This is a genomic window from Aeromonas sp. Y311-2 (assembly GCF_027706025.1).
GTDB lineage: Bacteria > Pseudomonadota > Gammaproteobacteria > Enterobacterales > Aeromonadaceae > Aeromonas > Aeromonas veronii.
Window position 1 is genome coordinate 56,959 of the sequence record NZ_JAPDCL010000008.1, and the last position, 57,000, is coordinate 113,958.

Annotated in this window: 53 protein-coding genes and 1 tRNA gene (1 of these 54 only partly in view); 32 read left to right on the forward strand and 22 right to left on the reverse strand. The window is 58.6% G+C overall.

The features are described 5' to 3' along the window. Positions 1 to 539, forward strand: partial view of a DNA recombination protein RmuC gene (rmuC, locus tag OKC42_RS09665; protein ID WP_236353801.1) — the 3' portion only. Its footprint begins 802 nt before the window's first position; only the last 539 of its 1,341 coding nucleotides appear in the window; its start codon lies off the left edge, out of view; its stop codon occupies positions 537 to 539. Positions 540 to 690: 151 nt separating this feature from the next. Here the strand turns inward: rmuC and add are convergent, their stop codons facing one another. The 5 genes from add to glnA all read right to left on the reverse strand — a co-directional run bounded on the left by add (position 691) and on the right by glnA (position 6,507). Beyond that, positions 691 to 1,692, reverse strand: coding sequence for an adenosine deaminase (gene add, locus OKC42_RS09670; protein ID WP_270819573.1), 1,002 nt, complete (start codon positions 1,690 to 1,692; stop codon positions 691 to 693). Positions 1,693 to 1,833: 141 nt separating this feature from the next. Then, the gene (gene glnG, locus OKC42_RS09675; RefSeq protein WP_005339666.1) at positions 1,834 to 3,252 is read right to left on the reverse strand and encodes a nitrogen regulation protein NR(I); all 1,419 of its coding nucleotides are present in this window, start codon (positions 3,250 to 3,252) and stop codon (positions 1,834 to 1,836) included. Positions 3,253 to 3,261: 9 nt separating this feature from the next. Beyond that, complete coding sequence (gene glnL, locus OKC42_RS09680) at positions 3,262 to 4,317, reverse strand: nitrogen regulation protein NR(II) (RefSeq protein ID WP_005356202.1); 1,056 nt, start codon at positions 4,315 to 4,317, stop codon at positions 3,262 to 3,264. An 86-nt stretch (positions 4,318 to 4,403) separates the two neighbouring features. Continuing rightward, positions 4,404 to 4,982 carry a DUF4124 domain-containing protein gene (locus tag OKC42_RS09685; RefSeq protein WP_005339670.1) on the reverse strand — a complete coding sequence of 193 codons (579 nt, stop codon included), beginning with the start codon at positions 4,980 to 4,982 and terminating at the stop codon, positions 4,404 to 4,406. Positions 4,983 to 5,097: 115 nt separating this feature from the next. After that, positions 5,098 to 6,507 (reverse strand): glutamate--ammonia ligase, encoded by a 1,410-nt coding sequence (gene glnA / locus OKC42_RS09690; protein ID WP_005339672.1) that lies wholly within the window; start codon positions 6,505 to 6,507, stop codon positions 5,098 to 5,100. 351 nt (positions 6,508 to 6,858) lie between these two features. On the opposite strand from glnA, the gene typA reads away from it, so the two are divergent. Further along, positions 6,859 to 8,670 carry a translational GTPase TypA gene (gene typA, locus OKC42_RS09695; protein WP_005339679.1) on the forward strand — a complete coding sequence of 604 codons (1,812 nt, stop codon included), beginning with the start codon at positions 6,859 to 6,861 and terminating at the stop codon, positions 8,668 to 8,670. Positions 8,671 to 8,911: 241 nt separating this feature from the next. On the opposite strand, the gene OKC42_RS09700 is transcribed toward typA, so the two are convergent. The 5 genes from OKC42_RS09700 to def all read right to left on the reverse strand — a co-directional run bounded on the left by OKC42_RS09700 (position 8,912) and on the right by def (position 14,729). Beyond that, positions 8,912 to 10,354: a TrkH family potassium uptake protein gene (locus OKC42_RS09700; RefSeq protein ID WP_069527008.1), complete on the reverse strand. Its 1,443-nt coding sequence runs from the start codon at positions 10,352 to 10,354 to the stop codon at positions 8,912 to 8,914. A gap of 96 nt (positions 10,355 to 10,450) precedes the next feature. After that, positions 10,451 to 11,827, reverse strand: a complete 1,377-nt coding sequence (gene trkA, locus OKC42_RS09705; protein ID WP_005339689.1) for a Trk system potassium transporter TrkA — start codon at positions 11,825 to 11,827, stop codon at positions 10,451 to 10,453. A gap of 79 nt (positions 11,828 to 11,906) precedes the next feature. Then, complete coding sequence (gene rsmB / locus OKC42_RS09710; RefSeq protein ID WP_005356215.1) at positions 11,907 to 13,199, reverse strand: 16S rRNA (cytosine(967)-C(5))-methyltransferase RsmB; 1,293 nt, start codon at positions 13,197 to 13,199, stop codon at positions 11,907 to 11,909. 60 nt (positions 13,200 to 13,259) lie between these two features. Beyond that, entirely contained in the window at positions 13,260 to 14,204 is a 945-nt protein-coding gene (fmt, locus tag OKC42_RS09715; RefSeq protein WP_064338967.1) for a methionyl-tRNA formyltransferase, read from the reverse strand. 12 nt (positions 14,205 to 14,216) lie between these two features. Beyond that, on the reverse strand, positions 14,217 to 14,729 hold the full coding sequence (gene def, locus OKC42_RS09720) for a peptide deformylase (protein ID WP_270819574.1): 513 nt from the start codon (positions 14,727 to 14,729) through the stop codon (positions 14,217 to 14,219). A 108-nt stretch (positions 14,730 to 14,837) separates the two neighbouring features. Between def and OKC42_RS09725 the strand changes: the two genes are divergently transcribed. From OKC42_RS09725 to OKC42_RS09765, 9 genes are all read left to right on the forward strand, one after another. Then, positions 14,838 to 15,929 (forward strand): LysM peptidoglycan-binding domain-containing protein, encoded by a 1,092-nt coding sequence (locus tag OKC42_RS09725; RefSeq protein ID WP_139412101.1) that lies wholly within the window; start codon positions 14,838 to 14,840, stop codon positions 15,927 to 15,929. Between the two features lies 1 nt (position 15,930). Continuing rightward, the gene (gene dprA, locus OKC42_RS09730) at positions 15,931 to 17,046 is read left to right on the forward strand and encodes a DNA-processing protein DprA (protein ID WP_270819576.1); all 1,116 of its coding nucleotides are present in this window, start codon (positions 15,931 to 15,933) and stop codon (positions 17,044 to 17,046) included. Next, positions 17,039 to 17,512, forward strand: coding sequence for a DUF494 family protein (locus tag OKC42_RS09735; protein ID WP_270819577.1), 474 nt, complete (start codon positions 17,039 to 17,041; stop codon positions 17,510 to 17,512). Before dprA ends, OKC42_RS09735 begins: the two co-directional genes overlap by 8 nt. A gap of 55 nt (positions 17,513 to 17,567) precedes the next feature. Then, positions 17,568 to 18,125 carry a DNA topoisomerase family protein gene (locus OKC42_RS09740; RefSeq protein WP_005339702.1) on the forward strand — a complete coding sequence of 186 codons (558 nt, stop codon included), beginning with the start codon at positions 17,568 to 17,570 and terminating at the stop codon, positions 18,123 to 18,125. Between the two features lie 74 nt (positions 18,126 to 18,199). After that, positions 18,200 to 18,703 carry a 5-(carboxyamino)imidazole ribonucleotide mutase gene (gene purE / locus OKC42_RS09745; RefSeq protein ID WP_270819578.1) on the forward strand — a complete coding sequence of 168 codons (504 nt, stop codon included), beginning with the start codon at positions 18,200 to 18,202 and terminating at the stop codon, positions 18,701 to 18,703. A gap of 135 nt (positions 18,704 to 18,838) precedes the next feature. Continuing rightward, on the forward strand, positions 18,839 to 19,399 hold the full coding sequence (locus OKC42_RS09750) for an L-threonylcarbamoyladenylate synthase (RefSeq protein WP_139400095.1): 561 nt from the start codon (positions 18,839 to 18,841) through the stop codon (positions 19,397 to 19,399). A gap of 112 nt (positions 19,400 to 19,511) precedes the next feature. Then, entirely contained in the window at positions 19,512 to 20,420 is a 909-nt protein-coding gene (gene hemF / locus OKC42_RS09755) for an oxygen-dependent coproporphyrinogen oxidase (RefSeq protein WP_043823181.1), read from the forward strand. A gap of 103 nt (positions 20,421 to 20,523) precedes the next feature. Continuing rightward, positions 20,524 to 21,345, forward strand: coding sequence for a shikimate dehydrogenase (gene aroE, locus OKC42_RS09760; protein WP_263084973.1), 822 nt, complete (start codon positions 20,524 to 20,526; stop codon positions 21,343 to 21,345). Next, on the forward strand, positions 21,342 to 21,602 hold the full coding sequence (locus OKC42_RS09765; protein WP_139476748.1) for a DUF1488 domain-containing protein: 261 nt from the start codon (positions 21,342 to 21,344) through the stop codon (positions 21,600 to 21,602). Before aroE ends, OKC42_RS09765 begins: the two co-directional genes overlap by 4 nt. A 777-nt stretch (positions 21,603 to 22,379) precedes the next feature. Here the strand turns inward: OKC42_RS09765 and yihA are convergent. After that, positions 22,380 to 23,036: a ribosome biogenesis GTP-binding protein YihA/YsxC gene (gene yihA, locus OKC42_RS09770; RefSeq protein WP_005339709.1), complete on the reverse strand. Its 657-nt coding sequence runs from the start codon at positions 23,034 to 23,036 to the stop codon at positions 22,380 to 22,382. Positions 23,037 to 23,178: 142 nt separating this feature from the next. Between yihA and OKC42_RS09775 the strand changes: the two genes are divergently transcribed. From OKC42_RS09775 to hemN, 4 genes are all read left to right on the forward strand, one after another. Then, positions 23,179 to 23,796: a c-type cytochrome gene (locus OKC42_RS09775; RefSeq protein ID WP_005339710.1), complete on the forward strand. Its 618-nt coding sequence runs from the start codon at positions 23,179 to 23,181 to the stop codon at positions 23,794 to 23,796. Positions 23,797 to 24,633: 837 nt separating this feature from the next. Next, on the forward strand, positions 24,634 to 25,221 hold the full coding sequence (yihI, locus tag OKC42_RS09780) for a Der GTPase-activating protein YihI (protein WP_270819585.1): 588 nt from the start codon (positions 24,634 to 24,636) through the stop codon (positions 25,219 to 25,221). 11 nt (positions 25,222 to 25,232) lie between these two features. After that, positions 25,233 to 25,673: a DUF2489 domain-containing protein gene (locus OKC42_RS09785; RefSeq protein WP_270819610.1), complete on the forward strand. Its 441-nt coding sequence runs from the start codon at positions 25,233 to 25,235 to the stop codon at positions 25,671 to 25,673. Positions 25,674 to 25,704: 31 nt separating this feature from the next. After that, entirely contained in the window at positions 25,705 to 27,078 is a 1,374-nt protein-coding gene (hemN, locus tag OKC42_RS09790) for an oxygen-independent coproporphyrinogen III oxidase (protein WP_270819587.1), read from the forward strand. A 737-nt stretch (positions 27,079 to 27,815) separates the two neighbouring features. Here hemN and OKC42_RS09795 read toward each other — a convergent pair. The 3 genes from OKC42_RS09795 to OKC42_RS09805 all read right to left on the reverse strand — a co-directional run bounded on the left by OKC42_RS09795 (position 27,816) and on the right by OKC42_RS09805 (position 29,107). Then, positions 27,816 to 28,184 (reverse strand): hypothetical protein, encoded by a 369-nt coding sequence (locus tag OKC42_RS09795; protein ID WP_005339715.1) that lies wholly within the window; start codon positions 28,182 to 28,184, stop codon positions 27,816 to 27,818. Between the two features lies 1 nt (position 28,185). Then, on the reverse strand, positions 28,186 to 28,833 hold the full coding sequence (locus tag OKC42_RS09800) for an AAA family ATPase (protein WP_005339716.1): 648 nt from the start codon (positions 28,831 to 28,833) through the stop codon (positions 28,186 to 28,188). A 97-nt stretch (positions 28,834 to 28,930) separates the two neighbouring features. Next, positions 28,931 to 29,107, reverse strand: a complete 177-nt coding sequence (locus OKC42_RS09805) for a hypothetical protein (RefSeq protein WP_005339717.1) — start codon at positions 29,105 to 29,107, stop codon at positions 28,931 to 28,933. A 747-nt stretch (positions 29,108 to 29,854) separates the two neighbouring features. On the opposite strand from OKC42_RS09805, the gene arcA reads away from it, so the two are divergent. The 4 genes from arcA to OKC42_RS09825 all read left to right on the forward strand — a co-directional run bounded on the left by arcA (position 29,855) and on the right by OKC42_RS09825 (position 34,678). Beyond that, on the forward strand, positions 29,855 to 31,075 hold the full coding sequence (arcA, locus tag OKC42_RS09810) for an arginine deiminase (RefSeq protein ID WP_005339718.1): 1,221 nt from the start codon (positions 29,855 to 29,857) through the stop codon (positions 31,073 to 31,075). Positions 31,076 to 31,137: 62 nt separating this feature from the next. Then, positions 31,138 to 32,064 (forward strand): carbamate kinase, encoded by a 927-nt coding sequence (gene arcC, locus OKC42_RS09815; RefSeq protein ID WP_005339719.1) that lies wholly within the window; start codon positions 31,138 to 31,140, stop codon positions 32,062 to 32,064. 79 nt (positions 32,065 to 32,143) lie between these two features. Next, positions 32,144 to 33,148 (forward strand): ornithine carbamoyltransferase, encoded by a 1,005-nt coding sequence (gene argF, locus OKC42_RS09820; protein ID WP_005339721.1) that lies wholly within the window; start codon positions 32,144 to 32,146, stop codon positions 33,146 to 33,148. Positions 33,149 to 33,271: 123 nt separating this feature from the next. Continuing rightward, positions 33,272 to 34,678 (forward strand): YfcC family protein, encoded by a 1,407-nt coding sequence (locus OKC42_RS09825; protein ID WP_005339725.1) that lies wholly within the window; start codon positions 33,272 to 33,274, stop codon positions 34,676 to 34,678. A 132-nt stretch (positions 34,679 to 34,810) separates the two neighbouring features. On the opposite strand, the gene OKC42_RS09830 is transcribed toward OKC42_RS09825, so the two are convergent. From OKC42_RS09830 to OKC42_RS09845, 4 genes are all read right to left on the reverse strand, one after another. Continuing rightward, entirely contained in the window at positions 34,811 to 35,302 is a 492-nt protein-coding gene (locus OKC42_RS09830) for an arginine repressor (RefSeq protein ID WP_005339728.1), read from the reverse strand. A gap of 200 nt (positions 35,303 to 35,502) precedes the next feature. Further along, positions 35,503 to 35,967 (reverse strand): aspartate carbamoyltransferase regulatory subunit, encoded by a 465-nt coding sequence (gene pyrI, locus OKC42_RS09835; RefSeq protein WP_005339730.1) that lies wholly within the window; start codon positions 35,965 to 35,967, stop codon positions 35,503 to 35,505. 15 nt (positions 35,968 to 35,982) lie between these two features. Next, positions 35,983 to 36,903 carry an aspartate carbamoyltransferase gene (pyrB, locus tag OKC42_RS09840; protein ID WP_005339735.1) on the reverse strand — a complete coding sequence of 307 codons (921 nt, stop codon included), beginning with the start codon at positions 36,901 to 36,903 and terminating at the stop codon, positions 35,983 to 35,985. Positions 36,904 to 37,176: 273 nt separating this feature from the next. Then, positions 37,177 to 37,719, reverse strand: coding sequence for a hypothetical protein (locus tag OKC42_RS09845; RefSeq protein ID WP_270819589.1), 543 nt, complete (start codon positions 37,717 to 37,719; stop codon positions 37,177 to 37,179). 201 nt (positions 37,720 to 37,920) lie between these two features. Here OKC42_RS09845 and OKC42_RS09850 point away from each other — a divergent pair. Continuing rightward, positions 37,921 to 37,997, forward strand: a tRNA-Trp gene (locus tag OKC42_RS09850). A gap of 152 nt (positions 37,998 to 38,149) precedes the next feature. On the opposite strand, the gene OKC42_RS09855 is transcribed toward OKC42_RS09850, so the two are convergent. Continuing rightward, positions 38,150 to 39,022 carry a LysR family transcriptional regulator gene (locus tag OKC42_RS09855; protein WP_270819590.1) on the reverse strand — a complete coding sequence of 291 codons (873 nt, stop codon included), beginning with the start codon at positions 39,020 to 39,022 and terminating at the stop codon, positions 38,150 to 38,152. 100 nt (positions 39,023 to 39,122) lie between these two features. Between OKC42_RS09855 and OKC42_RS09860 the strand changes: the two genes are divergently transcribed. Together OKC42_RS09860 and OKC42_RS09865 are read left to right on the forward strand one after the other, a co-directional pair. Continuing rightward, positions 39,123 to 39,620 (forward strand): lactoylglutathione lyase family protein, encoded by a 498-nt coding sequence (locus OKC42_RS09860; protein WP_042054839.1) that lies wholly within the window; start codon positions 39,123 to 39,125, stop codon positions 39,618 to 39,620. Between the two features lie 207 nt (positions 39,621 to 39,827). Then, the gene (locus OKC42_RS09865; RefSeq protein ID WP_201953968.1) at positions 39,828 to 41,720 is read left to right on the forward strand and encodes a methyl-accepting chemotaxis protein; all 1,893 of its coding nucleotides are present in this window, start codon (positions 39,828 to 39,830) and stop codon (positions 41,718 to 41,720) included. Positions 41,721 to 41,785: 65 nt separating this feature from the next. Here the strand turns inward: OKC42_RS09865 and OKC42_RS09870 are convergent, their stop codons facing one another. Together OKC42_RS09870 and OKC42_RS09875 are read right to left on the reverse strand one after the other, a co-directional pair. Continuing rightward, positions 41,786 to 42,298 (reverse strand): lipocalin family protein, encoded by a 513-nt coding sequence (locus OKC42_RS09870; protein WP_193860845.1) that lies wholly within the window; start codon positions 42,296 to 42,298, stop codon positions 41,786 to 41,788. A gap of 17 nt (positions 42,299 to 42,315) precedes the next feature. Further along, positions 42,316 to 43,218 (reverse strand): AraC family transcriptional regulator, encoded by a 903-nt coding sequence (locus OKC42_RS09875; protein WP_005339751.1) that lies wholly within the window; start codon positions 43,216 to 43,218, stop codon positions 42,316 to 42,318. A 157-nt stretch (positions 43,219 to 43,375) separates the two neighbouring features. Between OKC42_RS09875 and yqhD the strand changes: the two genes are divergently transcribed. From yqhD to OKC42_RS09915, 8 genes are all read left to right on the forward strand, one after another. Then, on the forward strand, positions 43,376 to 44,539 hold the full coding sequence (gene yqhD / locus OKC42_RS09880; RefSeq protein WP_139405384.1) for an alcohol dehydrogenase: 1,164 nt from the start codon (positions 43,376 to 43,378) through the stop codon (positions 44,537 to 44,539). A gap of 507 nt (positions 44,540 to 45,046) precedes the next feature. Continuing rightward, positions 45,047 to 46,573, forward strand: coding sequence for a Re/Si-specific NAD(P)(+) transhydrogenase subunit alpha (gene pntA, locus OKC42_RS09885; protein ID WP_201953971.1), 1,527 nt, complete (start codon positions 45,047 to 45,049; stop codon positions 46,571 to 46,573). A gap of 11 nt (positions 46,574 to 46,584) precedes the next feature. Continuing rightward, positions 46,585 to 48,069 carry a Re/Si-specific NAD(P)(+) transhydrogenase subunit beta gene (gene pntB, locus OKC42_RS09890; protein ID WP_005339759.1) on the forward strand — a complete coding sequence of 495 codons (1,485 nt, stop codon included), beginning with the start codon at positions 46,585 to 46,587 and terminating at the stop codon, positions 48,067 to 48,069. 98 nt (positions 48,070 to 48,167) lie between these two features. Beyond that, on the forward strand, positions 48,168 to 48,947 hold the full coding sequence (locus tag OKC42_RS09895) for a substrate-binding periplasmic protein (protein WP_201953973.1): 780 nt from the start codon (positions 48,168 to 48,170) through the stop codon (positions 48,945 to 48,947). Between the two features lie 147 nt (positions 48,948 to 49,094). Next, positions 49,095 to 49,763 carry a helix-turn-helix transcriptional regulator gene (locus tag OKC42_RS09900; RefSeq protein ID WP_005357564.1) on the forward strand — a complete coding sequence of 223 codons (669 nt, stop codon included), beginning with the start codon at positions 49,095 to 49,097 and terminating at the stop codon, positions 49,761 to 49,763. A 21-nt stretch (positions 49,764 to 49,784) separates the two neighbouring features. Next, positions 49,785 to 51,086, forward strand: coding sequence for an L-cysteine desulfidase family protein (locus OKC42_RS09905; protein WP_201953975.1), 1,302 nt, complete (start codon positions 49,785 to 49,787; stop codon positions 51,084 to 51,086). A 133-nt stretch (positions 51,087 to 51,219) separates the two neighbouring features. Further along, the gene (locus OKC42_RS09910; protein ID WP_270819593.1) at positions 51,220 to 52,620 is read left to right on the forward strand and encodes an L-cystine transporter; all 1,401 of its coding nucleotides are present in this window, start codon (positions 51,220 to 51,222) and stop codon (positions 52,618 to 52,620) included. A 98-nt stretch (positions 52,621 to 52,718) separates the two neighbouring features. Beyond that, complete coding sequence (locus OKC42_RS09915; protein WP_201953977.1) at positions 52,719 to 54,047, forward strand: CoA-disulfide reductase; 1,329 nt, start codon at positions 52,719 to 52,721, stop codon at positions 54,045 to 54,047. Between the two features lie 149 nt (positions 54,048 to 54,196). Here OKC42_RS09915 and OKC42_RS09920 read toward each other — a convergent pair whose 3' ends face one another. Next, positions 54,197 to 54,952: an outer membrane protein assembly factor BamD gene (locus tag OKC42_RS09920; RefSeq protein WP_005339769.1), complete on the reverse strand. Its 756-nt coding sequence runs from the start codon at positions 54,950 to 54,952 to the stop codon at positions 54,197 to 54,199. Positions 54,953 to 55,069: 117 nt separating this feature from the next. On the opposite strand from OKC42_RS09920, the gene rluD reads away from it, so the two are divergent. Continuing rightward, on the forward strand, positions 55,070 to 56,050 hold the full coding sequence (gene rluD, locus OKC42_RS09925; protein WP_005339771.1) for a 23S rRNA pseudouridine(1911/1915/1917) synthase RluD: 981 nt from the start codon (positions 55,070 to 55,072) through the stop codon (positions 56,048 to 56,050). A gap of 179 nt (positions 56,051 to 56,229) precedes the next feature. After that, complete coding sequence (gene pgeF, locus OKC42_RS09930; RefSeq protein WP_201953979.1) at positions 56,230 to 56,967, forward strand: peptidoglycan editing factor PgeF; 738 nt, start codon at positions 56,230 to 56,232, stop codon at positions 56,965 to 56,967. The last annotated feature ends 33 nt before the right edge of the window (positions 56,968 to 57,000 follow it).

Consider the following 57,000-nt stretch of genomic DNA (forward strand, 5'->3'; position numbering starts at 1 on the left):
AGCTGGAGAAGGCGGTGGCGCTCAAGGAGCACGTCGCCTCGGTGCGCAATCATATCCGCGAGCTGGGTCGCAAGGATTACCAGCAGTTGCCCGGGGTGCGCACCCTCGACTATGTGCTGATGTTCGTGGCGGTGGAGCCCGCCTTCCTCACCGCGATGGAGGCCGATCCCTCGCTGGTGCGTTACGGTCTCGACAACAATATCCTGCTGGTGAGCCCCACCAACTTGATGGTGGCGCTGCGCACCATCGAGAACCTGTGGCGCTACGAGCGGCAGAACCAGAATGCCCGCCAGATTGCCGAACGGGCCGGTCGCCTCTACGAAAAGCTGCGGCTGTTTGTCGAGGAGATGCAGCAGATGGGCGGTAGCTTGCACAAGGCGCAGGAGAGCTACGACAAGGCGATGGGACGGCTGGTCAACGGCCGTGGCAACCTGATTGCGCAGGTCGAGCGTTTCCGCGAGCTGGGGGTGGAGGTGACCAAGAGCCTGCCCGAGCCGCTGGTGGAGCGGGCGCTGGAGCGCGACAAGGAGCGGGAGTAGTTTTTCCCCTGTACCGCCATCAGCCAAGGCCCAAACCCGGTTTGGGCCTTTTGCTATCTGTCAGCTGGCCAAGTGCTTACCCATTATCAGAAATCCGCAAAGCAAACGGCCCACCGAAGTGGGCCGTTTTTATTTGCAGTGCCGGTGTGGATCAGCGGCTGGCAGCGCGGGCGCTCAGCTCTGCCTTCTCGCTATCGCTCAGGAAGGCCAGGGTCAGGCCATTCTGCTGGGCGGTGCGGATCTCGCTCGCCGTCATGCCAGCGGCCGGAGCGGCCACCTCATATTCGTGGGGCAGGTCGATGCCTTCCACCGCCGGATCGTCGGTGTTGAGGCAGGCCAGCACACCGGCAGCCAGGAACTGGCGGATCGGGTGTTCGGTCAGGCTCGCCACCGTGGTGGTCTGGACGTTGGAGGTGAGGCAGGATTCGATGCCGATGCGGTGTTCGGCCAGATAGGTCATCAGGGCCGGATCCTGAATCGCTTTGACGCCGTGGCCGATGCGCTCGGCGCCCAGCTCGCGAATGGCCTGCCACATGCTCTCGGGGCCAGCGGCTTCACCGGCGTGTACGGTGACGCGCATGCCTGCATCACGCACCTTGCGGAAGTGGTCGACAAAGAGTTCGCCCGGGAAGCCCAGCTCGTCACCGGCCAGATCGATGGCGACCAGCTTGTCGCGGTGAGCCAGACAGGCGGCCAGCTCCTGATTGCACTGCTCGGTACCGAAGGTGCGGCTCATGATGCCGATCAGGTTGGTCTTGATACCGAAATCGCGGCTGCCCGCGGCCACGCCGTCGATGATGGCTTCCACCACGCCCTGCGGGTGCAGCTTGTGGGCCATCGCCATATAGGCCGGGCTGAAGCGCAGCTCTGCATAGTCGATACCGGCGCGCAGCAGATCTTCCACGTTCTCGTAGGCGACCCGGCGGCAGGCGTCATAGTCAGCCAGCACGGCCACGCCCCAATCCAGCTTCTTCAAAAAGGCAACCAGACTCGGCTCGTTCTCGACGATCTGCACGTGGGGACGCAGCGCTTCCAGCTCGAAGGCGGGCAGCTGGATATTGTGTTGGCGACCCAGCTCGAGGATGGTTTGCGGGCGGATGTTGCCGTCCAGATGGCGGTGCAGGTCGGTCAGGGGGATAGATCTGTCAATCATGGGGGCGCCCTCGTCGAGTCAGGTTTGAAAGCCTGCCATTCTAGGCGGGGCTTTCAAAAAAGATACCCCGTTTATGGTTAAACGGGGTTCTGGCGGACGGTGATTTGTCAGGGCGTGATGGGAATCGTTTTTCCCAGGGACTCAGGAGAGATCGAGTTCCTTCAGCTTGCGAGTGAGTGTGTTGCGGCCCCAACCGAGCAGGCGCGCCGCCTCCTGCTTGTGGCCGTGAGTGTGTTCCAGCGCGGTTTCCAGCATGATCCGCTCGAACTGGGGCATGGCATCGGCCAGGATGTCTGTCTCTCCCAGCGCCAACTTGCTGGCCACCCACTCTTGCAACTGTTGCTGCCAGCAACCGGGCAACGCCGGTTGGCCCGGTTCGGCGTTGTGGGTGATGGGGGTGAGCAGCTCGGCAGGCAGGTCGCCGACCAGCACTTCTTGCCCCGAGGCCATCACGGTGAGCCAGCGGCAGACGTTCTCCAGCTGGCGCACGTTGCCCGGCCAGGGCAGGCGGCTGATATAGGCCTGGGTATCCGGGTGCAGGCTCTTGGCCTCGACGTTCAGCTCTTTGGCTGCACGCAGCAGGAAGTGACGGGCCAGCTGGGGGATATCCTCACGGCGCTCCTTGAGGGCAGGAATATGGATGCGAATGACGTTGAGGCGGTGAAACAGATCCTCGCGAAACTCGCCATCGGCCACCCGCTTTTCCAGATTCTGGTGGGTGGCGGCGATGATCCGCACGTCTACCTGCACCGGCTGGTGGCCGCCGACTCGATAGAACTGGCCATCGGCCAAGACCCGCAGCAGCCGGGTCTGCACATCCAGCGGCATGTCGCCGATCTCGTCGAGAAACAGGGTGCCGCCGTCGGCCTGCTCGAAGCGGCCGTGGCGGATGTTGTTGGCGCCGGTGAAAGCCCCCTTCTCGTGACCGAACAGCTCGGATTCGATGAGATCTTTGGGGATGGCCGCCATGTTGAGGGCGATAAAGTTCTTGTGGGCGCGCGGGCTGTGCTTGTGCAGCGCATGGGCGACCAGCTCCTTGCCGGTACCGCTCTGGCCGTTGATCAGTACCGAGATGCTGGAGCGTGACAGGCGACCGATGGCGCGAAACACCTCCTGCATCGCTGGCGCCTCACCGATGATCTCCGGCGTAGCTGTGGCTTCTTGCTGGCGAGACTTGCGCTTGGTACGCTGCTCCTTGAGGTGATTCTCGGCGCGGCGCACCAGGGTCACCGCTTCGTCGATGTCGAACGGCTTTGGCAGGTACTCGAAGGCGCCACGCTGGTAGGCGTTGACCGCGCTGTCGAGATCCGAGTGGGCGGTCATGATGATGATGGGCAGATCGGCCTGACGGCGGTGGATCTGCTCCAGCAGGCTCAAACCATCGATGCCGGGCATCCGGATATCGGAGAGGATCACATCGGGCGAGCGCAGCTCAAGGGCGTGCAGCAGGGCTTCGCCATCGGCAAAGCTCTCGCAGTTGAAGCCTTCGCTGCCGAGAGTGCGCTCCAGCACCCAGCGGATAGAACTGTCGTCATCGACGATCCACACTTTGGCGGTCATGGGGTTCCCTTACTTGCGAAGCGGTAGAAAAATGGTGAATTCGGTGTGACCCGGCCAGCTGATGCAGTCAATTCGCCCCTTGTGCTGGTCGATCAGGTTCTGGGCGATGGAGAGGCCGAGCCCGGTTCCCCCCTCCTTGCCGGTGATCATCGGGTAGAACAGGGTGTCGCGAATGGCATCGGGAATGCCGGGGCCGTTGTCGATGATCTTGATCTCCGCTGCCAGCCGGTAACGCTGGCCGTGGATGGTGATCTGGAACGCGGTGCGGGTCTTGATACGGATAAGCCCGGTTTGATCGCCCAGCGCTTCGGCGGCATTGCGCACTATGTTGAGAAACGCCTGCTGCAGCTGATCCGGCTCCATCTCGAATTCGGGGATGCTGGGATCGTAATCCCGTTCGATGCGAACAGAGGGAGGGAGTTCGAGCTCCACCAGTCGGCGTACTTGCTCCAGCACCGAATGGACATTGTGCATCTGGTGACGGCCGGGGCGCTGGGGGCCGAGTAGCCGATCGACCAGTACCCGCAGCCGATCGGCCTGTTCGATGATGATGCCGGTATATTCGCGCAGGGCCGGATCCGGCAGCTCTTTTTGCAGCAGTTGCGCCGCGCCGCGCAGGCCGCCGAGGGGATTCTTGATTTCGTGGGCCAGCCCGCGCACCAGCTCCTTGGCCGCCAGCTGCTGGGCATGTTGCTGCTGCTCCTGGCTGATCTTCTTCTGCTGGTCGATCTTGCGCAGCTCCACCACCAGCAGACGCTGTTCGTGGTCGGCCATCGGGGTAGCGCTCAGTTCCACCAGTCGCGGTTCTCCCTCTACCACCAGAGTCACTTCGCTATCGGTAAAGCCTTGCCCTGACACGAGGCACTGCTTGAGCCGCTGCAAATCGAGGGAGATATGTTCCAGCAGATGGGGCAGTTCGATGCCGATCAGCCTGCGTTCACTGAGGGAGAGCAGCTGTTCAGCCGCCGGGTTTACGAACTGGATGCAGAGCCGCTCATCCATCAGGATCACGGCGGTCAGCAAATTATCCAAGAGTGTTTTGGCGTTGTCCGAGCGGGTTGGCACAGGTTTCTCCCTAAAACGGTGCTACACACCTGTCATGCACCGATATGGTGCATAGAGTTTACCCGCATCGGTGCGCTATATCACCCCTAGTCGGCTTTGGGGGTGGGTTTGGGAGCCGGCGTCACGCTCGCTCTATGCAGGTAAAAGGTGACTGCACTGGATTTAGCAAGGATCGTACCGTCTTTGGCGAGCAGCTCGAGTTGAGCCTCGTGGGCGCCGCGATCGACGTTTTCGACGCGGACAGAGAGGCTGTTGCTGACGATGGGGGCGGCTTTGCCATCCAGGGTCAGGCGCACATCATACTGGGTCGGAGGTTTGGGGCTGATGGTGCCCTGAAAGACGATGTTGCCTGTGTTGTCGCGCAGGGTGCTGCCCTGTTCCGGGGAGAGCAGTTCGATGGTCAGCTTGGCCGCCTCTTTCTCTTTCTTGGCATCGGCGCCGGTCAGGCTGTTGAAGTTATCCACCTGCACCGATCTGGGCGCGCTGCTGCCCAGCAGCGGGGCGACCCGCAGATCGACCTCTTTGGCGTTTTTGCCGGGTGGTGGCGCATCCGAGTAGTGGGTGATGCCATTGCCATCGACCCAGGAGTAGACCTTGGCCGCATCCGTACCGAACGAGGTCAGCAACAGGAGGCTGAGCACCCCTATGCCATGCTTGTTGTTCATCCATCTCTCCTTGACGGTATTTTGCTTAATCCTATCAGAGAAAAAACCCGCCAGATGGCGGGTTTTGTCACGATTAAGCAAGCTGACCTGATTTAAACGGCCAGTCTGCTGAGACTTAGACGGAGTAGTACAGTTCGAACTCCAGCGGGTGCGGGGTCATGCGCACACGGTCAACATCCTGCTGTTTCAGTTCCAGATAGGAGTTGATGAAGTCATCGCTGAACACGCCGCCACGGGTCAGGAACTCGCGGTCAGCATCCAGAGCGGCCAGGGCTTCGTCCAGAGAACCGGCAACGGTCGGCACTTCTGCAGCCTCTTCCGGCGGCAGGTCGTACAAGTTCTTGTCCATGGCATCGCCCGGATGGATCTTGTTGATGATACCGTCCAGACCGGCCATCAGCTGGGCTGCGAAGGCCAGGTACGGGTTGGCAGCCGGATCCGGGAAGCGCACTTCGATACGACGGGCTTTCGGGCTCGGTACCACCGGGATACGGATGGAGGCAGAGCGGTTGCGGGCAGAGTAGGCCAGCATGACCGGTGCTTCATAACCCGGAACCAGACGCTTGTAGGAGTTGGTGGTCGGGTTGGCGAAGGCGTTGATGGCTTTGGCGTGCTTGATGATACCGCCGATGTAGTGCAGCGCCATCTCGGACAGACCGCCGTACAGGTCACCAGCGAACAGGTTGACGCCGTTCTTGGCCAGAGACTGGTGGCAGTGCATGCCGGAGCCGTTGTCACCGAACATGGGTTTCGGCATGAAGGTAACGGTCTTGTTGTAGGCGTGGGCCACGTTGTGGATCACGTACTTCAGTACCTGTACTTCATCAGCTTTCAGCGTAAGAGTGTTGAAGCGGGTAGCGATCTCGTTCTGACCGGCAGTGGCCACTTCGTGGTGGTGAGCTTCAACGACCTGGCCCATCTCTTCCAGCACCAGACACATGGCGGCGCGGATATCCTGGGAAGAGTCGACCGGTGCAACCGGGAAGTAACCGCCTTTCACGAACGGACGGTGACCCTTGTTGCCATGCTCATAGGCAGTGCCGGAGTTCCATGCGGCTTCTTCAGATTCGATTTTCACGAAGCTGTGGCCCATGGTGTTGGAGAAGGTGATGTTGTCGAACATGAAGAATTCCGGCTCCGGCCCGAACAGCACGGTGTCAGCGATGCCGCTGGACTTCAGGAAATCTTCTGCACGCTTGGCGATGGAGCGCGGATCGCGGTCGTAGCCCTGCATGGTGGCAGGCTCCAGCACGTCACAAACGATGTTCAGGGTGGTCTCTTCGGTGAACGGGTCCAGCTTGGCGGAGGCTGCGTCCGGCATCAGTACCATGTCGGATTCGTTGATGCCCTTCCAGCCGCCGATGGAGGAACCATCGAACATCTTGCCGTCTTCGAAGAAATCTTCATCAACCTGGTGAGCAGGGATGGATACATGCTGCTCTTTACCCTTGGTGTCGGTAAAGCGCAGATCAACAAACTTGACTTCGTGTTCCTGGATCAGGGCCAAAACGTTCTGGGCTGACATGCTAAGTAACCTCCGGTGTTAAAACTCTCTGGGTGAATGCGTCGTCGTATTCACATAAGCCAGTATCGTGCCAAGTTTGTGACAGCTTGATTTCAGGGCAATCTCGCAGAAGAGGCTCCCCAAAATCAGGCGATCTCGACTCGCGTTGCATCAATTTAGTGCGATGGTGGATCGTTTTGGTGCACTGTAATGGTGCGCGAAATACGGTCACCGCCCATCTAAGCAGGGTTTGTCAGAGAGGTCTATGATCCAGATCTGTTGTTATGCGCGAATGTACTGCAATTCTGCTAGGCAGATCACAAAGGCAAGAGTACAATTAGCGCCCAATTTTACCCGGTGATTGAGGCGAGAATGTTAGAGAATTTACGCAATATTGCGATTATTGCGCACGTTGACCACGGCAAAACGACTCTGGTTGATAAGCTGCTGCAGCAGTCCGGCACCCTGGACCGCTCCACGGAAGGCCAGGAACGGATCATGGACTCCAATGATCTGGAACGGGAACGTGGCATCACCATTCTCGCCAAGAACACTGCGATCCGTTGGAATGACTACCGCATCAACATCGTTGATACCCCGGGTCACGCCGACTTCGGTGGTGAAGTAGAGCGCGTACTGTCCATGGTTGACTCCGTGCTGCTGCTGGTTGACGCCGTAGACGGCCCGATGCCGCAAACCCGTTTCGTGACCCAGAAAGCGTTCGCTCAGGGTCTGAAGCCGATCGTGGTCATCAACAAGGTTGACCGTCCGGGTGCTCGTCCTGACTGGGTAATGGATCAGGTATTCGACCTGTTCGACAACCTGGGCGCGACTGACGAACAGCTGGATTTCAAAGTTGTTTACGCCTCTGCACTGAACGGTTGGGCCACCATGGATCAGGACGTCGAGTCCGAGAACATGGAGCCGCTGTTCCAGGCTATCGTAGACAACGTTGAAGCGCCGAAGGCTGATGCCGAAGGTGGTTTCCAGATGCAGATCTCCCAGCTGGACTACAACTCCTACGTGGGTGTTATCGGTATCGGCCGTATCACCCGTGGTCGCGTCAAGACCAACCAGCAAGTCACCATCGTTGGTGCTGACGGCAAGACCCGTAACGGTAAAGTCGGTCAGGTGCTGGGTTACCTGGGTCTGTCCCGTACTGAAGTTACCGACGCGCAAGCGGGTGACATCATCGCTATCACCGGTCTGGGCGAGCTGAAAATCTCCGACACCATCTGTGACAACGGTGCCGTTGAAGCCCTGCCGCCGCTCTCCGTTGACGAGCCGACCGTGAACATGACCTTCCAGGTCAACACCTCACCGTTTGCCGGTAAAGAGGGCAAATTCGTGACCTCCCGTAATATTCTGGAGCGTCTGAACCAGGAGCTGGTCCACAACGTGGCCCTGCGCGTGGAAGAGACCGATGATCCGGACAAGTTCCGTGTATCCGGTCGTGGTGAGCTGCACCTCTCCATCCTGATCGAGAACATGCGTCGCGAAGGTTACGAACTGGCTGTGTCCCGTCCGGAAGTAATCCTGCGTACCGTTGATGGCGTTCTGCAAGAACCGTTCGAAACCGTTACTGTGGACGTGGAAGAAGCGCACCAGGGTTCCGTGATGGAGCAGCTGGGTCTGCGTAAGGGCGAAATGACCAACATGACCCCGGATGGCAAGGGTCGTGTCCGCCTAGACTTCATGATCCCGAGCCGTGGCCTGATCGGCTTCCAGACCGAGTTCATGACCATGACCTCCGGTACCGGTCTGCTGTACCACACCTTCGACCACTACGGTCCGCACAAGGGTGGCAGCATCGGTGAGCGTCAGAACGGCGTGCTGATCTCCAACGCTACCGGTAAGGCTCTGACCTACGCCCTGTTCGGTCTGCAAGACCGCGGTCGTCTGTTCATCGGTCACGCGACCGAAGTGTACGAAGGCCAGGTGATCGGTATCCACTCCCGTTCCAACGACCTGACTGTTAACTGCCTGAAAGGCAAGCAGCTGACCAACATGCGTGCCTCCGGTACCGACGAAGCTCAAGTGCTGACTCCGCCGATCCGCATGACTCTGGAACAGGCTCTCGAGTTCATCGATAACGACGAACTGGTAGAAGTGACTCCGAAGAACATCCGTATCCGCAAGAAATTGCTGACCGAGCTGGATCGCAAGCGCTCTGGCCGTGGTTAATGCCATGTGCTGAGTCTCGGCAGCCCTTGCGGCCGCTGACGGTTCACTGATAAACGGACCCAAACCTCTGGTTTGGGTCCGTTTTTTTATGCCTGTGATCCGCTCTGGCCATCCTGATGAGCTCGTTCAGGCCATCCGGCAATGGGGCTGATGAGCGTTGAGTGAAGGTCGTGGGGATGGGTAAGATAAGAAAGCCGCAGCGGGTGGCCGCTGCGGCTTTTTGCTGGCTTGCAGTAAGGGGTTACTGGCGCCAGAAGGAGGGGAAGAAGAGCACGGCGACCGTCAGGATCTCCAGTCGTCCCAGCAGCATGCCGAATGACAACAGCCATTTGGCCGATTCCGGCAGGCTGGCAAAGTTGGTGCTGGGGCCGACCACCGGGCCCATGCCCGGGCCAACGTTGGCAACGGCGGTGATGGAGCTGGATATGGCTGTCAGGGGGTCAAGCCCGATGGCGCCCAGCAGTGCGGCTATCACCAGAATGATGGCGAAGTAGGCCAGTACGAAGGAGATCATCGAGCGGATGATGGCGTCATTGACCGTCCGGCCGTTGTACTTCTGCGGGAACACGGCGGAGGGGTGCATCAGCTGGCGCATCTGCTTTCTGAACAGGGCAAACGCCACCTGTACCCGGAAGATCTTGAGGCCGCCCGCAGTGGAGCCGGAGCAGGCCCCAAGAGCCAGCAGCACGATGAAGACGATGCTGGCGAGCGGCCCCCAGGTGCCAAAGTCACCAAGGCCGTAGCCGGTGGTGGTGAGCACCGAGACGATGTTGAAGCAGCTGATGCGCAGGGCATCCCAGAAGCCGAACAGGTCTCTCTCCCACAGATAGAAGGTCATGATGACGGTGACCCACACCACCAGCCAGAAGAAACCTCGCACCTGGGCGTCCTTGAACAGGCTGTTGTCCCTGTGGTTGAGGCTCTGCACATAGAGCAGGAAGGGCAGGCCGCCGAGGAACATGAACAGGGTGCCAATCCAGTGTGCCGAGTTGGAGAAGTGGGACATGGATTGATCGGAGGTGGAGTAGCCGCCGGTACTGAGAGTGGTCATGGCGTGGTTGATCGCCTCGAACATGTTCATGCCGCTGGCCCAGTAGGCCATGAAGCAGAGCATGGAGAGCACCAGATAGACCACGACGATGTTGTTGGCGACCGTCTTGGCACGCGGGGCGCTTTTGTCCGACCAGTCCGAGCTCTCGGTCTGGAACAGCTTCATACCGCCGACGTTGAGGTAGGGCAGCACGGCAACCGCCATCACGATAAAGCCAACCCCGCCCAGCCACTGCAGGATGGAACGCCACAACAGGATGCTGTGGGCCATGTTGTCGAGGCCGGAGAGCACGGTGGAGCCCGTGGTGGTTACCCCCGACATGGTTTCGAAGTAGGCGTCGGTGAAGTTGATGTGGGTGATGAAAACAAAGGGCAGGGCGCCGAAGATGCAGGCCACCACCCAAACCGAGGTGGTGAGCAGGAACATCTCCCGCACCCCCAGATGAAACTCCGCCTTGCGGCCGTAGTGGAGGCAGAGCAGGGCGGCGCCGTGGGTGATCAGCACCGATTTGAGAAACTCGACAAATCCCTCTGACCCGGTGAGCAGTGCCAGCAAGGTGGGCAGCCACATGAAGAGCGCCAGCTTGGAGAGCACCAGCCCGAGGGTGAAGATAATGGGACGCAGCTTGATCATGTTCGATAACCTGGTCGTTGATTAACAAAAGACCCGGACCATCCCCTTGGGGGAGCTGAACCGGGTCTGGTTTGACAGCCTGTGCGCATGAAGACGTTACAGGAAGAAGGGGCTTGGCTGGAACAGCCGCTCCACTTCCGGGATGTACTTCTTGTCCACCAGGAACATGACCACGTGGTCATCCTGCTGGATCTTGGTGCGATCGTGGGCGATCAGCACCTCATCTCCGCGCACTACGGCACCGATAGTGGTACCCGGCGGCAGCTTGAGCTCGCCCACCGTCTTGCCGACCACCTTGGAGGTGTTCTCGTCACCGTGGGCAATCGCCTCGATCGCCTCGGCAGCACCGCGGCGCAAGCTGTAGACGTTGGCGATATCGGCCCGGCGCACGTGGGTCAACAGGGCCGAGATGGTGGCCTGCTGCGGCGAGATGGCGATATCGATGGAGCCACCCTGCACCAGATCGACGTAGGCGCCGCGCTGGATCAGCACCATGGTCTTCTTGGCGCCCATCTTCTTGGCGAGCAGCGCCGACATGATGTTGGCCTCATCCTCGTTGGTCACGGCGATGAAGACGTCGATCTGGTCGATGTGCTCCTCGGCCAGTAGCTCCTGATCCGCCGCATCGCCGCAGAAGACGATGGTGTTCTCCAGCAGTTCGGAGAGCTGCTCCGCCCGCTTCTGGTTGCGCTCGATGAGCTTGACGCTGTAGCGCTTCTCCAGCTGGCGGGCGAGACCGGCGCCGATGTTGCCACCACCGACGATCATGATGCGACGGTAGGGGCTCTCGAGGCGCTGCAGCTCCGACATCACGGCACGGATATGGCCCGCGGCGGCGACGAAGAAGACCTCGTCATCCGCTTCGATGATGGTGGTACCTTGCGGACGGATCGGGCGGCCCTGACGGAATATGGCCGCTACCCGAGTTTCGATGTTGGGCATGTGCTCGCGCAGGGTCGAGAGGGCGTTGCCCACCAGCGGGCCCCCGTAGTAGGCCTTGACCGCCACCAGACCGACGCGACCACCAGCAAAATCAACCACTTGCAGGGCACCCGGATATTCGATCAGGCGACGCACATAGTCGGTCACCAACTGCTCCGGCGCGATCAGGTGATCCACCGGCACCGATTCCGGCAGGAACAGGCGATCCCGTTCGGTCAGATAGGCTGGCGAGCGGATCCGCGCCACCTTGTTCGGGGTGTTGAACAGGGAGTAGGCCACCTGACAGGCGATCATGTTGGTCTCGTCACTGTTGGTGACGGCGACCAGCATGTCGGCATCCTGAGCCCCCGCTTCGCGCAGCACCTTGGGGTGAGCGCCATGGCCGTTGACCACCCGCAGGTCAAACTTGTCCTGCAGTTCGCGCAGGCGCTCACTGTCGGTATCGACGATGGTGATGTCGTTGTTCTCTCCGGCCAGGTTCTCGGCCAGAGTGCCGCCGACCTGGCCGGCTCCCAAAATGATGATCTTCATAGGGAACGTCTACTCACGTTGAGGCAGTAAAGGGACATTTCGCCTGCATGGCGATTGCCCCGGAAGAAGCATGTCAGCGTCACAGCTTGACCAGCTTGGCGTAGTAGAAGCCATCCATCTCGGCTTCACCCGGCAGGAACTGGCGACCCGGGCAGTCCGGGGTGTCCTGTTCGTGCAACGGTACCAATTTGGCATCTTTGGTCGCGGCAAGGAAGGCGCGGATCTGTTCGCGGTTCTCTTCCGGCAGGACGGAGCAGGTAGCGTAGAGCAGGGTGCCGCCGCTTTTCAGCTTGCCCCAGAGGGCATTGAGAATACGGCGCTGCAGCTCGGCCAGCTCGCGGATGTCCTGATCACGGCGCAGCCACTTGATGTCGGGGTGGCGGCGGATCACGCCGGTGGCTGAGCAGGGGGCATCCAGCAGGATGCGGTCGAACTGGCCCTCCGGCCACCACTGTTCCGGCGCCGCCGCATCGCCATGGATCACCTTGGCGGTGAGGCCGATACGGTCCAGGTTCTCCTGCACCCGCTTGAGGCGGTTTTCGTCGGCATCGACGGCAACCACGCCAGCCAGCTTGGGTTGACGTTCCAGCAGGTGGGCAGTCTTGCCGCCGGGGGCGGCGCAGGCATCCAGCACCCACTCGCCCGGTTGCGGGTCGAGCAGTGCCGCGGCCTGCTGTGCTGCACCATCCTGTACCGAGCAGTCACCGACCTCGAAGCCGGGCAGCTTGGTCACATCGCAGGGACGCTCCAGCAGGATGCAATCCTCCCCCTCTTCACCGGCCACTGCATTGATGCCGGCTTCGGCCATGCGAGCCAGCATGGCATCGCGGCTCTGGCGCTGGCTGTTGTTGCGGATCCACATGGGGGGGCGCTGGTTGTTCGCCTCCATGATGAATTCCCACTCATCGTGATAGGCCTGACGCAGGCGCTTGGTGAGCCACTCCGGATGACCGAGGCGAATGCTGGGAACGCGGTCGATACGCAGCAGAATGACTTCGGCGCTGCGCTGGAAGTTGCGCAACACGCCGTTGATGAGGCCACGCAGGGAGGTACCCTTGAGCAGTTTGACGGCGTTGACGGTCTCGGCCACCGCGGCGTGAGCCGGAATGCGGGTGTAGATGAGCTGATAGAGACCGACCAGGATGAGGTAGTGGAAAATGCGGCTCTTGTTCTTGAGCGGCTTGTCCATCATCTCGTTGACTGCCGCATCGAGGCGGGGTAGCCAGCGCAGGGTGCCGTAGCAGAGTTCTTGCAGGAGAGCGCGATCGCGAGGCGCAACCTTCTCCTGGGCAGCAGGCAGAACAGCGGAGAGGGATTGACCCTGATCCAGCACCTGTTGAATAACGAGAGCGGCCTGTGCACGTGTTTTCATAGAGTTACCTTAGATGCGCAAGTCGGGGCCTGGGCCCCGCTTGTGTCAATTCAATCCAGTTCAATTCAATTGCGTGCCGGGTTCAAACCAGTCGCGGCGAGAGTTGAGCAGATCCGAAACGGACATCGCCTTCTTGCCGGGCGGTTGCAGGGTCAGCAGGCGCAGTACCCCTTTGCCGGTAGCGATATCGATCCCCTGCTTGTCGGCCTTGAGCAGGGTGCCGGCGGGTTGACCGTGGTCGCTGTCAATGACGGCGGCTTGCCATACCTTGACGGTCTGGTCAGCCACTTCAAACCAGCTGATGGGCCAAGGGTTGAACGAGCGGATGCAGCGTTCGATGGCAACAGCCTCCATCGACCAGTCGATACGGGCCTCTTCCTTGGAGAGCTTCTCGGCGTAGTTGGCCAGCGCATCATCTTGTGCCTCAGCAGCGGTTTCACCGGCGGCCATGGCATTGATGGTGTCGACCAGAGCCTGCGGGCCCAGCTCGGCCAATTTGTCATAGAGGCTGGCGGAAGTCTCGTCGGCGGCGATGGGGCAGGTCACTTTGCGGATCATGGCGCCGGTATCCAGTCCCACATCCATCTGCATAATGGTGACGCCGGTTTCGGCATCGCCCGCCCAGATAGAGCGCTGGATCGGTGCGGCACCGCGCCAGCGGGGCAGCAGGGAGCCATGGACGTTGATGCAGCCCAGCCGCGGGGTATCGAGTACCACCTTGGGCAGGATCAGACCATAGGCCACCACCACCATCAGGTCGGCACCCAGTGCAGCAAGCTCGGCTTGCGCCTCTTCCTTGCGCAGAGAGGCAGGTTGGTAAACCGGCAGGTTGTGGGCCAGTGCCAGCTCTTTGACCGGGCTGGCGGTGAGCTTCTGACCACGGCCAGCAGGCTTGTCAGGCTGGGTATAAACGGCAACGACCTCGTGGTCGGAAGACAACAACGCCGCCAGGTGACGGGCGGCGAAGTCGGGAGTACCGGCAAAAATCAGTTTCAGCTTATTCAATGGGGCAGATCCTCAGAGGACTTTGCGATCTTCACGGGCCATCTTTTCCAGCTTCTGGCGAATGCGCTGGCGCTTGAGCGGGGACAAGTAATCCACAAACAGCTTGCCGACCAGATGATCCATCTCATGCTGGATGCAGATGGCGAGCAGATCGTCGGCTTCCAGCTCGAACGGCTTGCCGTTGCGATCCTGGGCGCGGATTTTGATCTCTTCGGCGCGAGGCACCAGAGCACGGCTGCCGGGCACGGAGAGGCAACCCTCTTCAATGCCGGTGCTGCCGCACTGCTCGATGACCTCCGGATTGATCAATACCAGAGGATCTTCACGGTTTTCAGAGACATCGATCACTATGATGCGCTGGTGAATGTCGACCTGAGTCGCGGCCAGGCCAATGCCTTCCTCCGCGTACATGGTTTCGAACATATCATCTACAATCTGTTGTAACTCGGGTGTAAAGGTCTCGACAGGGGCTGCAACGGTGCGCAGGCGCTCATCGGGAAAACGCAATACATCTAGAATGGCCATAGTTTTTTCTTTAGTTTCGTATAAATGCAGTCAATATTGGCGTAATTCTAGTCATTTACGCCGACAAAAAACAGCAACACTTTGCGTACAGAAGTAACAGGGAGTGTTATGTATCTGAAGCAAACCATCCTCGCCTGCCTGCTGGTGACCGTGAGTCAGGCAGCAGTGGCCGATCAGCTGAGGCTGAAAGCGGGTTACCCCGAAAGCTATGTAGTGCAAAAAGGCGACACCCTGTGGGATATCTCCGGCAAGTATCTTTCCGAACCCTGGCTCTGGCCCCGTCTCTGGAATATCAATCCGCAGATTGCCAATCCTCACTGGATCTACCCCGGTGATGTACTGCATCTGAGCTGGGTCAATGGTGAACCCCGACTCGGCAAGGCGATGCAGGGTGGCAAGCAAGTTATCCGTCTCGGCCCGAAAACCCGTTACGAGAACAAAGCCAACCCCATTCCGACCCTGCCTATCAGCGAGATAGGCCCCTTCCTGCAAACCGACCATATTCTGGCTGACAGCCAGCAGCAGAAAACCTTGCCCTATCTGCTGGGGTCGGATCAGAAACATATCGGCATGCTGGAGGGGGACACCCTCTATGTGCAGGGCTCCCTGACACCGGGGCAGGTCTATGGCATTTATCATCCCGGAGTGGTCTACAAGGATCGCGAAACCGGTGAACTGCTGGGCCAGGAGGCGATCTTTGCCGGTGTGGTGCGGGCCGTGGCGCGTCTTGATGGCGATCGGACTGAAGTTACCCTCACTCATAACCAGCGCGAAGTGCTGCAGGGCGACAAGGTGATGCCGCTGCCGGCTCAGGAGAACATGCCCGCCGTCTTCACACCGAAAGCGGCACCTGCCATCACGCCGGGCTATATCATCGATTTGCCGAACAAGACCCGGGGTGGTGGCAAGTTTGATGTGGTGCTGATCAACCGGGGTGGCCGCGATCAACTGGTCGCCGGGGATGTGTTGGATGTCAGACGGCCCGGTGCTGCTCTGGTCACCAAGAATGGCGATGTACAGTACAAGGAGCTCTCGTCGGTTTTTAACCGGGTGTTTTACAGCAGCAACAAGAAGGCACCATTGCCCTCTGAAGCGATTGCCCGTGTCATGTTGTTCAAGGTGTATGACAAGCTGAGTTACGGTCTCATCATGCAGAGTAACGACATGGTGAGTGCGGGCTATCAGGTCACTCACTTCTGACGTGAACTACCCCGACGCGCGTCTGGCGCTCTGGCTAACTCTCGATGCGGTCACCGGTATCGGTCCGGTGACCGCTGCACGTCTGTTGGAACGGGCCGGGGGAAGTATTGAGGCCCTGTTTCAGCGCGATGAAGCGCAACTGCATGGTATGGGGTTGTCGTCAGAGCAGATCAAACAACTGCGCTGGCCCTCGCCGGTGGTTGAGCAGAGCCTGGCTTGGGCTGCTTTGCCTGACAATCTCCTTATTCCGCAAGATCACCCGGTTTATCCACCTTTGTTACGGGAAATTCCCGCGGCCCCCCTGTTGCTCTACTGTCGTGGCGATCTTGCTGCGCTATCGCGACCCCAGCTGGCAATGGTGGGGACACGCCATCCTACCTATGCAGGCAAAGATAATGCCTCCCGCCTTTGTAGCGAGCTGGTTGGATGCGGGTTAGCCATCACCTCTGGCCTTGCGCTCGGTATCGATGGTGTTTGCCATCAGCAAGCGCTGGCTTGTGGCGGTATCACCCTTGCCGTGTTGGGTTCCGGGCTGGATTGCCTCTACCCCAAACGCCATCAGGGGCTGGCAGGTCAGATTCTGGAGAGCGGTGGTTTGCTTATCTCCGAGCTGGCGCCGGATAAAGGGCCGCTGGCTGAACATTTTCCTCGTCGCAACCGTATTATCAGTGGTCTGTCGCTGGGAACTCTGGTGGTGGAGGCGACCGAGCAGAGCGGTTCGCTGATCACCGCCCGCTATGCGCTTGAACAGGGGCGCGAAGTGTTTGCAGTGCCCGGCGCCCCGCAAAACGCCCAGGCGATAGGGTGCAACAGATTAATTCAGCAGGGGGCCAAACTTGTGCTGAGTGCGGCCGATATAGTGGAAGAGCTGCCAGAGTGGGTCGCACGGCCACATTCGTCGGTTACATCATCTGAGCAACCGCATAATAGCGAATTGCCTTATGCCGATTTGTTGGATAACGTAGATTATGAGACCACGAGCGTGGATACCGTTGCCGAGCGGGCCCAGCTTCCTGTCGAAGTGGTATTGGGCAGGTTGGTAGAGTTGGAGCTGGCCGGTGCAGTGATGGCGGTAGCCGGTGGATACGTCAGAGCGAGGAGGGCGAATCATGTTTGATGTATTGATGTACCTTTTCGAGACCTACATCCACAGCGATGCAGATGTGATGGTCGAGCAGGATGAGCTCACCGACGAGTTGAGCCGGGCCGGTTTCGATAAAGAAGAGATCGACAAGGCGCTCGACTGGCTGGAGCGACTGGCCAATCTGCACGACAGCGAGCGGGAGGTCTATGTTACCGCCAGCGCGCAAGGCTCGATGCGTATCTATGCTCCGCAAGAGCTGGCACGCCTCAGCACCGAGTGTCGCGGCTTCCTGCTCTTTCTGGAACAGGCTCAAGTGCTGAATGCCGAAACCCGCGAGATCTGTATCGAGCGCCTGCTCGAGCTGGACAAGCCGGATATCGAGCTGGATGACCTGAAGTGGGTCGTCATGATGGTGCTGTTCAACGTACCGGGCAATGAAAATGCCTACCAGCAGATGGAAGAGCTGGTGTTTGATGAGTCAGACGGCGTCATTCACTGACAGTCCGGTGCCGCGCTGGTAGAATTCAGGCCATCTGGATTTCAAGGCGCGGCCCATGTCAAAAATCGATCATCACCTCTTTTCAGCCCACGAACATGCCTTCGAGCGCGAGCCGTGCCCGCAGTGCGGGGCCGAGTTGGTGATCCGCCAGGGCAAACATGGCCCCTTTCTCGGCTGTTCTGCCTATCCTGCCTGTGATTACATACGCTCCCTGACGCCATCCGGCCGCGACATCGAAAAGGTGCTCGAAGGCTCTGCCTGTCCCGATTGCGGAGAGCCGCTGGCGATCAAGAAGGGGCGTTATGGTCTGTTTGTCGGTTGTACCCAGTATCCGGCCTGTCAGCACATCGAATCCCTGCAGGAGAGTGACGATACCCAGATCCTCTGCCCCGAGTGCGGCAAGGGTCATCTGGTGAGCCGCACCTCCCGCTACGGCAAGCAGTTTTACTCCTGTGATGGCTATCCCCATTGCAAATATGTGGTGAACGACAAGCCGATCCCCATGCCTTGCCCCGCGTGTGGTTGGGGCATCATGGTAGAGAAAAAAGTGAGGGGAACTCTGCGTTGGGTCTGTCCGCAAAAGAAATGCGGCCACCAAAGTGAGCAGGTATAATCCCGCCGCCGCAACCGGATTGAAACGTTTTCGGTGAACTTCAACCCCCCACTTGGAGTAAGGAAATTCCCACCATGAATAAACCCTTTGTTGCCGTATTGATGGGCTCTGATTCTGATTTCCCCGTGATGCAGACCACCCTCGAGGTGCTCAAGTCATTTGATATCGCAGTGGAAGTCAAAGTCACCTCCGCGCACCGCACGCCGGCTGCGACCCATCAGTATGTGACCGATGCCGAGGCCCGTGGCTGCAAGGTCTTTATCTGTGCTGCCGGTCTGGCAGCGCATCTGGCGGGTGCCGTAGCCGGCATCACGACTCGTCCTGTGATCGGGGTGCCCATCGATGGTGGCCCGCTCAAGGGGCTGGATGCGCTACTCTCCACCGTGCAGATGCCGGGTGGTGTACCGGTGGCGACCGTGGCGATCGGCAAAGCCGGTGCCAAGAACGCAGGTTATCTGGCAGCCCAGATGCTGGCAGTAGCCGATGATGGACTGGCGGCCAAGGTTCGGGCCGAACGCCAGAAGAATGCCGAAGAGGTGATGGCCAAGGATGCCGCCCTGCAGGCTCAACTCAAGTAAGTGAACGGGTGGCGATCCGGATGTGTAGTATTTTTCCTGTGCTACAGCAAAACATCACTTTGTTGTGGTCGCCGCCGTATGGATTCAACTTGCTACTAAGTGACGAGGCGGCAGCCAAGCTGCCGCATTTTTCCTATGCCAAATGAATTTGAACAGGCAGTTGCCGCCCTCCAGCAGGAAGGGGTGATTGCTTATGCGACCGAGGCAGTGTTTGGTCTGGGATGTGATCCCGACTCCGAAGTGGCGGTGCAGCGGCTGCTGGCCATCAAGCAGCGTCCGGTTGAGAAGGGGTTGATCCTGATTGCTGCCGACGTAGAGCAATTGCAGGATTACATCGATCTGAGCCAGCTTAGCGATGAACAACTTGCTCGGGTTGAAGCCAGCTGGCCCGGCCCTTTTACCTGGATCATGCCTGCCCGTGCAACGACGCCGACCTGGCTGACCGGGCAGTTCGAGACCTTGGCGGTACGCGTGACGGCTCATCCTCAGGTACAGGCGTTGTGCCGTGCCTTTGGCAAGCCGCTGGTCTCTACCAGCGCCAACCTGACCGGTGAGGAGCCTGCCCGTCGGGTGGCCGATATCGGTGAGCGGCTGGCAAGCAAGCTGGCCTATATCCTGCCCGGTGAAGTGGGTGGTCAAGCCAACCCCTCCGAGATCAAGGACGCCCGAACCGGCGCCATTATTCGCCCCTCCTGAGCAGGCGGATACGTCATGATTTGCTATCAATCCGCTGAGCGGTGAGCTCAGTGGATTGATTTAACTATAAAAATGGACAGGGCGTTCACGATCCTGCCTGACTGGAGACAAGATGAGCAAACCGGATGTGGCCCAGGTCAAGGCCTTCCTGTTGCAGTTGCAGGACGAGATCTGCCGTGGTCTGGAAATGGCCGACGGTGCCGGACACTTTGTGGAAGATGCCTGGAGCCGTGAAGGCGGTGGCGGTGGTCGCACCCGTGTGCTGCGCCACGGCGCGGTGATCGAGCAGGGGGGCGTCAACTTCTCCCATGTCTATGGCGATGCCATGCCTGCCTCTGCTACAGCCCATCGGCCAGAGTTGGCCGGTCGCAAGTTCGAGGCTATGGGCGTGTCGCTGGTGATCCATCCGCACAACCCCTATGTGCCGACCAGCCACGCCAACGTCCGTTTCTTCATTGCCGAGAAAGAGGGTGAAGAGCCAATTTGGTGGTTTGGCGGTGGCTTCGATTTGACGCCGTTCTACCCGTTTGCCGAGGATGTCCAGCACTGGCATCAGGTCTCCCGTGATCTCTGCCAGCCCTTTGGTGATGAGATCTACCCCGAGTTCAAATCCTGGTGCGATCGCTACTTCTTCCTCAAGCACCGCAACGAGACGCGAGGGGTGGGCGGCCTCTTCTTCGACGATCTGAATCGCTGGCCTTTTGCCGACTGCTTTGCCTTTATGCAAGCGGTAGGTCGGGGTTATCTGGATGCCTACCTGCCGATTATCGAACGACGCAAGGCGCTGCCCTATGGCGAGCGGGAGCGCGAGTTCCAGCTCTATCGTCGCGGCCGTTATGTGGAGTTCAATCTGGTGTATGACCGTGGCACCCTGTTCGGGTTGCAGACCGGCGGACGTACCGAGTCGATCCTGATGTCGATGCCACCGCTGGCACGTTGGGAGTATGACTGGCAGCCGGAGGCGGGCACTCCTGAAGCCTTGCTCTATACCGACTATCTCACGCCGCGAGAATGGCTGTGACCCGAGGGACCATGATGGTCCCTTTTTACTGGCCGTTATTCGGCTTGTTCCCGAGTGCGAAAACCCGTTAAATCGGAATATTGCCCTCTGATGGAACTCTTTGATGGATCGTTATCTGGTTTTTGGCCACCCGGTGCGCCACAGCAAGTCCCCCTTCATTCACACCCTGTTTGCCAGACAAACCCAGCAAGAGCTGGAATATGGGCTGGCTGAACCCGCCATCGACGAGTTTGCCCACGCCCTGCGCACCTTCTTTGACCAAGGGGGCAAGGGGTGCAATGTCACCGTTCCCTTCAAGGAGCAGGCATTCACTCTGGTCGATCGCTTGAGCCCGAGGGCCAAACGGGCGGGCGCGGTCAATACCATCAAGCTGACCGATGATGGTGTGTTGCTGGGGGATAATACCGATGGCGCCGGTCTGGTCGCCGATCTCAAGTCCCATGGTGTGACGCTGGCGGATAGCCGGATCCTGCTGCTGGGTGCCGGTGGAGCAGCGCGCGGTGCATTGGCGCCGCTGCTGGCTGAGTTGCCGAGCGAGCTGGTGATCGCCAACCGCACGCACACCAAAGCGCAGCAGCTGGCTGCTGAATTCCACGATCTGGGGCCCGTGACCGCCCAGACCTATGAGCAGCTGGCAGGGCCGTTCGATCTCGTCATCAATTCGACTTCTGCCAGCCTGCAAGGGGAGCTGCCGCCGTTGGCCCCTGCCCTGATCCACACTGATATTGCCATCTACGACATGATGTATGGCGCCTCGGATACGGCGTTTATCAGTTGGGCCAAGCAGCATGGGGCCCGTCAAACCATGGATGGACTCGGCATGCTGGTGGAACAGGCCGCCGAAGCGTTTACCGTGTGGCGCGGAATTCGTCCCGGGACTAAACAGGTATTGAGAGAGTTGAAGCGTAACTTGGGGGTGATATGAACCAGGGTATTCTGTTTCCTGAGCTGATGGAGTGGCAGGCTGACGAACAGCGGGTGCGTTTTCCCGCCCAGCAGATGGGGGCGCTGATAGATTGTTACATCAGCCAGCGGCGACTGGAGAGAATGACAGGTCTGGCGCTGACGAGGGAGGATGACATCGTCAGAGCCTTCGAAAGTGTACGTTTTGATATTGAAGATATGGCTGAAAAACTCATTGAAGAACAAGAGTTTGCTGAGGATGGCGCTATCTACCTCTGATTTTTCAAAGTTTTTTTGTTTTGTAGCGGAACTACTTTGAAATGGCGCTGACTAACTAGATAGTTGAGGAAGTGCTAGCTAGTCACCTTTATAACTCCCCGGTATTCGTACTGGGGATTTTTTTATCTGCATGAAAATAAAAGATTTTTTCTTAATCTGTAAGTTGTGAAACTAAATTACATAAATTACTTTCACTTTCTGCTGCTTTGCTGTACAGTTGTCTGCGTAGGGTACAGAGGTAAGATGTTCTATCTTTCAGACCTTTTATTTCACGTAATTGAATGTGGCTGAATAGCTGCCCCGATGAGGTTCTCGTCGGGGTGTTTTTTTATGCGTGTCATTTAGAGTAAATGCTTTAAATTGGCGATGCATTTGATAGAATGAGGCTGCTTCTTGAGGAATACCTGTCGTCTGGTACTCAAGATTCAGCTTCTTCCCAATTTTTTGAACTTATTATTTCAGGCTGGATGGCATCACTGTCGTCCGGCCTCATTTTTATCCCTTTCGGTTATGCCTTGTAATTAAATTTCATTTTTGTCTATTTTTGTGATTCTTGTTCGTTTTGAAAGAACGAATTTGAAAACGCTATCAACGCCTACTTAAGTTAATTGTTCGTGTGAATTAACTGCCTATCTATATGAACTTTAAGCAGTATTGGATATAGCAGGGGGAGGCGAATGCGGGGTATTTGTCGTGAGGCAGGTGAAAGCGGCAATCTGAAACCCTTTCAATCAGCGGAGGAGTGCTCCGCCAATTGCAAGGAGAGCGAGGAGTAGATTACTCCTCGGCAGGTTGCTGTTCGTCAGCGTTCAGCAGGTCGGTATCGTCACCACTGACGTACCATTCGGTCAGGGTTTGCGCCAGCTTCTCCACACCGATATTGGTGAGGGAGGAGAACGCTTCGACCTGGATCTGGGAGCCGAGGTTGGCAACGGCCTGGCGCACCTTGATCACCTGGTTGTTGCGCGGGCCGGGGCTCAATTTGTCAGCCTTGGTCAGCAGCAGCATGACGGGCAACTGACGGTGCGAGCTCCACTCCAGCATGTTCATGTCGGTATCTTTGAGCGGGTGGCGGATGTCCATCAGGATCACCAGACCTTTCAATGACTCACGGCGCTGCAGATACTCTGCCAGTGACTTTTGCCACTTGAGCTTCATTTCCAGCGGAACTTGCGCATAACCATAACCCGGCAAGTCGACCAGACGCTTGCCCGGTTCCAGCTCAAACAGGTTGATCAGCTGGGTACGACCAGGTGTCTTACTGGTGCGCGCCAGGTTCTTGTGTTTGGTTAAGGTGTTCAATGCAGATGACTTACCGGCGTTGGAACGGCCGGCAAACGCGATCTCGACACCCCCATCATTTGGCAGGTGACGGATGTCGGGTGCGCTGGTCACAAAATGCACCTTATTGAAATTCAGAGTTTGTGTATCCAACGTAAATTCCCCATGGAGATAGAGGGTTATAGAGTTACTTTTTTGTAAAATGGTGTAAAATAGCGTCGCTTAAACGCGTTTATTTTAACATGCCTTCAGCGGCATGGGATCTGGAAGCCTAATAACGAAAAGTTGGAACGCCATGAAGAACCTAGTCATTACTCTTGCTCTGATGGTTGGCGTAACGGGGATGGCACAAGCCAAGGGCGATGCCGCTGCGGGACAGACCAAGGCTGCCGTTTGTGCGGCTTGTCATGGACCGGACGGAAACAGCCTGGTTGATATGTACCCCAAAATTGCTGGTCAGCACGCATCATATATCAAAAAGCAGTTAGTTGAACTGAAGGCTGCCGCTTCTGGTCAAATTGGCCGGGTTGCGCCAGTGATGGGGCCGATGGCGTTACCTTTGTCGGAACAGGACATGGATGACCTGGCGGCTTATTTCTCCAGCCTGAAGGTTACCCCTATCGCTGTCCCTGACGACGTGGTCGAAGCGGGCAAGGCACTCTATATGGGTGGTGACATGAGTCGCGGTCTGGCAGCTTGTACGGCTTGCCATGGTCCCCGTGGCTCGGGTGTCGAACAGGCGAAGTATCCAAACCTGTCCGGTCAGCATCCTGCCTATATCAAGGCTCAGCTCACCGCATTCCGTGCCGGGACGCGTGACAACGATCCGAATGGCATGATGCGGGATGTTGCCAAGAAACTGACTGATCAGGATATCGAAGCCCTCTCCAAATATGTGGCGGGTCTGCACTGATATAGTCGATACGGTCGATTTGAGTTGAAACGGGGAGCCTGGGCTCCCCGTTGTTTTTATGGCTTTCAGATAATTCTCGGTTTAATCCCCCCGTTCTGTAAGAGATCTCCCATTCTCAAGGCAGGCCAAGGCTCATAAAATTGCATAAAATATTAAATAATCATTACTTATCAACAGATTATATAAATATTGATATTTTTCGACATGTTGAGAATGTTTTGAGTGGATTGAGCCTCTTTATAGAGTTGGTACAGTAGGCTTAATGGATTCACCCACGGATTGGGTGGCGGTTTCACGACAGGGTGTTGTGAGCAGAGGATGGCTGGCGTGGCGGGATGCCATGGGCTCGGATGAGCTGGCAAAGGATTGAAGGATCAGGATGGTGACCATCTCCGGAGCGGGATGGGGTTGCGGGATGCAGACTCCCCGGCACGATGGCAGGATGCGGTCGAGACGGGTCAAACAGGCACACGCACATTCAGGAACGACCAATATAAGGTCAGGATGACCACACAACGATATGATGCGGCGACAAGTTGTCACGGAGAGGACGAAACAGATTGTTTTGCCATTCAGGATGGCGCACGCATGAACATATCAAGGCAGCTTCGGCTGCCTTTTTTCTTTTGGGTCATTAACCCGATTAGCCATTCTGTGTCAAAATACCAGCAACATGCCCAGAGGATACCGATCCTGCGGTGTTCAGTGGCCTGATTGGGCCGGATTGGTGCGGGATCCTGCTCTTGTTCCAGCCTTACTGTTCCTCGCATCGTATCCCACCGGGTGAAATCATCCCGGGTACGGGTCAAACCAGTTATTTTTCGGAGTTAGCCATTCATGTCTGCCAAACAACCCACTCGCAAGCCTACTGGCAAGCGCAAAGAATCTGATGTCAGTGCTCAGGAAGGCCGTGAGCGTAAACGGGCTGCCAAGCGCAAAGGCCTGAAGGCTGGTTCTCGTCAGCAAGTTGAACAGCCGAAGAACAAGTCTGGCAACAGCCAGTCCAAAGATCCGCGTATCGGTTCCCGCAAGCCGGTAGTACTGGTGGTTGATGACAAACAGAAGAAGCCGGCAGCACCCAAGGCGGTGAAAGAGAAGAAGCTGGTGATGACGCCCGAGCAGGAGCTGGCTTCCATCGAAAACGATGACCGCTTGAATGATCTGCTGGATCGTCTTGATGCCGGTGAAACTCTGGAAGCGGCCGAGCAGGCCTGGGTTGATCAGCGTGTCGACCGTTATCAGGAGCTGATGGATGAGCTGGGCATCATCGACAACGACGATGATGAAGATGATGAGCTGCCGTTTGATGATGGCGATGACGCCGAGTTCGACGAGCGGAAACCAGCCTCCGAAGAGGAGTTGTGGGACCGTTTCAACCAGGTCGATTTCAAGCCGGAACCCAAGCCTGAGCCGAAGAAAAAGTGATGAGTGGATGGATGCTGGCCGCCCTGTTGGGCGGCCTGATTTTGTCAGGATTGGCCATCTATGCAGGCATGCTGCTGGCCAGACTGAGGCGACAGCAAGCGATGCAGTGGCAGGCTATAACTGTTCGCAATGAGCGAATTCTGGAGAGCGTACGGGTCATTGCCCATGCGGTGCAGGAGGGGCAGTGCGATTACTCCGAAGGCGCCATTCGGCTGACCAATCTGCTGGATGCGTTGCAGATCAAGGGGGGGCGAGCGTTCGTTGCCGAGTTCCCGGGTCTGTACGGGCTGTATGAGAAGGTGAAAGATATGCCGACTCATGAGGCCAGACGCGCCCTCAAGCGCAATGAAGTGATGAAGATGGATCTCGAACGCAGCGGCTACGAGGCCGAGCTGGAGGCTCAGATCCTCAAGGATGTGGCCCAGCTGAAGGATTTTCAGTTAGGTCGGTGAGCCAACAATAACAACAAGAGAGGAAGCGAGCGTGCAAGCAGAACAGATTGTGTGGGATCAGGCCCTGATCGAAAAATATAACTACAGTGGCCCGCGATACACCTCTTATCCCACTGCGCTGGAGTTCAACGAGAGCTTCGGCTATCCGGATTTTGTCCACGCTGCCGGCCAGTATCCCGAGCGCAATCTGTCGCTCTACGTGCATATCCCTTTCTGTCACAAGCTCTGCTACTACTGCGGCTGCAACAAGGTCATTACCCGCCATCAGCACAAGGCTGACGAGTACCTCGACTACCTGGAGCAGGAGATCAAGGCGCAAGCCCCGCTCTTCAAGCACCGTATGGTCACCCAGCTGCACTGGGGTGGCGGTACACCCACCTATCTGGATGAAGCACAAACGCGCCGTCTGATGGCCATGCTGCGTGAGCACTTCCATTTCGCCGAAGAGGGGGAGTTCAGCATCGAGGTCGATCCGCGCGAGATTGCCATTACCATGCTGGATGTGCTGCGAGATGTCGGCTTCAACCGCATCAGCCTTGGGGTGCAGGACTTCAACAAGGATGTACAGGTCGCAGTCAACCGCGAGCAGGACAACGACTTTATTAAAGCCATGTTGGAACGGGCCCGTGAACTAGGCTTCCGCTCGACCAACCTCGACCTTATCTATGGCCTGCCGCATCAGGATCGTGCCAGTTTCCACCATACGCTGGAAGAAGTGCTCAAGACAGATCCGGCGCGCCTCTCCATCTTCAACTATGCCCATCTGCCGAGTCGCTTTGCCGCCCAGCGCAAGCTGAAAGAAGACGACATGCCTGCTCCGCAGGAGAAGCTGGCCATGCTGCAGGACACCATTGCCTTCCTCACCGGTCAGGGTTACCAGTTCATCGGTATGGACCATTTTGCCAAACCCGATGACGAGCTGGCAGTGGCGCAGCGCGAGGGCAAGCTGCACCGCAACTTCCAGGGCTATACCACTCAAGGAGATTGTGATCTGCTGGGGCTGGGGGTTTCCTCCATCAGCATGATCGGTGATGCCTATTCCCAGAACCAGAAAGAGCTCAAGGCCTATTACGCACAGGTTGCAGAGCTGGGTCATGCCCAGTGGAAAGGCTGCTCGCTCAATCAGGATGATCTGATCCGTCGTGAGGTGATCAAGCGGCTCATCTGTGATTTCCGCCTGAACTTTGCCGCTGTCGAACAGGCGCACGGTCTCAATTTCAGAGAGTATTTTGCCGACGATCTCAAGCTGCTGCAGACCTTCATCAACGATGGATTGGTGCGTATGACGGAGGATGGTCTGGAGGTCTCCTCCACGGGGCAGCTGCTGATCCGCAATATCTGCATGTGTTTCGACGTGTACTTGCGCAACAAGGCGCGCCAGCAACAGTTCTCTCGCGTGATATAAGCTTGTTTGCCGATCAGAAAACAGAAAGGGGCGCCATCGTGGCGCCCTTTTCATATGTATTTTTGCTTAAGCAGCGGGTCGGAAAGGTTCTGGTAAGAAGTCTCTGCGCTGAGGCAAGCAATTGAGAGCCAAGCAAGGGGACGGTGAAATGCAGATAAAAAGATGGGGGCGACTTGCGTCGCCCCCGGTAGTCGTATCGCTCAGATCCTTGAACGAAGTTGCTCCCTGCAATCCCTGACTGTTTACCTCTTCCTTTAGGTTTCCCCTTCCCAATCCTTTGGGGTGTCCTTTAGCCATCTTGGCCTGACGAGTCATCCTGTCCCGTCGCACTTTCTCCGTCCTGGGAGGTGTCCTTTACCACATCCTGTGGTGAGTCCATTTGCCCAACCCTGGCAGCCAGTCTTCCTGACTGACTTCATTGCGTCCGTGCATGAGTAACTATAAGGATTTTCTAACCGGCTACAACGCCAGATTGGAAAACGTTTTTGTCATTAGCTATTTCGAAAGTTATGGGTTTCGATTTTTTTATTTATAAACAGATATTTAAGTTAATCATCTTCATGTTTTAAGATCTTATCTTCCGATTATCTCGGGGATCTTTTCGGCTGTTGGCTTACATCTGGAATGGCAGATCTCTTACACGGCGTTTTGGTTGCTTCAGAAACAGATGTTGCAGTCTGATGATGGTCATTCGGGGTGAGTTGGTGGGGCACACAAAGAGCGGTTGAATGGAGAAATTATGAGCGCTGGTTGAGCCGCTCATAGATGGTCTGGCGCTCTTCCGGGGTGAGCGAAGAGAAGTAGTGGGTAAAAAGGCGCAGCAACAGGGACTTGTTCATGCCATCTTGCTGGGTCAGATTACCCAGCTCGTCGATTGCCACCGTGCTCATGGAGAAGGTGGCTTTTTTGTAGCTGGGCTTCAGGTGCTCGCCACTCTCGATAAAGGCCAGCGCCGACAACGCCTCGTCACGATGCAGGCCCAGTTCAAGGCTGACCACCTTGGGCTTGCCCTTGGCGTAGAACTCCGCATCTTCGATAAATTCGTCGACGGTGAACTTCTTCTGGTGATGCAACTGGTGCTTTTTCTTCAGATCGGCCAGACCCATCTCACACCCCCACTTGCAGGAACTCTTTGGCGATGGCCCGGATCTCTTCGGCGGATTTGCCATCCGGCTCGATCTCCATCACCGACAGTCCCTTCTCTTCGCTGTCGTCATAGACGTTGCGGCCATAGGTGATGGCGTTCAGGACGTCGACACCGAACGAGGAGCAAACCTCTTTCGCTTCCAGAATGCGTTTTACCTGATTGGGCAGGGCGGGACACTGGGTCAGCACTACGGCTGCATTGAGGGTCGGATTGACCATTTTGCATGTAGTGATGAGATCTTCCATGTGGGGCAGGGTCTTGAGGTCACGGCGTTTCGGGCGCAAGGGGATCAGGGCGTGGGTGGCGACAGCCATAGTGGAGCGCAGTGCCCGGTTGTCTTGCCCGCCGCAATCGACGATGACGTAGTCGTAGCGGTTTTTCAGGCTGAGCAGGTCGTTGCGAATATTGCCATAGAGCTGTACGCAGTTGATTTGTGGCAGCTCCGGGTTGTCGTTGCGCTCCTGAATCCAGTCAGAGGTGGTGCGCTGCGGGTCGCAGTCGACCAGTAACACCTCCCCCTGAAATTGGGATCTGAGGTAGACCGCCAGATTTTGTGCCAGGCAGCTCTTGCCACTCCCCCCCTTCTCTCCACCGACCAACAAGATCATGACGTTCCCCTATCCATGAGAAAACCGCTGATTTCAGTATAGGAGGGGCCTGTCTCATCACAAGGCGAGAGGAGTGATGCTCCTCTCGTTGTTTCGACTAGTAATGAACGCTGCCTCCCTGCCAGCGGCAGACATAGTCAGGCACCAGCATCTGGGGGGCCTTGTCGACATGGCATACCACCATGGGCATGGCAGGGGCTCCTTCAGCCTGACTGAGGGTGGGGAGCGCAGAGAGCAGCAAAGTCGCGAGCAACAGCATGGGTTTCATTTTCATAACAACTCCTTGGTAGTGCCATTCCTGTGTGATCTGGATCACTTTCTGAGTTAAGTCGAGGTTGGCGCCAGCGCAAGGTGAGACGAATAAATTCAATTAATGAAAAAAGTATCAAAAGGCGTTGTGGTGACCGACGAGGATGGCTGGCCACCTTGATGCGGACTTTGTGCATATTAAGTTGAACTGCACAAAGAGGTGGTGACTGATGAGGCCGAGCCTGATGGGGTTGGCATCAATGCCATGATCTGGAACAAGAAAAGATTTATGCAGTGAATGTGGTCGATGTGAGTATTTATTTCTCCCGTGCTCCTCCCGTCACGGCGATGTATTCAATACTTAGGGAGTAATATTCAAATTATATTTGTAAAGTTATTTATAGTGATGATTTTTAACAGTTTTTGTTATTTTCATTTAATCACTCCAGTGAACTGGCATGAATAAAAAATGAATCAACCTGAAATATAGCAGGGTGGTTTTGCATGGTTATTCGGTGCGATTTGTTTGGAAAATGCGCAATTTGCTACCGGGGTCATAGATTGGATGGTGAATATATTCAGTTCTGAGTGAATGTGATCAATGTCTAAGTTTGTCGTGATTCGCAGGGCTAACCTCGGTCTCGAAAGGCAAGGGCAGGATAGAACATAAGCCGATTACCCTACATAAAGAATATCCCGCCTTAGCCACGAGCATGAATAGAAGGAATCTATTCAATCACTCGCAGGGACCACTGCTAGACGGAATATAATCATGAGCAAATTTTATGTAGGTTCTGAAGTTGGCCAATTGCGCCGTGTCATGTTGCACCGCCCCAACCTCAGTCTGAAGCGTCTGACTCCTTCCAACTGCCAGGATCTGCTGTTCGATGACGTCCTGTCTGTTGAACGCGCCGGTCAGGAGCACGACAAATTCGCTCAGGTACTGCGCGATCAGAATGTCGAAGTTTTCCTGCTGACCAATCTGCTGGCGGAAACACTTGATGTGCCGGAAGCCAAAACCTGGCTGCTGCAACATCAGGTCTCCGACTACCGCCTCGGCTCTTCTTTTGCCAACGACGTGCGCTGCTTCCTGGCTGACATGCCGCACCGCGAACTAGCCCGCATTCTCTCCGGCGGCCTGACTTACTCCGAGATGCCCTACAGCGGCGTCAACATGGTAGTGGGCATGCACGCTCCGACCGATTTCATCATCGAGCCGCTGCCCAACCACCTCTTCACTCGTGACACCTCCTGCTGGGTTTACGGTGGCGTTTCCATCAACCCGATGGCCAAGCCAGCCCGTCGCCGCGAGACCAACCATGTGAAGGCTATCTACCGCTGGCACCCGATGTTTGCCGGTCAGGACTTCATCAAGTACTTCGGTGACGAGGAGCGTGACTACGACAACTCCACCATCGAGGGTGGCGACGTACTGGTTATCGGCCGCGGCGCCGTGCTGATCGGTATGTCCGAGCGCACTACCCCGCAAGGTGTCGAGCACCTGGCTCGCAGCCTGTTCAAACATGGTCAGGCCAAGCAGGTCATCGCCATGGAGCTGCCGAAGCACCGCAGCTGCATGCACCTGGATACCGTGATGACCCACATGGATATCGACACCTTCTCCGTTTATCCGGAAGTGATCCGCAAGGATGTGCAGTGCTGGAGCCTGACTCCGGGCGGCGCCACCGGCATGAACATCAAGGAAGAGGGTTACTTCGTCACCGCTATCGAGAAAGCACTGGGCGTGGATCAGTTGAAGATTATCACCACTGGTGGTGACAGTTTCGAAGCCGAACGCGAGCAGTGGAACGACGCCAACAACGTACTGACCGTACGTCCCGGCGTGGTGGTGGGTTACGAGCGCAATACCTACACCAATGAGAAATATGACAAGGCCGGCATCACAGTTCTCTCCATTCCGGGTGATGAACTGGGCCGTGGCCGCGGCGGCGCCCGCTGCATGAGCTGCCCGATGGAACGCGACAGCATCTGATGAGACGGCGTGGCGCCGGCAGAAGCTGGCGCCACACAGAACCAAACTCGAGATTAACCACTATGAAAAAACCAACTGTCGTCGTCGCTCTGGGTGGCAATGCACTGCTCCGTCGTGGTGAGCCACTGGAAGCGGATATCCAGCGCAAGAACATCGCAACTGCCGCCAAGACCATCGCCCTGATCGCTCAGGAGTACAACGTGGTGCTGGTGCATGGCAACGGCCCGCAAGTCGGCCTGCTGGCCCTGCAAAACAGCGCCTACACCAAGGTATCCCCCTATCCGCTGGATGTGCTGGGTGCCGAGTCCCAGGGCATGATCGGCTACATGCTGATCCAGGAGCTGAAAAACCTGATGCCGAGCCGCAACGTCACCGCGCTGCTGACTCAGGTGCAGGTTGATCCCAAGGATCCGGCATTTGCCAACCCGACCAAATTTATCGGCCCCGTCTACGAAGAGGCTGAAGCCCGCACCCTGGCAGAAGAGAAGCACTGGGTGGTCAAGGCTGACGGCAAGTTCTTCCGCCGTGTAGTGCCGTCCCCGCTGCCCCAGCGCATCGTTGAAGGCGATGCCATCGAAACCCTGATTGCCCAGGGCCACCTCATCATCTGTACCGGTGGTGGCGGCATCCCTGTGACCTGGGATGGCCAGAGCCTGACCGGTATCGAAGCCGTCATCGACAAAGACATGTCTGCCGCCTACCTGGCCAAGCAGATCAAGGCCGACGCCCTGCTGATCCTGACCGACGCCGATGCCGTCTATCTGGATTGGGGCAAGCCGACCCAGCGTCCGCTGCGAGTCACCAGCCCGGACGAGCTGGCCGGGGTCAAGTTCGACGCAGGTTCCATGGGGCCGAAAGTCGAAGCCTCCTGTGAATTTGTCAAAGCGACCGGCGGCATGGTTGGCATCGGCTCGCTGGAAGATGGCCTCGCCATCCTCAAGGGTGAAGCCGGCACCAATATCGTCGCCACCCGCACCGTACATGCGTAATTACCGATATCTGTACTGAGAATGCGTAGTCAACACTACTGCCCGAACTGGTCTGAAACATATATAGAGAGAACTCATCATGGCTTTTAATCTGCGTAACCGTAACTTCCTGAAACTGCTGGACTTCACCCCGCGCGAAATCCAATACATGATCGATCTGGCCATCGACCTGAAGAAAGCCAAATACGGTGGCTACGAGCGCAAGCATCTGGTCGGTAAAAACATCGCCCTGATTTTCGAGAAGACCTCCACCCGTACCCGCTGTGCGTTTGAAGTGGCGGCCTTCGACCAGGGCGCGCAAGTCTCCTACCTTGGCCCAAGCGGTTCCCAAATCGGTCACAAGGAGTCCATGAAGGACACCGCCCGGGTACTGGGTCGTATGTATGACGGTATCGAATACCGCGGCTACGGTCAGGAGATCGTGGAAGAGCTGGGCGCCTACGCCGGAGTCCCGGTCTGGAACGGCCTGACCAACGAATTCCACCCGACCCAGATCCTGGCCGACTTCATGACCATGCTGGAGCACGGCAAGGGCAAGCGTCTGGATCAAATCAAGTTCGCCTACCTGGGTGATGCCCGCAACAACATGGGCAACTCCCTGATGGTCGGCGCTGCCAAAATGGGCATGGACATCCGTCTGGTCGCACCGAAAGCCTTCTGGCCGGAAGAGGAGCTGGTTGCCAAGTGCCGCCTGATCGCCGAAGAGACCGGCGCACGCATCACCCTGACCGAAGATGTGAAAGAGGGTGTGCTGGGTGCTGACTTCCTCTACACCGACGTCTGGGTATCCATGGGTGAAGCGAAAGAAGCCTGGGATCAGCGCGTCAAACTGATGACCCCGTATCAGGTCAACATGGATGTCATCAATGCCACCAAGAACCCGGATGTGAAGTTCATGCACTGCCTGCCCGCGTTCCACAACGACGAGACCACCATGGGCAAGGAAGTGGCTGACAAATATGGCATGAAAGGCCTGGAAGTGACCGAGGACGTGTTCGAATCCGAGCACAGCATCGTGTTCGACGAGGCCGAAAACCGGATGCACACCATCAAGGCAGTGATGGTTGCTACGCTGGGCGACTAAGGTCGCAGTAGTGGTGCCGGGGGGCGACCCCCGGCTTTTCGACCATGTGACAGCGGCATAATACCTCTAACCCTACAACCCGCAGCCTGCATGGATACCACACCCACAGAAGGAAGCTGGACCATGACCAAATTCAAGTTCCCGTCAGCCTACACGATACTGTTTGTGCTGATCGCCCTGGTGGCCGCCCTGAGCTGGATAGTGCCGGCCGGCAAATACGAGATGACCATGAACGAAGCCCTCGGCAAAGAAGTGCCGGTGGCGGGTACCTACAAACTGGTGGAGGGGAATCCCCAGGGGATCGTCGACGTGCTGCTGGCACCTATCGATGGCCTCTACAACCACGACACCTATGAGGCAGGCGCCATCGACGTCTCCCTCTTTATCCTGATCATCGGTGGTTTTCTTGGCATTGTGACCAAGACAGGTGCCATCGATGCCGGTATTGAACGTGTGACCGACCGCCTGCGCGGCCGGGAAGAGTGGATGATCCCGATCCTGATGGCGCTGTTCGCCGCAGGCGGCACCATCTACGGCATGGCCGAAGAGTCGCTGCCGTTCTACACCCTGCTGGTGCCGGTGATGATGGCCGCCCGCTTCGACCCTGTGGTCGCCGCGGCAACCGTATTGCTGGGTGCCGGTATCGGTACTCTGGGTTCTACCATCAACCCGTTTGCCACCGTTATCGCTGCCAACGCCGCCGGTATCTCCTTCACCGACGGTATCTGGCTGCGCGTTGCCATGCTGGTCGCCGGTTGGCTGCTCTGTGTTGCCTACGTCATGCGTTACGCCAAGATGGTGCGCAGCGATCCGAGTAAATCTCTGGTGGCTGACAAGTGGGAAGAGAACCGTGCCCACTTCCTTGGCAACAAGAGCGACCAGATGCTGGAGTTCACCCTGACCCGTAAAATCGTGCTGGGTATCTTCGTCGCCGCCTTCGCCGTGATGATCTACGGTGTGGCCGTGCTGGGCTGGTGGATGGCGCAGATCTCCGGCGTGTTCCTGGCTGCTGCCATCATCGTTGGTCTCATCTCCCGCATGAGCGAAGAGGAGCTGACCTCCAACTTTATCGACGGTGCCCGTGACCTGCTAGGGGTGGCGCTGATCATCGGTATCGCCCGCGGTATCGTGGTGGTAATGGATAACGGCATGATCACTCACACCATTTTGCACAGTGCAGAAGGGATCGTGACCGGCCTCTCCACCATCGTCTTTATCAACGTGATGTTCGTGCTGGAAGTGGTGCTCTCTTTCCTGGTGCCGTCCTCCTCCGGTCTGGCCGTACTGACCATGCCGATCATGGCGCCGCTGGCCGACTTCGCCAACGTGGGCCGCGATCTGGTGGTGACTGCTTACCAGTCTGCCTCCGGTCTGGTGAACCTGGTGACCCCGACCTCCGCCGTGGTCATGGGCGGTCTGGCCATCGCCAAGGTGCCTTATGTGCGCTGGCTGAAGTGGGTGGCTCCGCTGCTCGGAATCCTGACCGTGCTGATCGTGGTTTGCCTGAGCCTGGGCGCCGTGCTCTCCTGAGGGATGACAAGCAAGATGAAACGGGAGCCTGCGGGTTCCCGTTTTTTATGGGCGCAAGAAGTGATGGGCACAAAGTAGCAGGCAACAAAAAGGCGACCCGCGGGTCGCCTCGATGTATTTAGGGGAAATAGCTTAGCGTGCCTGCGCCAGCGTGCGCACCACGGCGGCATGGGCCTGACGGGTACGGCTGATATGGCGCGGCGCGACCAGCACCACGTCATTGCCCGCGACGGCGCCCATGATCTCGGGATTGGCGTTGCGATCCAGCAGGCGAGCCACCACGGTGGCGGCCCCCGGAGTGGTGTGGATCAGCACCATCTGCTGGTTGTGTACCACTTCACGCACCATGTCGTGGATCGAGCGGGTACTGCCGGCGGGTTCCAGCTGCTCATCGACCAGGGTGTAGACCTTCTTGCCGTTGGCATTCTGCGCCTTGGCAACGCCGAGGCGGCGCAGCAGGCGGGAGATGGTGGACTGGCTGATGTCGGCAAAGCCGCGCTCCGACAGCTCGCGACGGATCTCTTCCTGGGTGCTGTAGCAGTGCTGACCGATGATCTGGCGACAGGCATCCAGCTGGGCCAGATCGGGCTCTTGGGCAACGGGACGACTGAGGGTTTTGACCACGGCGAATTCCTTTGATGATGACCGGAGGTAAACGCGCGATATCTGCCATAGCAGTCAGTTATCAGGTAAAAAAACTGATAATCTATCTATATGCAGGGAATGAGCGGGCATTACCATCTTGCGATGGCAAATTATAGCTGACTGGAAATTTGGTGATGTGACAGGGTTCAAAAATGGGCCCCGCGGGGCCCAATCAGATATCAGTAACGCTCGCTGACGATGTCCTGAGTGAAGGACTTCTCGCAATATTTGCACTTCATCCGTACCACGCCTTTCACTTCGCGCACCCGGAAGTAGCTGTCCACCGGCTCGTTGTGGGAGATGCAGTTGGAGTTGGGGCAGTGGAACACCCCGGCGATGAACTCCGGCAGCTCCAGCTGGTGCTTCTTCACCACATTGAAGTCTTCGATGATGTTGACGGTCGCTTTCGGGGCGAACAGCGCCAGCTGGTTGGCTTGTTGCTCGGTCAGGCGGGTGTTCTCAATCTTGATGAGATCCTTCTTGCCCAGCGCGCCGGATTTCAGGTTGAAGCCGACGGTGATCCGCTCCTGGGTTTCGACCAGCTGGAACAGCTTGAGGATCTTGATGCCTTGGCCAGCGGGGATGTGATCGATGACGGAGCCGTGACGGATGGCTTCGACTTGCAGTTGGTTCTTGTCAGACATGATATTCCCCTAAGCTCAGACAGTTTCGTTCAGTACCAGTGCCAGCAGCGCCTGGCGTGCATAGACCCCGTTCTCCGCCTGCTGGAAGTAGCAAGCGTGGGGAGTCTTGTCGACCGCCACATCGATCTCGTCGACGCGGGGCAGGGGATGCAGGATCTTCATGGTGGGCTTGGCCCCTTCCAGGGTAGCCAGCTCCAGAATGAACTTGGCGGCCATGTGCTTGTATTCAGTCTCGTCGAAGCGCTCTTTCTGGACGCGGGTCATGTAGAGGATGTCCAGCTCCGGCATCACCTCTTCCATGGTCTGGTGGACGCTGAACTGGATACCCTTCTCTTCCAGCTCTTCGCAGATGTAGTCCGGCATCGCCAGCGCTTCCGGGGAGATGAAGAAGAAGCGGCAGTTGAACAGGCTGAGGGCCTGGGCCAGCGAGTGCACGGTGCGGCCATATTTCAGGTCACCGACGAAGGCGACGTTGAGGTTGTCCAGACGGCCCTGGGTCTCATGGATGGTGAACAGGTCGAGCAGGGTCTGGCTCGGATGCTGGTTGGAGCCGTCGCCGCCGTTGATGACCGGCACGCGGGAGAACTCGGAGGCCAGACGGGCCGCGCCCTCTTTCGGGTGGCGCATCACCACCGCATCCGAGTAGGAGCCGATGATCTTGATGGAGTCAGCCAGCGTCTCACCCTTCTTGGCGCTGGTGTTGCCACCGTCGGCGAAGCCGATGATGTTGCCGCCAAGGCGCTGTACCGCGGTCTCGAACGAGAGGCGGGTGCGGGTGGAGGCTTCGAAGAAGCAGCTGGCAACCAGCTTGTCTTTCAACAGGCTGGTGTCAGGTTCAGCCTTCAACCGTTGTGCGGTTGAGACTACCAGTTCCATTTCTGACCGGGTCAGGTCCGAAATGGAGATGACATGTTTCTTATAGAGTGGATTGGTCATCGTCTGCATTCCCTTTGACATCATTGGAGGTTTTTCGGGCACAAAAAAAGCCCCTGAAACAGGGGCTTTTTTTAAAAATAACTGGGGATCTTTGGGGTGGGAACCGGAAACAACGGGGCCGCTCTGGTGCGCACCACCCGTCTGCAAGGCTGTTTTCTGAATCAAAAACTGCATCGTTTCGTCCCGACCTTTTTCAAAACCGGACAGATTATAGGGCCGCTTTTTTAATTGTCAAAATTTTATTTCCGATGCCAATTTCAGCATGAAAAACGTTTAAGTGGCGGAAACATGACGACAAATCCACACCTTGTGCGTCTCTTGCAGCGATTCCCCATCGCGGGCCATGGCGCGCAAATAACCGAGTCTGTGGTGCCCTTCCAGCAGGCAGTAGGGGCGGGGCAGGGGATGGCCGTTCGGGTAGCTGGCTCCCTCCTCTGGCGCCAGTACGATAACCGGCTCGGGCCAGGTGCCGTCGCTCAGCATCTTCTCGCCGAGCCAGGAGCGACGCACATAGCGGTTGCTGCGCAGCATCTCGCCCCAGCGCTCGATCACCTCCATATGGCGGGAGTCCACCTGATCCACCAGTCGCGCGGTGGGCCAGCTTTCACAGGTGAACTGATGGCTGGCGAGATCGATAAAGCTCCAGTTGGACTCAAAACCGCGCCAATGGCGGTAAATCCACTGGGAGAGCACATTTTCAGGAATAAAGGGCACCAGCGGCGCGACCCGTTCAAGATAGGCGGGCAGGGACTCTGTCTTGCGTTCATCCCTGAAGTTGAGGGGCGCCAGTTGTTGGAGCAGTCGGTAATTGAGCATAAGTGGCCTCCCGGTACCTGATTTCACCCTACCCCCATTTATGTCCCATTCCTACCCCGGCAGGGCTGCAAATACAGCAAGTTATCCCGCTTCGCTGCACAAACAACCGCGACTTGTTCGGGATTTGTGCAATCGCATCGAAAGCGTAAAAAAATCCTTTACCTTTGATCTCCACTTTGTATACTACGCCTCGTTTGTTGCAGGGGCGTAGTTCCAATTGGTAGAACAGCGGTCTCCAAAACCGATGGTTGCGGGTTCGAGTCCTGCCGCCCCTGCCATTTTCAGAAAGGCCAGCTCATTGAGCTGGCCTTTCGCATTTCCGGCGTTCGCCAATTTATCCCTCTCTCCTTTCTCTTCTCTCCCTTCTCCTTCTAGCCGCTAGCCCCGGTGACTGTGGCCACATTGATCTCGATGTCTGCCGCAAGAGCGTTCAATGTGTAGCAACCCGCTGTTTCAGGACGGTGACCAGCCTCTGGTGGCGGGCGGGAAGCGGCCACTCGGCGCGGTAGATCAGCCAGAGGGTGTCGATCACTTCAATGCTGCTCTGGATCACCCGGATCTTCTCCTGCTGGGCAAAGGCGGTGACGGCGAAGCGGGGCAGCACGGTAAAGCCGAGGCCGCGGGCGACCGGCTCCAGGATCAGGCCGATCTGGTTGGTAAAGCCGCGCAGCGGGATCTCGTCAACGCGCTGGCCGGGGTAGCGTCGTCCCAACAGGCGTTGTGCCATGCTGCGGCCATCCGGGTGGTCGATAAAGCCGAGCTGACAGAGGTGCTGCCAGCTCGGCTCCTCGCCATCGTTGGGCACCACCAGACAGAGGGGTTCGCGGGCGAAGGGCTCGGCGGCGATGCTGGGGTGCTCCGGCGGTTGATCCACCAGTCCCAGATCGCTGCGCCCTGCCAGTACCGCCTGCACTATGTCGGGGGTGGGGGCGAAACGGTGCTGGATGGTGAGTCCGGGGTGCTCCTGTTGCTGGTCGAGCAGCAGGGGATAGAGCAGCAGACCGATGCTGCCCGGGGTGGACAGGGTGATGGCGCCGTGGTGAGGGTCATCGTCCGAGAGGCGCGCCCGCAGCTGTTCGGCGGCCTGCGCCTGCTGGCGGGCGAAGTCGAGCAGCACCAGCCCGCGCGGAGTGAGCTCCAGCTGACGGGGCTTGCGCAGCAGCAGGGGGCCAAATTCGGCCTCGAGGCGCGAGATATGCTGACTGACGGCGGCCTGGGTGAGATCCAGCCGCTCGGCGGCACGGGTAAAACTGCCGGTTTCATGCACCACCACCAGGGTGTGGAGCCAGAGTGGATTAACCATAAATTTAATTTATGCCTTCCATTAGTTTGACCTTATTTTTCATTATGTCGCCCCTTCCTATCATGTCACCTGTTTCCCACACACAATTTCAAGGTGACTTATGACTTACCCGCGCAACTTCTCCCACATCGGCATCACGGTGACTGACCTCGACAAAGCGGTCGAGTTCTATACCAAGGTGATGGGCTGGTATCTCATCATGCCGGCGACCACCATCACCGAGGATGACTCTGCCATCGGCGTGATGTGTAACGACGTGTTTGGCCCGGGTTGGGGTTCTTTTCGCATCGCCCACCTCTCTACCGGCGACAAGATCGGCATCGAGCTGTTCGAGTTCCCCAACAGCGAGCAGCGCGAAAACAACTTCGAATTCTGGAAGACCGGGGTGTTCCACTTCAGCGTGCAGGATCCGGATGTCGAGGGGCTGGCGGCGCGCATCGTCGCGGCGGGCGGCAAGCAGCGGATGCCGGTGCGCGAGTACTACCCGGGCGAGAAACCCTACCGCATGGTCTACATGGAAGATCCCTTCGGCAATATCGTCGAGATCTACAGCCACAGCTATGAGCTGACCTACTCCGCCGGTGCATATCAGGGGTAAGTGACAGGCCGCCTTCGGGCGGCCTACTGCTTTGTTGTTACAAGAGTCAGTAGCATGGAATAGCGATCTGGTTCACACGAATAGCGCGTTCTGTTGTTGATAGATGGGAAAATATACAGATTCACTAAAGTCTGTTCATATTGCGGCCGATAGCCTTTGATACATCAGGGTTTTCCCTGCCTGACACAACAACAAGGATTCGTCGTCATGACCCTCTCTCTGCGCGGCAAGCTGCTGGCCACCAGTCTTGGTGTGGTGCTGCTGATGGCATCACTGCTCGGCATCGTTGCCTTTCACACCCTAAAATCCCGCACCATGAGCGCCATCCAGAGCGAGGCGGTCAACTATGGCCACGCCTACTCGGTCGCCATCGGCGAATGGATGACGGATCGCAAGAACACCGTCCATGCGCTGGTCAACCTGATCAGCGACAACCCCCAAGCCGAGCTGGTGCCCCACCTGAAGCAGGCCTACACCTCCGGTGGATTCGGGCTTACCTATTTTGGCTCCGCGCAGGGGGTGATGACCCGGCAGGATCCCTCCCTCAACACCGGCAACTATGACCCGCGCGAGCGCCCCTGGTATCAGGATGCGGTGAAGGCGGGGCAGCTGATCGTCACCGCCCCCTATGTCAGCGTCACCATGCAGAAGCTGGTGGTCACCCTCTCCGAGCCGGTGCGCCATCAGGGGGAGCTGGTCGGTGCCGTGGGGGCCAACTTGGCGCTCGACAAGCTGATCGACGAAGTGCTGGCGATGAAGGTGCAGGGTGAGGGCTACGCCATGCTGCTCGACAGCAGCGGCCTCATCGTCGGCCATCCGCAGAAGGATTTGGCGCTCAAGCCCATCGCCGAGCTGGCGCCGGGACTCTCTGCCGCCACCTTCCAGCAGTGGGGCCGTGAAAACAGCGAGCTGCACGCCGCCACCCTCGACGGGCGGGATGTGCTGCTGGCGGTACAACCGGTACCGGGCACCGACTGGCTGCTGGCCATGGTGATGTATCGCGATGTGCTGGAGGCTCCGCTCAGCAGTCTGCTGTGGGAGCTGGTGGGGCTGACTCTGGTGCTGATGCTGGTATTCAGCGCCCTGCTCACCGCCACCTTCAAATACCTGTTCGCCGATCTCGGTCGGGTCGCGCACGCCCTGCACGACATTGCCCACGGCGAGGGGGATCTCACCGTTCACATCAACACCCACAGCAAGGATGAGGTGGGCCAGCTGGCCCAGAACTTCAACCAGTTCGTGGCGCGGCTGCACGGTATCGTCAGCCGGTTGCGGGATGTGACCGTCGAGCTGGCGGCACAGTCTCGCGCTCAGGCGGCCGGGGCGCAGGCCCGCAGCCAGCGGGTACGCCAGCAGCAGGACGAGATCGTGATGGTGGCGACCGCGGTGACCGAGATGGCTTCCGCTACCCAGGAGATCGCCGGTAATGCCGAGTTTGCCGCCACCACCGCCACCGATGCGGTCGCACTGGCGGTCGCCGGCCAATCCCAGGTTGGCCAGAGTCAGCGCAGCATTACCGGTTTGGCGGACGAAGTGGCCGATGCCAGCCAGATCATCAATGAGCTGGACAGCCATGCCCAGAAGATCAGCGGCATTCTGGCGACCATCAGCGGCATCGCCGAGCAGACCAACCTGCTGGCGCTCAACGCCGCCATCGAGGCGGCCCGGGCCGGTGAGCAGGGCCGTGGTTTTGCGGTGGTGGCGGACGAGGTGCGGGTGCTGTCGCGCCGTACCCACGACTCCACCGACGAGATCCAGCAGATGATCGAGACCCTGCAGCAGACCACTCGTCGCGCCGTGGGTGGTATGGAGACCAGCCGTCAGCTGGCGGGTACCAGCGTGGAGGATGCGGAAGCCGCCAACCAGAGCCTTGCCCGGATCAACGAGGCGATCGGCTCCATCAGCGACATGGCGACCCAGATCGCGGCGGCGGCCGAAGAGCAGACCTCGGTGACCGGCGAGATCAGCCGCAATACCGAGAATATCCGCCACGTCTCGCAAGAGCTGGCCGAGCAGGCGGGCAGCGAGGCGGCGCAGGCGGCTGAACTCAAGTCGTTGACCGAGCGGCTGGAGCAGGAGATCGGCCGCTTCCAGCTCTGACATCCCGCCACGCCAGCAACAGAAAGGGCAGCCCGCGGGCTGCCCTTTGTTATTTCACGACTGGCTTAAGGAGTCTGTTTGACCCAAATCAGCTGGTCGGTGGCAAAGCCCAGCGACTTCGCTTTGGCGACCAGCGCATCCACCTTCGCCTTGGGCGGGTTGGGTGAGCGGGAGAGGATCCAGAGGTAATCGTGGTTGTAGCTGGTCACCAGCGAGAGCTGGTAATCGGGGTCGAGGTCGATGACGTTGTAGCCGCCGTAGAAGGGGCCGAAGAAGCTCACCTTGAGCCGCGCCTCGTCAGGAGTATCGACGAAGTAGGCCTTGCCCTCGGCTTCGCGCCAGCTGCCATCGCTCTGCTTGCCGCGGTTGAGCACCTTGACGCCGCCATCGTCCCGCAGGCTGTAGGTGGCGCTCACCTGCTCCAGCCCCCGCTCGAAGCTGTGGTCGAGGCGGGCAATCTCATACCAGGTGCCAAGATAACGATCGAGCTGGAAGCCGGTAACGGGGCGGATGCCATCGGCAATCCCGGTACAGGCCGTCAGCAGTAAAGCGGTGAACAGGCAAAGCAGTGAACGCATAAGTAATCCCTCTCTTGTTATCCCTCAATGATGCGCAACTGACCATCCCGGAAGCGGGAGGCCTGATCCGTCGGCGTGCTGCCGAAGAAGCGCTTGTACTCCCGACTGAACTGGGAGTTGCTCTCGTAACCGACTCTGGCCGCCGCGGTGCCCGCCTTGATGCCGTCGTGCAGCATCATCATTCGCGCCTTGTGCAGGCGAAACGACTTGATGTACTGCAGCGGCGAGGTAGCTGTGACCGCCTTGAAGTGGTGGTGAAAGGCGGAGACGCTCATGTTCACCTCCCGCGCCAGCTCCTCCATGGTGAGGTTGTCGGCATAACGGGACTCTATCATACGCAGCACCCGGGCGATCTGGCCCACATGGTTGTGGCGATTGGCGAGCGCTTGCAGCGCCGGGCCGCCCCCCTCGGTGAGGGCGTGGAACAGCATCTCCCGCACCGTCTGCGGTCCCAGCACCCTGGCGTGCAACGGGTTATCCATCAGCTCGATCAGTCGCTCGGCGGCGCAAAACATGGTTTCCGACAGGGGGACCGAGTGGACGCCGCTCTTTTGCGGCGCGGGGGCGGGCAGGGCATCGCCCAGCTCCAGCAGCAGCTCTTGCAGGGTGACCAGATCGATCTCGATGGTAAAACCGATAAGCGGCTGCTCGGGGGAGGCGAAGCACTCGCACTCGCAGGGGAGCGGCAGGGTCATCAGCAGATAGTGGTTGGGGTCGTAGCGAAACACCTGATCCGCCAGATAACCCACCTTGTGTCCCTGCAGGATAACGATCATCCGCGGTTGGTAGAGCACCGGGGTGCGGCCATGGTGCTCGGTGGTATAGATGAGGTTGACCTGTTTCACCGGTGATGGGGTGATGCCGGGGGCGGTGACGTGGCGGGTCAATCTGGTTGCGAGGTCGCTGTAACGGTTTTGCATGGGCGCTCTTTGATTCGACAGTTCCGGTTTTCGCTGCTTTGTAGAAATAGGCAAGAATCAAGCAGGATGTTGTCTTGATGGTAGGGTGGTTCTGGAGAAAAATGCAATCACGATTTCGCGGCCTGGCCGCCCTGACTATCAGAAGAAGGCAATGTCGATGAACAACTTTACTCTCCATACCCCGACCAAAATCCTGTTCGGCCAAGGGCAGATCGCCCAGCTGCGCGAGCAGCTTCCGAGCGACGCCCGCGTCATGATCACCTATGGTGGCGGCAGCGTGGTACGCAGCGGCCTGCTGGAACAGATCCGCAACGAGCTGGCTGGCATGACCCTGTTTGAATTTGGCGGCATCGAGCCGAACCCGGCCTACGAGACCCTGATGGGCGCCGTAGAGCTGGCCCGTGCCGAGCGGGTCGACTTCCTGCTCGCCGTTGGCGGTGGCTCCGTGCTCGATGGCACCAAGTTTATCGCTGCTGCCGCGCACTACGATCTGGCCAAGGATCCCTGGCACATTCTCGAGACCGTCGGCAGCGAAGTGCGTTCCGCCATCCCGCTTGGTTCCGTGCTGACCCTGCCGGCGACCGGTTCCGAAATGAACATGGGCGCCGTCATCACCCGTCGCAGCAGTGGCGACAAGGTGCACTTCTTCTCGCCGTTCGTGATGCCGCGCTTTGCCGTACTCGATCCGGTGCTCACCTACACCCTGCCCGAGCGTCAGGTGGCGAACGGGGTAGTGGATGCGTTTGTTCACATCGTGGAGCAGTACCTCACCTATCCGGTCAATGCCAAGGTGCAGGATCGCTTCGCTGAAGGCTTGCTGCTGACCCTGATCGAAGAGGGTCCCAAGGCGCTGGCCGAGCCGCACAACTACGAGGTACGCGCCAACATCATGTGGAGCGCCACCATGGCGTTGAACGGCCTGATCGGTGCCGGTGTGCCGCAGGACTGGGCCACCCATATGCTGGGTCACGAGCTGACTGCCCTGCACGGCCTCGACCACGCCCAGACTCTGGCGGTGGTGCTGCCCGCCCTGCTGCAGGCCAAGCGCAAACAGAAACATGCCAAGCTGCTGCAATACGCCGAGCGGGTGTGGGGTCTGCACAGCGGTAGCGAAGCGGAGCGCATCGACGATGCCATCGCCGCGACCCGCGACTTCTTCGAGCGGATGGGGGTCAAGACCCGACTGCGCGACTACGGTCTGAAAGATCTGGGTATCGACACCCTGATCGGCAAGCTGGGTGAGCACGGCATGACCCGTCTGGGCGAGCACAGCGATATCGATCTGGTGCAGAGCCAGCATATTTATGAAGCGGCCTGGTAAGGGCCGCCAATCGGTGCCAAACGGGCGAAACGATTGAATTGCCGGGGCCCTCTCCCGCTATCTGGCGGCTGAGCGGCCCCGCTTTTGTTGGGAAAATGTTACTTTTCGGCGTTTCGCTGCGAGAAGTGAGACGAAAGCGGATTTCGTAAGAACAAAAAACGCTAAGATAGAGGGCCGGTAAAACATTTTTTTTGACTGGTTGGATCACTTTTTTCAGCCGTTTTTACTGGTATAAGCCTCTAATTTGGTTTGTTTTTTTTAATCGTAGCCAGGGATGGGCTGAATTCTGTACGAGTGCCGTCGGGACTGCGGTTGTAATAAAACTCCAAAATTTGATACTAATCACCTTCGCGCCTGAAAAGCGGGGGCCTGACCATGACAGGAGGTTGAGGTAAAGCCTACTGATTTTCATAACAAAGAGCCCTGGACCTGCACTTTGGTCATGTCTTGTTTCGTCAGAAGTGAGACACTGGGCAGCGATTGTTTATTAACCATCAGGGAATAGTCATGCAGATTGGAATACCGAGAGAGAGTCTCGCCGGTGAGACCCGGGTCGCAGCGACCCCGGCTACCGTCGAGCAGCTGAAAAAGCTCGGCTTCGAGGTCGCCATCGAGACCGGCGCAGGCCTGTCGGCCAGCTTCGATGATGCCGCCTTCGAGGCTGCCGGTGCCAGCGTGGTGCCGAATGTCTGGCAAGCCGACCTTATCTTCAAGGTCAATGCGCCGACCGATGCCGAGATCGCACAAATTAAAGATGGCGCCACTCTGGTGAGCTTCATCTGGCCTGCCCAGAACCCTGAGCTGGTCAAGAAGCTGTCCGAGCGCAACATCAATGTGATGGCGATGGATATGGTGCCGCGGATCTCCCGTGCCCAGTCCCTCGATGCCCTCTCCTCCATGGCCAACATCGGTGGCTATCGCGCCGTGGTTGAAGCTGCGCACCAGTTCGGTCGCTTCTTCACCGGTCAAATCACCGCAGCCGGTAAAGTGCCGCCTGCCAAGGTACTGGTGATCGGTGCCGGTGTGGCCGGTCTGGCTGCCATCGGTACGGCCGGTTCCCTCGGTGCCATCGTGCGTGCGTTCGATACCCGTCTGGAAGTGGCCGAGCAGATCGAATCCATGGGTGGCGAGTTCCTCAAGCTCGACTTCGGCGGTGAGGATGGTTCCTCCTCCGATGGTTACGCCAAAGTGATGAGCGAAGAGTTCATCAAGGCCGAGATGGAGCTGTTTGCCCAGCAGGCCAAAGAGGTGGACATCATCATCACCACCGCCCTGATCCCGGGCAAGCCGGCTCCCAAGCTGATCACCAAAGAGATGGTCGACAGCATGAAGCCGGGCTCCGTCATTGTGGACATGGCCGCTCAGGCTGGCGGCAACTGTGAATACACAGTGCCGGGTGAGCTGCATGTCACCGACAACGGCGTCAAGGTGATTGGTTACACCGATCTGCCGGGTCGTCTGCCTGCCCAATCCTCCCAGCTCTACGGTACCAACTTGGTCAACCTGATGAAGCTGATGTGCAAGGAGAAGGACGGCAACGTTGCCATCGACTTCGAAGACGTGGTTCAGCGCAACATGACGGTGATCCAGGCCGGTGAAGTGACCTTCCCGCCGCCCGCCATCTCCGTCTCTGCTGCCCCGCAGAAACCGGCCGCCGCCAAACCGGCCGCCAAGAAGGAAGAGGCCAAGCCCTCCAACAAGAAGTTCGTGTTCGGTGCCCTCGGCATCGCCGCCTTCGGCTGGATCGCCTCCGTTGCCCCGGCAGCCTTCCTCTCCCACTTCACCGTATTCATCTTGGCCTGTGTGGTCGGTTACTACGTGGTGTGGAACGTATCGCACGCCCTGCACACGCCGCTGATGTCGGTCACCAATGCCATCTCCGGCATTATCGTGGTCGGTGCCCTGCTGCAGATCGGGCAAGGGTCGACTCTGGTTACCGCATTGGCCTTCATCGCCGTGCTGATTGCCAGTATCAACATCTTCGGCGGCTTCACCGTCACTCAGCGCATGCTGAAGATGTTCCGTAAGGATTAAGGGGGTTTAACGTGTCTCAAGGACTGGTAACAGCATCCTATATCGTTGCCGCCGTGCTCTTCATCCTCAGTCTCGCGGGACTGTCGAAGCAAGAAACGGCCAAGCATGGCAACCTGTTCGGTATCGCGGGTATGGCTATCGCCCTGCTCGCCACCGTATTCAACCCGGAGACCAGTGGCGTTCACTGGATCATCCTGGCCATGGTGATCGGTGGTGCCATCGGCGTGCGTCTGGCACTCAAGGTCGAAATGACCGAGATGCCCGAGCTGGTGGCCGTGCTGCACAGCTTCGTGGGTATGGCGGCAGTACTGGTGGGCTTCAACAGCTTCATCGATCTGCACCCTTCTGCACCTGCTGAGGTCGTCGTCTCCGTCGGTTCCAACCTGGATGCCACCCTGGCAGCCGCCCGTGCGGCGTTCGAGCAGGCCAACAGCGTTGCCCAGGTTGAGCACCTGACCGGCGCCATGCTGAACATCCATCTGGTCGAGATCTTCCTGGGCGTCTTCATTGGTGCCGTAACCTTTACCGGTTCCGTGGTTGCCTTCGGCAAACTGCGTGGTCTCATCTCCTCCAAGCCACTGATGCTGCCGCACCGCCACAAGCTGAACCTGCTGGCCGTGGTCGCTTCTCTGGCGCTGATGGTCTACTTCGTCAACGCGGGCGGCTCTACCTTCGCCCTGCTGGTGATGACCCTGATCGCCTTCGCCTTCGGCTGGCACCTGGTTGCCTCCATCGGTGGCGCAGACATGCCGGTCGTGGTCTCCATGCTGAACTCCTACTCCGGTTGGGCGGCGGCGGCGGCGGGCTTCATGCTCTCCAACGACCTGCTGATCGTCACCGGTGCCCTGGTGGGTTCCTCTGGTGCGATCCTCTCTTACATCATGTGCAAGGCGATGAACCGCTCCTTCATCTCCGTGATCGCCGGTGGCTTCGGCTCCGACGGCGTGGCCTCCACGGCTGATCAGGAGATGGGCGAATACCGCGAAACCAGCGCCGAGGAAGTGGCTGACCTGCTGAAGAACTCCAGCTCCGTCATCATCACCCCGGGCTACGGTATGGCGGTGGCGCAGGCCCAGTATCCGGTGGCTGAAATCACCCAGAAGCTGCGTGATCGTGGCGTCAAGGTGCGCTTCGGTATCCACCCGGTTGCCGGTCGTCTGCCTGGCCACATGAACGTGCTGCTGGCGGAAGCGAAAGTCCCGTATGACATCGTTCTGGAAATGGACGAGATCAACGACGACTTCGCCGATACCGACACCGTGCTGGTGATCGGTGCCAACGACACCGTTAACCCGGCCGCGATGGAAGATCCGGGCAGCCCGATCGCCGGTATGCCGGTGCTGGAAGTGTGGAAAGCGCAGAACGTCATCGGCTTCAAGCGTTCCATGAACACTGGCTACGCCGGTGTCCAGAACCCGCTGTTCTTCAAGGAAAATACCCAGATGCTGTTTGGCGATGCCAAGGCCAGTGTCGAGGCAATCCTGAAAGCACTGTAAGTGCCATTCAGAGAGTGAATATCAAGGAGGCTTCGGCCTCCTTTTTTATTGCTCATCCCTTGTATATCCTCAATCCATACGGACCATGAGGGATCTCCATGATGTGGTGTCAGGGTTGGCGAAGGATCGGGTTGTACGGCTGGCTGCTCGTCTCCCTGTTTGGTGCTGGTTCGGCCGTGGCGACGAGCGAGCAGCCGACCCTGACGCTGCTGACCGAGCTGTGGCCCCCTTATGTGATGCGTGGTGACAATGGCGAGCTGGCCGGCGCCGATCTCGATCTGGCCTGTACCGTGTTGCGCCAGATGGGTTATCGCACCGAAATCAGGGTGCTGCCCTGGAAGCGGGTTCTGCAGCAGGCCCGTCTCAGGCAGGGGGATGCGGTAGTCGACGTCTTCTTTGAACCTTCCCGCCAGCATTGGCTCCACTACCCCGAAGAGCCGCTCTCTTACAGCGGAGAAGTGCTCTTCTATCCGACGGTTCGTCCGGTGGATTTCAAACAGCTCTCCGACCTCAAGGGTCTGCGGATAGGTATTCAGGAAGATTATGCCTACAGCCCCGATTTTCTGACCGATCCCGGGGTGATCCGGATGCCGATGACGGGGGAGGGGAATGCCATCAAACAGCTGCATTTGATGATGGCAGGTCGGCTGGACGGGGTGGTGCTCAACGAGCGCGTTGGTCGTTATCTGCTGCATACCCAGGGGTTACAGGATCAGGTGAACCACGGCTCGCGCCTGCTGACCGACGACAACCGCAACTTCCTCGCGTTTACCCACAAGCCCGGCCACGACCAGCTGGCTATCCGCTTCTCCTCTGCCCTCAAGGCGTTCAAACAGACTCCCGCCTACAAGCAACTGCTGGCCCGCTATCACCTCTGAGTTGCCGCCCTGCTGTGCGCGGCTTCACAATTTGTCGCACTTTGTTAAAAGGTGGGCATAATGGCGAGCAAAAAGGGGATGCCGCTCAACATTAGTTGATCTTGTTGATAGTAGAATCAACTGCGGTTTACTCAAAGTTACTCATATATGTCCACAGCAGCCACCACTGACCAGATCAATTCGTTAACAGATGAAGAACGTCATCTGATCGCCAGTTTCGAGCCCGCGGTCGAGGCGCTGGCTGCGCTGTTTGGCGCAGGGTGCGAGGTGGTGTTGCATGCGTTCGATACGCTGGATGCATCGGTCATCAAGATTGCCAACGGCCATGTCACCGGTCGTCGGGAGGGGGCGCCGGTCACCGACTTTGCCCTCAACCGCTTGCAGGGGGAGGCGGGCAGCCAGTGGAGCAGTTACTTCAGCCGTACCCGCGACGGGACGCTGATGAAGTCCTCCTCCATCACCATCAGCAACCGGCAGGGCAAGCCCATCGGCATGCTCTGCGTGAACTTCAGTCTGGATACCTCCCTTGGCAGCCTGCTCGATACCTTTGCGTTGCCAGCGGCACCAGCGCCGCTCAACAACGAGACTTTTGCCAGCTCGGTGGACGATCTGGTGACCCAGGTGATTGAGAAGGTGGATCGGGATGATTCGCTCTCCTGCACGGTGCGCAACAAGGAGATAGTGACCCGGCTCTTCGACATGGGGATCTTCGAGATCAAGGAGGCGGCCCAGCTGGTTGCCCGGATGCTCGGCATCTCCCGTCATACTGTTTATCTGCATATCCGCAACCACAAGGCGGATCTGAACAAGCAATAACTGCCTGCGGGCACCCTGAACATGAGAAACACTGCGATGAAAGCACAATGGACCGACTTTATTACCCTGCTCAAGCGTGAAGTGGTGCCGGCCCTGGGCTGTACCGAGCCGATGTCGGTGGCGCTGGCGGCGGCCAACTGCCGCAAGCTGCTGGGGGAGACTCCTACCCGCATCAACGTCTGGGTCAGTGGCAATCTGTTCAAGAACGGCATGGGCGTCGGGGTGCCGGGCACCGGCATGATCGGTCTGCCGGTGGCCGCTGCGGTCGGCATCACAGGGGGCAACCCCGATGCCGGGCTGGAGGTGCTAAAGACTCTCACACCAGAACAGGTGGAAGCGGCCAAGGCGCTGCTGCCGGTCATCAAGGTGGATGTGAAGGATGTGCCGGACGTGCTCTACGCCGAGGTGCTGGCCGAAGTGGAGGGCCATAGCGCCCGGGTGGTGATCTGCACCGACCACACCCGCATCATCCTGATGGAGAAGGATGGCGAGGTGCTGATGGAGCAGGCCAGTGCCCCCGGCGTGCAGATCCAGCTGGCCAAATCCACCAAACCGGCCATGACCCTGCGGGAGATCGTCGATTTTGCATTGGAAGTGCCGCTGGCGGAGATCGACTTTATCCGCGAGGCCGCCACCATGAATCAGGCGCTGGCGGACGAAGGGTTGCAGGGTTACGGCCTGAAGATCGGCAAGATCCTCACCGAGCAGGTGGAGCGCAAGCTGCTCTCCGATGACCTGATGACCCTGGCTATGCGCCTCTCCTCCGCCGCCTCCGATGCGCGGATGGATGGTGCCATGCTGCCCGCCATGTCCAACTCCGGTTCCGGAAATCAGGGCATTGCCGCCACCATGCCGGTGGTCGCGGCCGCCCGCTTCCTCAAGGCGAGCGACGAGCAGCTGACCCGGGCACTGGTGATGAGCCATCTGGTGGCCATCTACATCAAGACCTATCAGAACAAGCTGTCGGCCCTCTGCGCCGCCAGTACCGCCGCCATGGGGGCTGGAGCCGCCATCACCTGGCTGCTGGGCGGCCAGTATCAGCAGATCAGCCACTGCATCAACAACATGATTGGCGATGTCTCCGGCATCATCTGCGACGGCGCGGGCAGCGCCTGCTCCATGAAGGTCTCCACCTCCACCTCGGCGGCGGTTAAGTCTTCGCTGATGGCTATCAACAACCTGCATGTCCCCCAGAGCGAGGGGATCGTCTCCGATGACGTGGACCAGACCATCGCCAATCTGGGACGACTCTCCAAAGAGGGGATGCTGGATACCGACATCGAAATCATCAATATCATGCGAGCGAAACAGGAGAAGCAGTGAATCTGTGACAAGGGGGCGATAGACCCCCTTGTTCTTGTCACGACGGCGCAGACCGTCTGACACGGTTGCCAGGGCAAGCATGGCGCTTGCTCTTGTTTCTCGGGCCCAAGCCCGCTTTTTGGGGAGTCATACCATGACATTTAGCGTTATCGGCAATCTGGCCATCGCCGCCATCTTGCTGTTCTTTCTCTACCGGTTACAGGAAAAACATGTGAGCTTCACCCGCCGGGTATTTGCCGGTCTGGGGCTCGGTATTCTGTTCGGCGCCGCGTTGCAACTGCTTTACGGTGCAGGTTCGCCCGTCATTGTTCAGACCATCGACTATCTGGATATCGTGGGTAGCGGCTATGTGAAGCTGCTGCAGATGATCATCATCCCGCTGATCATGGTCTCCATCATCAGCGCTATCTTGAAGCTCAATGGCGGCACTGCGCTGGGCAAGATCAGCGCCATGACCATAGGCGTGCTGATCTTCACCACCGCTATCGCCGCCGGGGCGGGCATCCTGATGTCCAACCTGTTTGGCCTGAGCGCTGAAGGGCTCACCTCCGGTGCCGCCGAAAGCGCCCGGGGCGCCGCGCTGCAGACCACCCTCGGCAGCGTCGAGAGCATGTCGTTTGCCAAGATGATGCTGGAGTTCATTCCCGCCAACCCCTTCCTCGACATGACTGGCGCGCGCAAGACCTCCACCATCGCCGTGGTGATCTTCTCCATCTTCATCGGCCTCTCTGCCACCGGCATTGCCCGCAAGAAGCCGGAGATCTTCGCCAGCTTCAGCCACTTCGTGGCCGTGGCTCATGCCATCGTAATGCGAATGGTGACCCTGGTGCTGCGCCTGACCCCGTTCGGCGTGCTGGCGCTGATGACCAAGGTGGTCTCCGGTTCCAACTATGCTGACATCCTCAACCTGCTCAGCTTTGTGATGGCCTCTTACGGCGCCATCGCCATCATGTTTGTCGTGCACCTGCTGCTGGTGAGCATGGTCGGCATCAACCCGCTGCGCTTCCTCAAGAAGATCACTCCGGTGCTGGCGTTTGCCTTCACCTCGCGCACCAGTGCGGGCTCCATTCCGATGAACGTGCAGACCCAGACCAAGTCGCTGGGTATTCCTGAGGGGATCGCCAACTTCGCCGCCTCCTTCGGTTCCACCATCGGCCAGAACGGCTGCGCCGGTATCTATCCAGCCATGCTGGCCGTGATGATTGCGCCGACCGTCGGGGTCAACCCGATGGATCCCGGTTTTATCATGACCCTGATCGCCATCATCACCGTCAGCTCCTTCGGGGTGGCCGGGATTGGCGGCGGCGCCACCTTTGCCGCGCTGATCGTGCTCTCCGCGCTGGACTTCCCGGTGGCGCTGGCCGGTCTGCTCATCTCCATCGAGCCGCTGATCGACATGGGCCGTACCGCGCTCAACGTCTCCGGCTCCATCACCGCAGGGACGGTCACCAGCCGCCTGATGGGCGAGACCGACATGCATGTGTTCAACAGCGATCACGAAGTGAGTCTGGACGGCGAAGAGTCCACCGTCTGATTTGCTGTCGGTTGATCTGCCCGTGGAAAGGGGCGACTCTTTCCCGTCATAGACCGCAGGGAGGGCATGCCCTCCCTGCGCCATTGAGAGGAAAAACTATGAGAATTCTGATCATCGGTGGCGAAGCCGCCGGTATGAGCGCGGCCGCCAAGGCGCGCCGACTGGCCAAAGAGGCGGAGATCGTGGTGTATGAGGCCTCCGAAGTGATCTCTTTCGGTGCCTGTGGCCTGCCTTACTTCGTCGGTGACGAGTTTCAGGAGCCCGGTTACATGGCCGAGTTCACCCCTGAGCAGTTCGCCGCCAAGGGGATCGAGGTCAAGATTGGCCATCGGGTGCTGAGCGTCGATGCGGCTGCCCAGACTCTGGTGGTGGAGCACAACGGCGACACCTTCACCGATCGCTACGATCGGCTGATGATCGCCACCGGCGCCCGCGAAGTGATGCCCCCCATCCCCGGCTTGCAGCAGCAAGGGGTATTTGGTCTGCGCCGGATGGCCGACGGGCTTGCGCTGAAGGCGGCGGTGCAAGACAAGAACAATCGCCGCGCCCTGGTGATCGGCTCCGGCTTTATCGGGCTGGAGGTGGTCGAGGCGCTGGTGCATCAGGGCAAAGAGGTGCGTCTTATCGAGCTGGCGGATCGGGTCATCCCCGACGCGTTTGATGGCGAGATCACCCAACACATCGAAACCGAACTGCGCGAGCAGGGGGTCTCTCTCCATCTGGGTGAGCGAGTTGAAGCGCTGCTGGGGGATGGCCGGGTGACCGGCGTGCGCACCAGCCAGGGCGAGTACGAGGCCGATATCGTGGTGGTCTGCACCGGGGTCAAGCCCAACACCGAGTTTCTGGCCGATACCGGCATCGAGCGGCTCGGTAACGGCGCCATCAAGGTGGATCGTCAGGGACGCAGCTCGCTGGCCAACGTCTGGTCGGCCGGTGACTGTGCCAGCGTCTGGCACAGCGTGAAGCAGCAGCAGGTCTATGTACCGCTCGCCACCATCGCCAACAAGCTGGGGCGCATGGTGGGCGAGAACCTGGCGGGGGCCGAGCAGGAGTTCCCGGGCACTTTGGGCTCTGCGGCGCTCAAGGTGCTGGGGCTGGAGGCGGGCCGTACCGGCCTCTCCGAGCAGGAAGCCAAGGCGATGGGCATCGACTATCGCACTGTTGTGATCAAGGACAAGTGCCACACCAACTACTGCCCGGGTCAGTCCGACATTCACGTCAAGCTGGTCTATGAGGCGGGCAGCAAGCGGCTGCTGGGTGGCCAGATCCTCGGTCGCAAGGGGGCGGTCCACCGCATCGACGCGCTGGCGGTGGCCATCACCATGGGGGTGACCACCGAGCAGCTCGGCATGCTGGACTTTGCCTACGCGCCGCCCTTCTCCCGCACCTGGGATGCCCTGAACGTGGCGGGTAACGTCGCGAAGTAAGCGTTGCGATGACGGACGGCGTTGGGAAGGCGCCGTCACGCTGACCCAGCTCTGCAGAGCCCCTGCGGGTAATGTCAGTGGCTAAATTGCAGCGATAAAAAAACCGATGCCTTGGCATCGGTTTTTTGTTACCGGTTTATCCGTATCACTCAGCCACGGCCGAGGCGGTTCTCCGGGTAGTTCTTGGCCAGCACTTCGCGGGCATGCTTGGCCAGCTGCGGCATCTTCAGAGCGTCGTAAGACTCGACCATGATCTCCAGTGCCTTCTCGGTTTCGGCTGTGTCGGGGTAGGTTTCGACAATCAGCTTGGCCCGGTTGGCGGCCGCAACCAGTGCATCACGCTTCACGTAATACTCGGCCACGCTCAGGTCATATCGGGCCAGACGATTCTTCAGGCCAATCATGCGGGCGCGGGCATCGGCGGCATAGACGCTGTTGGGGTAGTTCTGCAGCAGGGTCTTGAAGTCCTGGAATGCCTGACGGGCATAAGCCGGGTCTTTGTCGTCACGACCTATACCGAACAGGCTTTGGAAGAAGTTGTAATCCGCCGCCATGTTGGTCAGGCCGCGCATATAGAAGACGTAATCGATATTTTTATGCGCCGGATTGAGGCGGATAAAACGGTCGATATTGGCGATCGCCTGAGCGGTATCATCCTGCTTGTAGTAGGCATAGATGAGGTCAAGCTGCACCTGATTGGAGTAGGCACCGAACGGGTAGCGAGAGTCCAAAGCCTCCAGCAATTCAGTGGCTTGCACGTAATTGCCAACATCCAGTTTGAGGCGTGCTTTCTGGTACAGGGTCTCCGGCGGTTCGTCGGGTACCTTGGGTTTGGTGCTGGAACAGCCTGTGATCAAGGTAGCGACCAAGGCGAGCGACATCAGCAGGTGAGACTTCTTTCCCATCAACAACATCCGGTCCATTTCCACGAAATTGGCAAAGTATCCGTTATGCTTGGCTAAAAGAAAAGCTAGAATACCCGGATTATTTCGAATTGATACCCCCCGCTCAAGAGACCATACATGAGCCAGCATATTGAACTGACAGGCGAATTCCAGGATCACCAATTCGGGCAGCGACTCGACCAGGCCCTGGCCGAATTGTTTCCAGACTACTCCCGCACCCGCATCAAGGAGTGGATTTTACAGGACAGAGTGACCCTGGACGGTCAGGTTGCCAACACCCCGCGCGAGAAGATTCTGGCCGGGCAGCAGGTGCATGTGAATGTCGAGCTGGAAGATGATACTCGCTGGGATGCCCAGGATATCGAGCTCAACATCGTTTATGAAGATGAACACATTCTGGTGATCGACAAACCAGCCGGTCTGGTGGTTCACCCGGGTGCAGGTACGCCGGATGGCACCATCCTCAACGCCCTGCTGCACCGCTACCCCGGCATTGCCGAGGTGCCCCGCGCCGGTATCGTGCACCGTCTGGATAAAGACACCACAGGTTTGATGGTGGTTGCCAAAACCGTACCCGCACAGACCCATCTGGTGGAAGCGTTGCAGGCGCGCCAGATCACCCGTGAGTACGAAGCGATCGCCATCGGTCACATGACCGCAGGTGGTACCGTTGATGCGCCTATCGGCCGTCACCCGACCCAGCGTACCCACATGGCCGTGGTGCCCAATGGCCGTCCTTCCGTGACCCACTACCGGGTGCACGAGAAGTTCCGTGGCCACACCCGCCTGCGTCTGCGTCTGGAGACCGGCCGTACCCACCAGATCCGTGTCCACATGGCGCACATCAAACACCCGCTGGTGGGAGATCCCGCTTACGGTGGCCGTCTGCGCCCGCTGCGCAACGCGACCCCCGAGCTGACCCAGGCACTGCGTAACTTCAACCGTCAGGCGCTGCATGCCACCATGCTGCAACTGGCTCACCCCATCACGGGTGAAGTGATGCAGTGGCATTCAGCTACACCGCAAGACATGGTGGAGCTGATGGAAGTGCTGCGCGCGGATACTCTCGCCAATCCGGATGATTTAGTCTGGAATTGATGGGCTGAAAGAGGTGCTGCAGATCAAGGGCACCCTCGCCAATCCGGACGATCTGGTCTGGAACTGATGTGATAGGGCCTGCTGCGTCGGTTTCTGGCGTCATCCGGCCCGAATAGATGCCAAACGGGGTTCCCTTGCAGGAGCCCCGTTTTTATATCGGTGAATTGAAGGAGTCACAGATGAAATGGATCGAACCCGACTGGCCAGCCCCGGCGTGCGTCAGGGCGTTGTCGACCACCCGGGATGGCGGCGTCAGTGAAGGGGTCTTTACCGGTCTCAATCTGGGCGCCCACGTGGGTGACGAACCGGCGCGAGTCGAGGCCAATCGTGCTCGCTTGCAGCAGGCGGCCGCAATCCCGGGGCCCCTCAACTGGCTCAATCAGGTGCACGGCACCGTGGTTCATCAGGTCAGCAGCCATTATCAGCAAGCACCGGATGCCGATGCCGCCTGCGCCCATGAGGCGGAGCTGGCCTGCATCGTGATGACTGCCGACTGTCTGCCGGTGCTGTTCTGTGATCGGGCAGGTACCGTGGTGGCCGCCGCTCATGCTGGCTGGCGTGGCCTGAAAGAGGGCGTGCTGGAGGCGAGTATCGCCGCCATGGGCTGCGAGCCGGGCGAGATCCTGGCCTGGCTTGGCCCGGCCATTGGCCCCACTGCATTTGAAGTGGGGGGAGAGGTGCGCGAGGCCTTTATGGCTGAGCAGGCTGAAGCAGAAGCGGCGTTCGTCCCTTCGTCCAACGACGGCAAATGGCTGGCGGATATCTACCAACTGGCTAGGCTGCGCCTCGCCCGCGCTGGCGTTACCGCCGTCTATGGCGGCGAATATTGCACCTTCAGCGATAGCGAGCAGTTCTACTCCTATCGTCGTGACGGTCAGACCGGCCGTATGGCCTCCCTCATCTGGTTGGCCCGCTAAGCAATCACCCGCCAAGTAATACCCCGTCTCTCT

Bases quoted from the DNA above. Each gene is read 5' to 3' on its own strand.
- add (WP_270819573.1), bottom strand. From the start codon at position 1,692: ATGATTGACAGATCTATCCCCCTGACCGACCTGCACCGCCATCTGGAC.
- glnG (WP_005339666.1), bottom strand. From the start codon at position 3,252: ATGACCGCCAAAGTGTGGATCGTCGATGACGACAGTTCTATCCGCTGG.
- OKC42_RS09685 (WP_005339670.1), bottom strand. From the start codon at position 4,982: ATGAACAACAAGCATGGCATAGGGGTGCTCAGCCTCCTGTTGCTGACC.
- glnA (WP_005339672.1), bottom strand. From the start codon at position 6,507: ATGTCAGCCCAGAACGTTTTGGCCCTGATCCAGGAACACGAAGTCAAG.
- typA (WP_005339679.1), top strand. From the start codon at position 6,859: ATGTTAGAGAATTTACGCAATATTGCGATTATTGCGCACGTTGACCAC.
- OKC42_RS09700 (WP_069527008.1), bottom strand. From the start codon at position 10,354: ATGATCAAGCTGCGTCCCATTATCTTCACCCTCGGGCTGGTGCTCTCC.
- trkA (WP_005339689.1), bottom strand. From the start codon at position 11,827: ATGAAGATCATCATTTTGGGAGCCGGCCAGGTCGGCGGCACTCTGGCC.
- rsmB (WP_005356215.1), bottom strand. From the start codon at position 13,199: ATGAAAACACGTGCACAGGCCGCTCTCGTTATTCAACAGGTGCTGGAT.
- def (WP_270819574.1), bottom strand. From the start codon at position 14,729: ATGGCCATTCTAGATGTATTGCGTTTTCCCGATGAGCGCCTGCGCACC.
- OKC42_RS09725 (WP_139412101.1), top strand. From the start codon at position 14,838: ATGTATCTGAAGCAAACCATCCTCGCCTGCCTGCTGGTGACCGTGAGT.
- OKC42_RS09735 (WP_270819577.1), top strand. From the start codon at position 17,039: ATGTTTGATGTATTGATGTACCTTTTCGAGACCTACATCCACAGCGAT.
- OKC42_RS09740 (WP_005339702.1), top strand. From the start codon at position 17,568: ATGTCAAAAATCGATCATCACCTCTTTTCAGCCCACGAACATGCCTTC.
- purE (WP_270819578.1), top strand. From the start codon at position 18,200: ATGAATAAACCCTTTGTTGCCGTATTGATGGGCTCTGATTCTGATTTC.
- OKC42_RS09750 (WP_139400095.1), top strand. From the start codon at position 18,839: ATGCCAAATGAATTTGAACAGGCAGTTGCCGCCCTCCAGCAGGAAGGG.
- hemF (WP_043823181.1), top strand. From the start codon at position 19,512: ATGAGCAAACCGGATGTGGCCCAGGTCAAGGCCTTCCTGTTGCAGTTG.
- aroE (WP_263084973.1), top strand. From the start codon at position 20,524: ATGGATCGTTATCTGGTTTTTGGCCACCCGGTGCGCCACAGCAAGTCC.
- OKC42_RS09765 (WP_139476748.1), top strand. From the start codon at position 21,342: ATGAACCAGGGTATTCTGTTTCCTGAGCTGATGGAGTGGCAGGCTGAC.
- OKC42_RS09775 (WP_005339710.1), top strand. From the start codon at position 23,179: ATGAAGAACCTAGTCATTACTCTTGCTCTGATGGTTGGCGTAACGGGG.
- yihI (WP_270819585.1), top strand. From the start codon at position 24,634: ATGTCTGCCAAACAACCCACTCGCAAGCCTACTGGCAAGCGCAAAGAA.
- OKC42_RS09785 (WP_270819610.1), top strand. From the start codon at position 25,233: ATGCTGGCCGCCCTGTTGGGCGGCCTGATTTTGTCAGGATTGGCCATC.
- OKC42_RS09795 (WP_005339715.1), bottom strand. From the start codon at position 28,184: ATGGGTCTGGCCGATCTGAAGAAAAAGCACCAGTTGCATCACCAGAAG.
- OKC42_RS09800 (WP_005339716.1), bottom strand. From the start codon at position 28,833: ATGATCTTGTTGGTCGGTGGAGAGAAGGGGGGGAGTGGCAAGAGCTGC.
- OKC42_RS09805 (WP_005339717.1), bottom strand. From the start codon at position 29,107: ATGAAAATGAAACCCATGCTGTTGCTCGCGACTTTGCTGCTCTCTGCG.
- arcA (WP_005339718.1), top strand. From the start codon at position 29,855: ATGAGCAAATTTTATGTAGGTTCTGAAGTTGGCCAATTGCGCCGTGTC.
- arcC (WP_005339719.1), top strand. From the start codon at position 31,138: ATGAAAAAACCAACTGTCGTCGTCGCTCTGGGTGGCAATGCACTGCTC.
- argF (WP_005339721.1), top strand. From the start codon at position 32,144: ATGGCTTTTAATCTGCGTAACCGTAACTTCCTGAAACTGCTGGACTTC.
- OKC42_RS09825 (WP_005339725.1), top strand. From the start codon at position 33,272: ATGACCAAATTCAAGTTCCCGTCAGCCTACACGATACTGTTTGTGCTG.
- pyrI (WP_005339730.1), bottom strand. From the start codon at position 35,967: ATGTCTGACAAGAACCAACTGCAAGTCGAAGCCATCCGTCACGGCTCC.
- pyrB (WP_005339735.1), bottom strand. From the start codon at position 36,903: ATGACCAATCCACTCTATAAGAAACATGTCATCTCCATTTCGGACCTG.
- OKC42_RS09845 (WP_270819589.1), bottom strand. From the start codon at position 37,719: ATGCTCAATTACCGACTGCTCCAACAACTGGCGCCCCTCAACTTCAGG.
- OKC42_RS09855 (WP_270819590.1), bottom strand. From the start codon at position 39,022: ATGGTTAATCCACTCTGGCTCCACACCCTGGTGGTGGTGCATGAAACC.
- OKC42_RS09860 (WP_042054839.1), top strand. From the start codon at position 39,123: ATGACTTACCCGCGCAACTTCTCCCACATCGGCATCACGGTGACTGAC.
- OKC42_RS09865 (WP_201953968.1), top strand. From the start codon at position 39,828: ATGACCCTCTCTCTGCGCGGCAAGCTGCTGGCCACCAGTCTTGGTGTG.
- OKC42_RS09870 (WP_193860845.1), bottom strand. From the start codon at position 42,298: ATGCGTTCACTGCTTTGCCTGTTCACCGCTTTACTGCTGACGGCCTGT.
- OKC42_RS09875 (WP_005339751.1), bottom strand. From the start codon at position 43,218: ATGCAAAACCGTTACAGCGACCTCGCAACCAGATTGACCCGCCACGTC.
- yqhD (WP_139405384.1), top strand. From the start codon at position 43,376: ATGAACAACTTTACTCTCCATACCCCGACCAAAATCCTGTTCGGCCAA.
- pntA (WP_201953971.1), top strand. From the start codon at position 45,047: ATGCAGATTGGAATACCGAGAGAGAGTCTCGCCGGTGAGACCCGGGTC.
- OKC42_RS09895 (WP_201953973.1), top strand. From the start codon at position 48,168: ATGATGTGGTGTCAGGGTTGGCGAAGGATCGGGTTGTACGGCTGGCTG.
- OKC42_RS09900 (WP_005357564.1), top strand. From the start codon at position 49,095: ATGTCCACAGCAGCCACCACTGACCAGATCAATTCGTTAACAGATGAA.
- OKC42_RS09905 (WP_201953975.1), top strand. From the start codon at position 49,785: ATGAGAAACACTGCGATGAAAGCACAATGGACCGACTTTATTACCCTG.
- OKC42_RS09910 (WP_270819593.1), top strand. From the start codon at position 51,220: ATGACATTTAGCGTTATCGGCAATCTGGCCATCGCCGCCATCTTGCTG.
- OKC42_RS09915 (WP_201953977.1), top strand. From the start codon at position 52,719: ATGAGAATTCTGATCATCGGTGGCGAAGCCGCCGGTATGAGCGCGGCC.
- OKC42_RS09920 (WP_005339769.1), bottom strand. From the start codon at position 54,952: ATGGGAAAGAAGTCTCACCTGCTGATGTCGCTCGCCTTGGTCGCTACC.
- rluD (WP_005339771.1), top strand. From the start codon at position 55,070: ATGAGCCAGCATATTGAACTGACAGGCGAATTCCAGGATCACCAATTC.
- pgeF (WP_201953979.1), top strand. From the start codon at position 56,230: ATGAAATGGATCGAACCCGACTGGCCAGCCCCGGCGTGCGTCAGGGCG.